General features: G+C 40.3%; 26 protein-coding genes and 2 pseudogenes. 11 read left to right on the top strand and 17 right to left on the bottom strand.

The window, feature by feature from the left end:
- Positions 1 to 322: 322 nt before the first annotated feature.
- A complete protein-coding gene (locus A923_RS0120450) occupies positions 323 to 2,032 on the bottom strand; it encodes a KAP family P-loop NTPase fold protein (RefSeq protein WP_017223558.1) in 1,710 nt (569 codons plus the stop codon).
- Positions 2,033 to 2,365: 333 nt separating this feature from the next.
- Between A923_RS0120450 and A923_RS0120445 the strand changes: the two genes are divergently transcribed.
- Positions 2,366 to 2,776 carry a hypothetical protein gene (locus A923_RS0120445; protein ID WP_017223557.1) on the top strand — a complete coding sequence of 137 codons (411 nt, stop codon included), beginning with the start codon at positions 2,366 to 2,368 and terminating at the stop codon, positions 2,774 to 2,776.
- A 162-nt stretch (positions 2,777 to 2,938) separates the two neighbouring features.
- Here A923_RS0120445 and A923_RS0120440 read toward each other — a convergent pair whose 3' ends face one another.
- From A923_RS0120440 to lpxM, 10 genes and pseudogenes are all read right to left on the bottom strand, one after another.
- On the bottom strand, positions 2,939 to 4,567 hold the full coding sequence (locus A923_RS0120440; RefSeq protein WP_017223556.1) for a PfaD family polyunsaturated fatty acid/polyketide biosynthesis protein: 1,629 nt from the start codon (positions 4,565 to 4,567) through the stop codon (positions 2,939 to 2,941).
- Positions 4,568 to 4,804: 237 nt separating this feature from the next.
- Positions 4,805 to 10,738, bottom strand: a complete 5,934-nt coding sequence (locus A923_RS0120435) for a hotdog fold thioesterase (protein WP_017223555.1) — start codon at positions 10,736 to 10,738, stop codon at positions 4,805 to 4,807.
- A gap of 69 nt (positions 10,739 to 10,807) precedes the next feature.
- A complete protein-coding gene (locus tag A923_RS0120430) occupies positions 10,808 to 13,441 on the bottom strand; it encodes a PfaB family protein (RefSeq protein ID WP_017223554.1) in 2,634 nt (877 codons plus the stop codon).
- A 187-nt stretch (positions 13,442 to 13,628) separates the two neighbouring features.
- Positions 13,629 to 17,462 (bottom strand): annotated as a pseudogene (locus tag A923_RS23350) (SDR family NAD(P)-dependent oxidoreductase); the annotation flags it as partial.
- Positions 17,463 to 17,522: 60 nt separating this feature from the next.
- Positions 17,523 to 21,944: pseudogene (locus A923_RS23345) on the bottom strand (beta-ketoacyl synthase N-terminal-like domain-containing protein); the annotation flags it as partial.
- 857 nt (positions 21,945 to 22,801) lie between these two features.
- Positions 22,802 to 23,203, bottom strand: a complete 402-nt coding sequence (locus A923_RS0120420; protein ID WP_026006393.1) for a thioesterase family protein — start codon at positions 23,201 to 23,203, stop codon at positions 22,802 to 22,804.
- A gap of 198 nt (positions 23,204 to 23,401) precedes the next feature.
- Positions 23,402 to 23,620: a VF530 family protein gene (locus A923_RS0120415; protein ID WP_017223551.1), complete on the bottom strand. Its 219-nt coding sequence runs from the start codon at positions 23,618 to 23,620 to the stop codon at positions 23,402 to 23,404.
- A 133-nt stretch (positions 23,621 to 23,753) separates the two neighbouring features.
- Positions 23,754 to 24,614, bottom strand: coding sequence for a patatin-like phospholipase family protein (locus A923_RS0120410; RefSeq protein ID WP_017223550.1), 861 nt, complete (start codon positions 24,612 to 24,614; stop codon positions 23,754 to 23,756).
- Between the two features lie 137 nt (positions 24,615 to 24,751).
- Positions 24,752 to 26,164 carry a pyruvate kinase PykF gene (gene pykF, locus A923_RS0120405; protein WP_017223549.1) on the bottom strand — a complete coding sequence of 471 codons (1,413 nt, stop codon included), beginning with the start codon at positions 26,162 to 26,164 and terminating at the stop codon, positions 24,752 to 24,754.
- A gap of 406 nt (positions 26,165 to 26,570) precedes the next feature.
- Complete coding sequence (gene lpxM, locus A923_RS0120400; RefSeq protein ID WP_017223548.1) at positions 26,571 to 27,512, bottom strand: lauroyl-Kdo(2)-lipid IV(A) myristoyltransferase; 942 nt, start codon at positions 27,510 to 27,512, stop codon at positions 26,571 to 26,573.
- Between the two features lie 552 nt (positions 27,513 to 28,064).
- On the opposite strand from lpxM, the gene asnB reads away from it, so the two are divergent.
- On the top strand, positions 28,065 to 29,732 hold the full coding sequence (gene asnB / locus A923_RS0120395) for an asparagine synthase B (RefSeq protein WP_017223547.1): 1,668 nt from the start codon (positions 28,065 to 28,067) through the stop codon (positions 29,730 to 29,732).
- A 213-nt stretch (positions 29,733 to 29,945) separates the two neighbouring features.
- On the opposite strand, the gene A923_RS0120390 is transcribed toward asnB, so the two are convergent.
- Positions 29,946 to 31,226, bottom strand: a complete 1,281-nt coding sequence (locus A923_RS0120390; RefSeq protein WP_017223546.1) for an acetyl-CoA C-acetyltransferase — start codon at positions 31,224 to 31,226, stop codon at positions 29,946 to 29,948.
- Positions 31,227 to 31,705: 479 nt separating this feature from the next.
- On the opposite strand from A923_RS0120390, the gene A923_RS0120385 reads away from it, so the two are divergent.
- Entirely contained in the window at positions 31,706 to 33,121 is a 1,416-nt protein-coding gene (locus tag A923_RS0120385; RefSeq protein ID WP_017223545.1) for a 3-oxoacyl-ACP reductase, read from the top strand.
- Positions 33,122 to 33,147: 26 nt separating this feature from the next.
- On the opposite strand, the gene A923_RS0120380 is transcribed toward A923_RS0120385, so the two are convergent.
- Complete coding sequence (locus A923_RS0120380) at positions 33,148 to 34,164, bottom strand: AraC family transcriptional regulator (RefSeq protein ID WP_017223544.1); 1,017 nt, start codon at positions 34,162 to 34,164, stop codon at positions 33,148 to 33,150.
- 253 nt (positions 34,165 to 34,417) lie between these two features.
- On the opposite strand from A923_RS0120380, the gene A923_RS0120375 reads away from it, so the two are divergent.
- The 4 genes from A923_RS0120375 (at position 34,418) to A923_RS0120365 (ending at position 37,882) form a co-directional block, all read left to right on the top strand.
- Positions 34,418 to 35,314: a MaoC/PaaZ C-terminal domain-containing protein gene (locus tag A923_RS0120375; protein ID WP_237716260.1), complete on the top strand. Its 897-nt coding sequence runs from the start codon at positions 34,418 to 34,420 to the stop codon at positions 35,312 to 35,314.
- A gap of 89 nt (positions 35,315 to 35,403) precedes the next feature.
- Positions 35,404 to 36,531 (top strand): AMP-binding protein, encoded by a 1,128-nt coding sequence (locus A923_RS22575; RefSeq protein ID WP_237716258.1) that lies wholly within the window; start codon positions 35,404 to 35,406, stop codon positions 36,529 to 36,531.
- Positions 36,504 to 36,863: a hypothetical protein gene (locus A923_RS23290; protein ID WP_237716256.1), complete on the top strand. Its 360-nt coding sequence runs from the start codon at positions 36,504 to 36,506 to the stop codon at positions 36,861 to 36,863. The genes A923_RS22575 and A923_RS23290 overlap by 28 nt, the downstream gene beginning before the upstream one ends.
- A gap of 281 nt (positions 36,864 to 37,144) precedes the next feature.
- On the top strand, positions 37,145 to 37,882 hold the full coding sequence (locus A923_RS0120365; protein ID WP_017223542.1) for a copper homeostasis protein CutC: 738 nt from the start codon (positions 37,145 to 37,147) through the stop codon (positions 37,880 to 37,882).
- 102 nt (positions 37,883 to 37,984) lie between these two features.
- Here A923_RS0120365 and A923_RS0120360 read toward each other — a convergent pair whose 3' ends face one another.
- Positions 37,985 to 38,308: a YqfO family protein gene (locus A923_RS0120360; protein ID WP_017223541.1), complete on the bottom strand. Its 324-nt coding sequence runs from the start codon at positions 38,306 to 38,308 to the stop codon at positions 37,985 to 37,987.
- A 167-nt stretch (positions 38,309 to 38,475) separates the two neighbouring features.
- On the opposite strand from A923_RS0120360, the gene A923_RS0120355 reads away from it, so the two are divergent.
- Positions 38,476 to 39,267, top strand: a complete 792-nt coding sequence (locus tag A923_RS0120355) for an ion transporter (RefSeq protein ID WP_017223540.1) — start codon at positions 38,476 to 38,478, stop codon at positions 39,265 to 39,267.
- 16 nt (positions 39,268 to 39,283) lie between these two features.
- Here A923_RS0120355 and A923_RS0120350 read toward each other — a convergent pair whose 3' ends face one another.
- The gene (locus A923_RS0120350; RefSeq protein WP_017223539.1) at positions 39,284 to 41,992 is read right to left on the bottom strand and encodes a hybrid sensor histidine kinase/response regulator; all 2,709 of its coding nucleotides are present in this window, start codon (positions 41,990 to 41,992) and stop codon (positions 39,284 to 39,286) included.
- A 95-nt stretch (positions 41,993 to 42,087) separates the two neighbouring features.
- On the opposite strand from A923_RS0120350, the gene A923_RS0120345 reads away from it, so the two are divergent.
- Both A923_RS0120345 and A923_RS0120340 read left to right on the top strand, forming a co-directional pair.
- Entirely contained in the window at positions 42,088 to 42,567 is a 480-nt protein-coding gene (locus A923_RS0120345; protein ID WP_017223538.1) for a hypothetical protein, read from the top strand.
- Between the two features lie 3 nt (positions 42,568 to 42,570).
- On the top strand, positions 42,571 to 43,617 hold the full coding sequence (locus A923_RS0120340) for a hypothetical protein (protein ID WP_017223537.1): 1,047 nt from the start codon (positions 42,571 to 42,573) through the stop codon (positions 43,615 to 43,617).
- Positions 43,618 to 43,767: 150 nt separating this feature from the next.
- Here the strand turns inward: A923_RS0120340 and A923_RS0120335 are convergent, their stop codons facing one another.
- Together A923_RS0120335 and rluF are read right to left on the bottom strand one after the other, a co-directional pair.
- Positions 43,768 to 44,424 carry a hypothetical protein gene (locus tag A923_RS0120335; protein ID WP_017223536.1) on the bottom strand — a complete coding sequence of 219 codons (657 nt, stop codon included), beginning with the start codon at positions 44,422 to 44,424 and terminating at the stop codon, positions 43,768 to 43,770.
- Positions 44,425 to 44,433: 9 nt separating this feature from the next.
- Positions 44,434 to 45,645, bottom strand: coding sequence for a 23S rRNA pseudouridine(2604) synthase RluF (gene rluF / locus A923_RS0120330; RefSeq protein WP_017223535.1), 1,212 nt, complete (start codon positions 45,643 to 45,645; stop codon positions 44,434 to 44,436).
- A gap of 262 nt (positions 45,646 to 45,907) precedes the next feature.
- On the opposite strand from rluF, the gene A923_RS0120325 reads away from it, so the two are divergent.
- Complete coding sequence (locus A923_RS0120325; protein WP_017223534.1) at positions 45,908 to 46,756, top strand: CvfB family protein; 849 nt, start codon at positions 45,908 to 45,910, stop codon at positions 46,754 to 46,756.
- Positions 46,757 to 46,844 lie beyond the last annotated feature (88 nt).

Genomic DNA, 46,844 nt, shown 5'->3' with positions numbered 1-46,844 from the left:
ATGTTCTTCCGTGTCATATCTTTCTATCTCAGTCAGTTAAAGTCTCTTGATAGTAACAAGGCGATAATTCATTATCAAATCATCGCCTTCTTGTGTGCTTTAAATAGTTCTGTTTTGTGCGCTAAAACTAATAAGATATCGATAGTGATGTCATCGCTACCGCTGATATTGTTCTTGGTATGACTGCTAGCAGAGTCCTCATATACAAAGTTGTAAATGGATATATTCGATTTAATTTACAAAGCCAAACTCAAGAACTTCATCATTACTTAAGTTAGTAACTCTTGGAGCAATCCTAAACATCCCTTCTTCTTTAAAGTAATCACTCTGGATCAGATAACTCCTCTTTACCCATCCAGTCAAACGCAGATGCTAATTCTATAAAATCTCTATACTCTTCATTGTCTATTGAACCATAAGGTTTACATTTATAAATGTATTTAATCCAAAGAATAGAAGATTCACTTCCTGTTAAAAGGGGCTCGTCACGACTATTATTGCGGAAGTGTTGGACGAGTTCCTCTCCGCATTGTTGTAGATCAGTTTTGTCTGATTCGTTTGTAGCCCAAAAATAATCGTCTGTACTTTCAGGTGACTTAAAGTGTGGTGCAAATATGTTTTTTAAATAATCCATAAAACCGAAATTATACTGGTTATAAGTATATGGATTAGATACGACGTAGCGAGATGCTAGTTCAAATTCTTTAGCCACGTCATCAGGGTTAAAGCTCATTGAAATAAAACCACTCTGAACTTTCACATAAGATTCAAGAAATTCATCAAGGTAAAAGTGTATAGTTTTATCTTTACCCTCTTTTTGTCGTTTGAACTTACCTGAGACAATCTCTTCAAAGAGTTCGTTATTTATTTCTTTGAGGCTATGCAACGTTGTCAGCATTAAAATATCTATACAAGAATTTTTAGGCATATTTGTAATGGTGGCAATAACTCTATCTGCAATTTGAATAGATGTTCTAGCGGATACTTGAAACGCATTTAGTACAACAGATATATTACGTAAAGTGTCTTTACCTTCATGATTAAATGGCAATATATCGACTTGTAAATCTCTTAGATAACTCCCAGAGAGTTTGTAAGCATCACTATGAAAATCTAAAAAACTCTCTAATTTCGGAGCTTTCAAGCTAAAACGGCTATTAAAAAAACGTCCTAGATAAACTCGAGCATCAAAGCCTTCACCATAGATGGCTTTAACAGCATGCTGTAATTGGCCCGTGTCTGTCGCAACGATAAAAACAACGCCTGGAATATCAAAAATATGCTTAATGGTCTCCAACATCTCAACAGCATAACTTGGTCTGCAACGATCTAATTCATCTATGAAGACAAAGGCTGGTAACGAGAGCTTCTTTAATTTTTTAACTTCATCGACCCACTTTTCTACATGAACCTTAAGGTTTTTTATTGCTTCGCTTTTAGCTTCGTGCTCTTTAATCAAATGGGTGACAAGCTCTGACGCAGCAAAACTCATGTCCAAGTCTTCTCCAGATTCATCTTTCCCTACGACCTTTTCAATTTCTCCACCTTCAGATTCAGCAGCACCCATAATTTCAACAGGATCAATACCAAAAAATCGCTTTGACATCCCTCTAGCAATGCCTGGTGCAGCAGCTTTAAGTAGGCCAATCATCTTCGTTGGAGCTTTGAATTTATCTTCGTTGCAGCCCGCCTGCTCTTTCAAATCTTTAATAATCGCAGACACAACTGTCATTAAAGGATCTTCTGAATAGTCCTTTTCCCAAGCGTCTATATAGACTACTGGATAATATTCTTTAAGATCATTAGCCCAACGTTTGAGAAAATATGTTTTACCTGACCCCCATTCGGAATTGAGGTTCAAAACATAATTTCTTTTTTGTTCACCAACGTCTCTAGCTTCATCAAAGCCTTGTGATGATAAAATCTTTGTTAAGAACTCTGCATATTTCGCACGCTCTAACTTATCCGATGGAAAATACTGTTCTGATATTTTAGTACCTTCATCCCAGTTAATCCTGATTCTTTCTGACATTAAGTACCTGCTATTTATAGATTCATTTAGTTAGATTATTAGATATTATGTTGATTAGTTCAGCTCTAATATAAGTTATATCGAAAATGGAATTAACAACTTACATTAGGGTAACATAATACATAAGGACATAATTATTATAATATAATTCTATATATTGCCCTTGATATATCACAATATCGCAGCTAGGCTATGCGGAATTAGCGCTGGTTGGGCGTTTAGTTTAGACTGGGCTTCAGATATCATTTATTATTACACCCGTTAACTAAAAAAGCTGATAACTAAAAGCTTCGCTCTACTGTAAGTGAAATAATTAATAATATGGAATGCACTATGTACGACCAAGATACATTAAATAAAATAAAGGCAGTATTTAATAAAGAAATAGGACTTACTCTATTTCAAAAGGAAGATTTTAATTTAATTGCAATGAACTCAGGAAGTGACTCACCGTATAAACTCGCGAGAGGCCTAACTGGGTTTAGTATTGGCGTTAGCTTTGAGCATGTGGGGCCTGCTGTAGAGATATACTTAACCGACCATTTACTTGGTAAACCTAAATCTAAAGCTATTATAAATACTTTCCAGACATATGCTGATGAACGAAATATTAAAATAATAAAGGATAAAGTTAATAAGTTTAATTTATTTTTAATGCCTATCGATAAGTTCGATAGCATTTCAGCTGTTTGTTTAATAATTCAAGATCTTTGCTTACTATTTGATGGAGATACAAGAGCATAGTATTAAACATAAATCACATCCATCAAGCCATTATGGGTCTTAATCTATGACCCAATTAGTATTATTTACTTCTACTCATTAAACAAGAAAACCCCCGTAAACTGGTTTTAAGCCAGCTATAACGGGGGTATGAACTCTATTTATTGTTGTGACGAACAAACATTAATCACTCGTACGATAACTTGCCAATTCTGTACTTAAGCTAACGCCTTGCAGTTTCAACTGGTTTACACGTTGTAAATACGCAGCACCTTTTAGCATATGCAAAGCAACATCAACTGCGCCACGGCGGGTATAGTCTTCAAGGTAAGAACCTTTCACCCAGCTGTTAAATGCGCCTAAACTTGGGCCAGCCCAAATCTGATAATCCATTTCACGTCCCTTCTCGCCTGTGTTTGACCAGCGTGAAGACAAACCAAGATACCAACGGAAGATAAGAGCCATTTTACGTTTAGGGCTGCTCATTGCACGCGCTAGCATTTCTGGATCGCGCTCAGTGAAGAAAGCGATAGTGCCATCCCAGATCTCATCTAGATTCGAGCGGAAGATTTGTTTTTCAATCTTCTCACGTTCTGCAGCTGGGATATCTTCAATCGAGTCATAAGTCACATACAAGTCATACAGTTTCTTCGCACGCATAGCGAACATAGAACCACGTTTTAATACTTGTAGCTTCACGCCCATTTCAAACATATCAGCAGCTGGTGCCATTGTCACATCGGCCATTTCAACTGTTGATAGTAACTTACGGGTATATTCAGATGCGCCAGCTTCAACACAAGCCTGATTCACAGAACCCAGAACAATATAAGCAGCGCCCATATTAAATGCAGCGAGTGCTGCTTCAGGCGTTCCGATACCACCACCAGCACCAACACGTAATGCAGGAGAGAAGTTATACTTCGCTTGCACTTCATCACGCAGTCCGATGATAGTCGGTAGCAAGGTTAAAAACGGTCTGTTGTCAGTATGACCACCAGAATCAGCTTCCGCAGTAATGTCATCAGCCATTGGTACAAGCAGCGCTAATGCAGCTTGTTCAGGGGTGATCTTGTTTTGTGCTAATAACTTATCCAGTAACTTTTGCGGTGCAGGCTCCATAAAGCGGCGACCAACTTCAGTACGCGATACTTTAGCGATAACCTTGTTACCAATATTAACCGACCCATCACTGTTTTTAGATAAACCAGCAACACGATACCAAACAATGTGCTCAGTTAAACCTAAGTAAGCCGAAGCCTCTACCGTCTTAACACCCAGTTTAAGGAAACGTTCAACAGCACCACGCTCTAATGCTTCTTCTGCTGGCGCATGGATCAAGTTAACCGCATAAGGACCATTTGGTAATTCAGCTTGAATACGACGAATTGCATCTTCAACCGCGTCAGGGACTAAACCTGCTGCGCCGAACGAACATAACAGTCCTGCTTTACCTAATGCGACAACAAGTTCAACCGACGCAATACCGTTTGCCATCGCGCCGCCATGATAGGCATATTTAACCCCATGTTGTTTCTTATACGCATCATCACCCAGATCTTCAGGTGTTAGCTTCTGTGCAAACGCTAATACATCAACATCGATATTATTGCTGATAGTACCTGCGATTGACGTATGGTTAGCGATCCCCATTACAGCAGCATTGTTTGCAACTCGATTCGCCACGTAAAGCGGCTTAGACAGATCCATTAAAGCTGCTTTAATTTCTGCATCTTGTGTATGAACTGACGCTGGATCAACTTTCCACGCCCAATTAATCGCATTACTGTTGTTAAATTCTAAACTCGACATTCTTATTTCCTATTTTTGCAGTTGCTGAATTCGAAATTCAACAACTGAGTTATTCTGTTTCTTATCCGATGAAGTGACTGCTGAAGCAAAGTCTCGATATAGTACTTTCAGACTAATGTTCCACATTGTTTAAAGACGCCCAGCTCTCCGTAAACCCATCCATGGGGGCTTGAGGCTAGCATCCATGCTAGCAACAGCTGGCTTACTTTAATCAATGCTCCACGAGCCCACTAATTGTTAGGCTTCAACAATACTTAAAACAATATTCTTCACTTCATAAATACGCAGGCCATCTTTAGACAGATTCGCATCACCAACGAGTCTTACTTCACCTGATTCAGTAATGATCTCGGTGATATGCACGTCCAGTGACATCTGCTTATTCAACGGCGTAATTTGACCACGATATTTCCAATCAACTTTCGTCATTGGCGCAACAAAGCGAGGACTAGTAAACTGTGCACCTAAGTCATTTTTAAGTGCATAGGTTTGCATTAATTCAATAATAGCTTCAACACCTAACGAACCAGGCATAACCGGATCTTGGTGGAAGTGATAACGGAAGAACCAATCATCAGCATCAATCGTGCGTTCGCCATAAACATAAGCCACATCCGCTTTACCACCGCCTTCAACGACAGACACTGTATCGATGAAGTTCATCTGGCCGCCCGCTAATTTATAATGCGGTTTACCTGCAGGCGCTTTGTATAAAGCTAAAGACTGATCCGTTAAATCGAACACATCAATATTGGCTGCAGGCGTATTGTTATCAACAAACCAAGCATTAGTCGTTTTGCCGTTATCAATGCCCAGTTGGTTAGTCAGCGATTCACCACTAAAGTAACCAAATACCGCTTTACCAGTATAAAATAATTCGCCATCTACTGACATATCAAACGTGAAACTTTGAATAATCGCGCCACCAGCAATAGCCGTACTCACTAATACTGATTTATTCACAATCGTTTTGCCGCGTAAATCAATCTGCTTTAATAACGTACCGCTACCATCAAGGTTACGGAAGAACAGATCTTTTTCAGGGTATTTAAGCGTCGTGCCCATGTAACCTGAAATGAAGCCATTTGGTTGCAATGCAATTTCCATGATTAATGAATAAGGCATCCAGTTTTCATGGCTGTTTTTAGTAAAGTACCAAGCATCTTCAGGTACATAGTATTCAGCAACACAGCTTGATGGATTCTTCAAATCAAGACGTTCGCCCTGCACTTCCACAACCTGAGTAACAACCTGTAAATCACCACAAGGTGTACGAGGTGGAATACGACCTTCATAAACATCAAAGTCAGGACCGAAACAGTTAGAAATATTACCCGTCGCAAACTCAAACATATGCCAAGGTGTAAACGGTGCTTGGTTAGGCACTCTATGGTGACCAGCAACAGCAGGCGCTTCGAAATGCTTAATCGGTGTCACACCTTTGCTTTTCGGTGCAGACAAGTCTGACTCTACGCGCATTAACGGACGTTCAGGATACTTAAACGGTTCAACACCACGTTCATCCAAATCTGCATTGTTCGTCGCAGTTACAGCAACAGGCGCAGCAGTTAAAGCAGCAGACGAAATTGTTTTAAGCTGCACATTACTCGGCAATGTTACTGGATAATCTGAATGCTCATCTTGTTCGCTGATCATCACGCTCAAGTTTTTGAAATCAACAACCACTTTACCATCAAGCAAAATATCAATATTGGCTTTCATGAATGGCTGTGGATGCATACCCATCGCAGTAACTTCCATACGGTAAGTTAAGGTATTGCGCTGTGGCAGTACTTGCCCACGACAACGTACCGTTTGTGATTCACCTGGTAGCGGTTGGAAACGGGCGTTGTTAACATTGGTATGCATACCAAGAGACAGCATGAAGAACATCGCCATTTGGCCACAACCTTCCGACATCAACGAACCAGCCATTACTTGATCACCTTTAAAGTGACAAGGGAAATACCAATGCTCAGGGTCTAAATCTTTTTGACCTTCTAACAGGCCTAGTCCCCAATGACCACCGGTTGGATCTATCTTGGTAATACGTTCAATCATCAAGAACTTCTCAGACGAGAATTTTAGCGATGGGTTACGACCACCTTGATCATATTGTGGACCAAAACAACTTGCGACGTCGCCATTAACCAGCTTCATCATATCACTGTAGTCATATTGACCACGGTTATGTTGTAATAACGGCGTAAATGATGATTTCACAGCGTTGTTAAATTCAGCTTTGTCTTTATCGTTATGAATAACGCCTTTACCGTCAGAAAGTTCTTCGTCAGTAAAGAAACCAGCACAACCATTACGCATGATAAGTACCTTCTTATCCCCTACGTAACAATCATAATGGAAGAAGAATAATAATTGCTCGCCGTTACGCGCATACGAATCAATGTGGATCTCGTAACGTAAGGTATCGCCACCGAAAGCCATCTCTTCAAGGAAAGTTAGTTCACAATCAAGTAAACGGTAAACACGTTCGCCTTTAGCTTGGAAATCAATACCGATATATGAAATCAACATCAAATCACACTGGCCTGATTCTACCGCAACAGACCAAGGGATCTGACCATCGATTAAGAACGGTGCATCAACAGGTACATCATATTCAGTGCACATGTATGATTTTTTGTATTCATGCACCTTGGCATCAAGTTCGGTAACACGTGTTACTAATAAATAATCTGAGGTTGGTAGACGTACACGACGCGAATAGCCATCAATAATATTGTATTCAGCACCGAATACCTTACCAATATCACCTTCAGCGAATTCAACCAAATCAGCTTGATCGTAAATCACTTTTTCAGGTTTGTTATAACGTTCAATTAACTGCAGTGGAGGATAGTTGTAACCAACAGGTCCTTTTATCTGAAAACCAGCTTGTGTTGCTGCTGCTTGCGCTTTTGCTTCAGTACTGGTGAGACTTGTCGCTATAACAGGCTTGTTTGAAGCAACCGTTGATACAAGTGTTAATGGCGTCGCTGGAGCATGCGTTGTTGAAACAGTATTTTTAGGCGTATGATCACCTGTAGTTTGTGCCGATAGCTTAGCTTGCAGTTCAACAAGTTGTGATAAGTTTTTCTGTGCAGCTAAGCGGCTTTCTAAGAATGCTTTATGGGTAGACGCTTGCTGATGAATTTGATTACTGGCTTTATGTTTCACTGTCACTCCAACAACGCTCGAGCCCGCTACGGGCTGCGCTGTATGTTGATGTTGAGAAATGGTTGACGTTACTGACGCTTCATTAGCGAGTGAACTAGTTACTGGTATAACAGCGCTCTCAGGTTCACTGATTGACTGAACACGAATGCCTTGTGGTATCACATTATCCATCACCACTGGCTGTTTCACTTTAGCTAAGGTTTTACCAGCAAACTGCTGCTTGATAACATCCAATGAAGCACTGGCACTATTAACAATCGCGTCACTGATTAACTGGCCACCCAGCTTGATGGTTTTAACTAATTGTGGACGTTTCTTACCAGTTGGCGCTGGTGCAGATTGATGTGCTTGCGCTGAACTCGACAAGATAAGATGTGCACAACTGTTATCACGACCTAGACCGTTAATGGCAATGTGTTGACTCGCGTTCTGATCTTGACTCGTTTGCTTATCTAAAAGCAGCGCCGTTTTGATAATGCTCGCCATGCCTGATGCATTGAACGTATGACCAATATTGGCTTTTACCGAACTAATATTGGCACTTGGATACAATTGCGGTAAAGCAGCTTTCTCTGCACTGTTTTCAGCACCAAAACCACTGGCATGCGCTTCGACACTCACGACATCTGTCGCGCTGATACCTGCTAACGTTAAGGCTTTGTCCGCAGCAATTGCAATGGCTTTAGCATCGCTACCCGGTGCAAAAGAAACGGCATCAATACGGGCATAAATTTGCTGAGGTGTTACTTGTGATAATGGTTTAACGACAATCGCCGCTGCGCCTTCACCCACCAGCCATTGTTGCTGATCAAGTACGTTATTATTTACCGAAGCATTATCACTTACAGGGCCACTTTCATTCACAGGGCCAAAGTGTTGACGTAAGGTAATGTTTTCAATTGAACCAGACAAATCAACCGCAGCAATAATCACCGCTTCGACATCACTGGTTTGAAATAGATTTTCAGCTAATTCAACACAACGATAAACAGAATTTTCTTCAGCTGATACCGTAATAGCCGGACCAGAGAAATCCCATAACGCCGAAATACGTGACGCCATAATATTACCAATGAAACTCGTATACTGATTTAGCTGTGCAGCCGAAGCGACACCGTCTTTAGCAATATTGGTCAGTTCTTCACGTTGCTCAGCGGTCAGGTTAATACCTTGTTGTACTAAACTGTCTTCGATCTGTGTTGTCAAATTAACACGGCCACGATACTGGTGTAATTCCAGTTCCATGCCCATCGCGACTAACACTGCAACATTACGACCTTCCACCAATCCTGCATCTTTAGCGGCGTTGTCTGCCACTTGCATCATCATTAACTGTTGTGGGATCAAACAATCTTTTTCATTAGGCGGCACTTTGAAACGTAAGAAATCAATATCAAGCTGTTCAACATAACTGCCTTTAGGCGCTTTGCGTAATTGTAGCGACTGCATGACGTTAGCGTTACTTTCCATGCCCTTCCAGCGTTGTACTGGTAATTCACGGAAGGTGTTTTGATTATTATTTAATAAGGTTTTGAACTGCGCTAAATTACTCGCACTACCAAAATGACTGTCCATACCAATAATAGCCAATGGCTCTCGCGGTTTAGCTACACTTACGTGAGATTCGAGTACTTGTGTTGGCTGTTGCAATACCAAATGCGCATTACTGCCGCCAAAACCAAATACGCTCACACCTGCAGTGCGCGGTTCATCTGTCTTGGCACCCGGAGTTGTTGGCCAAGGCACAGTCGTCGTCGGCATTTGTTCGCCAGTAAAGTAACCGTTTTTAGATTGCAGCGGTTGCTTTAAGTTAATCGTTGCAGGAATAAGACCCTTACCTAGCGCTAACATAGCTTTCGTCATGCCCGGCATACCAGCGGCTGTTAACAAATGACCTAGGTTAGATTTAACCGAGCCCAGTAATGGCTTGTTATTTACGCGACTGAAAAAGGTTTCCATCGAACGCAATTCAACATTGTCACCTTTAGGTGTGCCCGTTGCATGACACTCGATATAATCAACTGTGCTTGGATCAACATCCGCATCGGCATAAGCACGTTCGTATACTAATACTTGCCCCTTGGTATTAGGACTTAATACAAACTCGCCTTTACCGTCATTTGATAATGCACCGCCTTTAATAATGGCGTAAATATTATCACCATCGCGTACTGCATCACTGTGGCGTTTTAATACCATCATACCCGCGCCTTCACCGGCAAATAAGCCTTGTGAATTTTTATCAAACGGAGCGTGAACATTATTCTCAGGATAAGCTTGGAAAATGGAGAAACCCATATTAACGAACATAGGATCAGATGCTGATACCGCACCCGCAAGCATCATGTCTGCTTTACCCGTATGCAGGTAATCACAGGCTAATTTAACGCTATAGCAAGATGACGCACACGCCGCATCCAGTGCAAAGTGTGAACCACCAAGACCCGCAGCTTGCGCGATCAATGCGGCTGGATAACCCGCTACTAATGCATTATCGGCATGTGTTTTTTTCGGTGCCGTGTAATGTGATAGTTGAAAATCAGGATGTAATACTGACTTTAAGGCATTATCAACAACCTGATGATACAAAGGCATGAACAGCTGATTAGATGACTTGGTTGGGAATGACAGATTACCTAAAATCACACCACAGTTTGCCAGTGCATCGCTGCCCCAGTAACCGGCATCGGTAAGCGCTTGTTTCGTTACATAAAGCCCCCACTGATTTAGGTCGTCCAAACCCGTTAAATAATTACTATCGACTTGATAACCCGACGCATCAAAATTGAAATCACTGATATAACCGCCATGCACACAATAAAATTTATCTGTGTCGCCTTTGTTCGCGGTATATTTAGCAGGATCAACGCCCATTTGAACTTCTGTCGCCTTACTACGGCAATCTTGTTGTTCAAGCAATTGCTGCCAAAATTGATCCGGTGCTTTTGAGCCAGGGAACAAGTTAGCAATACCTACTACTGCAATATTTTCCATAATTACTCTCTTTAAATCCATATTTGAACGGATGAGGAAACCCCCACCTGATCTATTTATCTGTATCTGTTATTCGTGAGCATTGTCAAAATAACCGGCTTTAACCAGGATTGACCCGTTAAACAAGCTATCTAAATTCAAATTCACGCCATGGCTAATTAACTTAGCAATCGCGCGAATATAAGTAAGTTCATCACTGGTGCCTTTGGCATTCACAGGGACGGCAACATGGCGACTGTCCTGCTCGCCATTATTTTTATTCTTTTCATTCAACAAGATCTTATCTACCCAGCTGCATAAAGAACGGCCGGGGCCCATCTCAATAAATACCCGCGCACCTTTATCGTGTAAGGTATTAACCAAACGCGGGAAATCCACCACATCACACAAGCATTTAGCAATACTGTGCGAAATGGCTTTGCTGCGCTGTGGAATAGGTAAATAACACGAACTTGAATACATTTTGGTATTAATACGCGGTGTAACGTCCATATGATATAACTCAACCATATGTTCATATTCGGCATACGCTGGCGCGCTATGAATTGCGTTCGCCATGTTTAATGCCATTGCGCGGACACCTAAATTTTTAATGACTCGCTGACAGGCTTCTGGATAACCCGCTAACAGCAGACTATCGGGCGTATTGATAATGGTGCAATACACACGATCTTCATCTGCAGAGGCAATTTCAACCTGTTCAATCGTTGCTTTAATAGTATAAGTTTCCCAGATCTGCTCGAACGTACCGTTAGCAACATCATCCATACCCCAATGCTGACGTAATGTTCTTAACTCGCCGCAAAGTTGATGATTAAAGGTATTCGATTGCGCTAAACGAGCACTCATCAATCCCGGTTGTTGCCAGCAGCCTAACGCCGCATACATGCTTACTTCGCCCATGCTATAACCTGTAGCAAAGTCAGCTTTAACGGCAAAGACTTCTTCAAATACCTTGGTAAATACGCAAGCAAAACCTACACCGGCTTCAGCGATATTGGCTAAGTTGCCGCGTAGATCTAAATCCAGCTGCTTGAGTTCTTTAAAGCTATAACGGCTAATGCTGCGTGGATTAAGTAAGGTATCTTTTAGCGTGGCAGCAATGTCATCGGCTAAAGCCGCTACAGGCTGATAAATCTGTGGGAATAGATGAAATAGATCACGCCCTAAACCAACATACGTAGCGCCAATACCTGGGTACATGAAGGTGACGCCATTCTGTGTGCTGTTATTTGAATCTGGGTTTGCAGCGTTTTTGTTAGCTGGCGACGCAGTAAAGTAACTGCCCTTCGGGGTTTTCCATTCTTTAGCATCACCATTAAACACGCTAGCAATACCAGCAAACGCTAAAGTGATCTCTTTGCTTAACTCTTCAACAGTCTCGGCAATAAGTACTGCACTATAGGCTTTGTCCGTATCATTTCGGGCATAACAATCAGCCGCGATCTGTTTAATATCGGCAGTATTTATACCAGTAGTACTTAACTGCCCAGCAATAGTCTCTAATTCACTACGTAATTGTGCTTCGCTATTACCTTGTAAAATAACTAGTGCTAACTCGCTCGATGCAAAGTAACCATTAGTCCGCAGATCAGCTACTGGATGGTTTTGTTCAAGTGTTTGAAGCTTGCTTTCAGTTAAGTCATTTTCTTGTAAAAGAATGTGGCAATAGCTGTTAGCAGATACACAACTATAAGCCGCAACGTGTGCAGAACCATCAGTATGTGGAAACCAAGGTCGAGCATCAACAGGCATATAAAATGGTGATTGCTGCCATTGTGACATTTGAGTATCACTCGGCTGTTGCCAATCTTTAATCGCCGGAATATAACGCTGATGCAAACTGATCACACATTTCAATAAACCTGCGACCTGCGAGAAACAACCGCCTTCGCCAGTCACACTACGGGCACTGCTTAATGCAGTATGCAAAGTTTGCGTATGATGATAAGCAGACATTAAGCCCTGACTTTCAGACAGTGCAATTGCCGAATCAGCGACTGCTGAAACTTCTAACAAACCAACCTGCTCTGCATTCATGCCAGCTTGCTGTAATGCGATGTTTGCAGTATCGGTAATGTTTGCAGCGTTAAATTGAGCACTTACACCCGACTGAGCGAAACCTTTAATATTGGCATATATATAACATTGCTTAGCATTGGCAAACGTAGTTGAAGCGATAAGTAAACTAGCGAATCCAGCTACACTGCTATAACCAATGAAGGTTTCATCAAAGCTGATTGTTGCAGTTTTAGTTGCAGTCGTCGCAGCTTCAATATCATTACGAGGTGCATTAACCGAGTTATTCATACCAATCACAGCCACAGGACAGTCTTGATTATCGACTAAATCTGTTGCTTGCTTTAATGCTTGGCCTAGATCAGTAATAACAACACAGCTAGCACACTGTTGTGTCACTTGCGCTACAAGTTGGTTATCAACATCACTGCTCATATCTGCAATAAGCAATACCGCGATATCCGACATGTGTAACTGATTCGTTTGCGCGAGTAGACCGACAGAGTTAAGTACTGTCGCAGCAGTAATAACTTGTTCTTCGCCATCGCTAATAACGTTAGAGTCGGTACTAACGCGGCTAACATTATCTACATAAGCACCTTGATAAAAAGCACGTTCAACACGATCAATATTGTCCTGTCCGCTAAATTTAGCACCCATACCAATAACAGCTAATTCCGTCATATTCTCTTTAATATCCTATTTCGAATAGTAATAACTAAAAGCGCTGATTCGTCTGGTTTAAAGCAATCACTTTTAGTTATTAATATTATTAAATTTTTTAATCACAACTAATTAAGAAAAGTGATTAAGAAAAATAGACGCCATGCTAACCATGACGTCTATCGTATAAATTTTGTTACTGACTAGCTCAAGACATATCGTTCAAAATGTCGCTGACACTAACTTGCGCTGATTTAACTTCTGCAAGTAACTGCATGTCTGCAGCAATCAATTGAATATCACAGCGGGCTTTACTGCCGCGAGAACCCAATAGATCATGTTCAACAACATTGAGTTGCAGATAAAATACTTCATCTACAGCCACTTCACGATACACAGTCCAAGCAGCTGTCACCGACGGTAAGCTACCTAAACCAAATTGCTTGCGTACCCAGACCAACATCGCCTGATAAACCAAATCATTAGCAAAGATATTGTTGGCAGCGATGGGGAATGACCCCTGCTTAGCTGCTGCAACATCTGTTATCTGACAAGCCAATAGCAGGCCCTTGTCGTCACAACGTAATATCTGCTTAATACCCTGCAGACTTTCACCGTGGAACAAGGTGCCATTGCTGTATAACGCTTGTGCTTCATCGCTAACCAAATTGTTAATATCTACAGCTAATGCCGGTAATTGAACCGTCACCGCATCAAGCGGCTGAGAAGCTAACAATATTGTTGCGGCATAATGAAATACCGGTTTACCATCGTTTTTCAGGCTAAACACTTTTGCGGCAATACGGACTACTGTTTCATGTTCTGAAACAGCGGTCACAGGCGACAATTGGATTTGATAATCCGCCGCCTCATTACCATCAAAAACCACGCCTTTAAACAGTTTATAGTCTTCGAAACCGACATATTTCAATGCACAGTCTCGGTTACTATAAGTTGCTTGTGCTGCATCACTCATCCAAGCAATCGCGCATACCGTTGGTAATACCTGATTGCCTTTGATCATGTGGTCAGCTAAAAAGCGGTTGTCGTTCACTTGAAAATGATCGTTCAAAGAGTCACTGTTAGTCGCTTTGATGCTTTTAGTTACTAAAGCATCTGATAAACGACTAACTTGTGGCTTTTTTACAGCAGTACTCTTTTCATCAGCAGCATCTTTAGATAAGTCATTACCCACGAGGATTTGTGGACAACGGTTATCATTAGCGGCTAGTTCATTCAGTAACAACTGCGCACCGGCATCAAGTGGAATAATGTAAACACCACGTTGATCAAACATACGCTTCAGCTCTGGCGTTACCATGCCGCCGTCCCAAGGACCCCAGTTAAAGCTCAGAACCTGTGCTTGTGGGTGCAATGATTTAAAGCGGTATGCCGTTTTGTTTAAGATCTCATTGGCAATCGAGTAATCAGATTGGCCAGGGTTACCGTAGAAACCAGCCGCTGACGAGAACAAGACCAATTGCTTGATGTTGCTTGCTTCAGTTACTGATAACAACGATAACAAACCATCGATTTTAGTGCTGTATACAGACTCAAAATCGCTTAGTGTTTTTTGCTCAATGAATTGGTCAGCTAAAACACCCGCGCCATGAATGATGCCAGTAATATCACCAAATTTAGCAATAACCGGTTTTACTGCCGTTTGTACGTTTGCTGCATTGGTTACGTCAGCAGAAACATATTCAGCTTGGCCACCAGCCGCCGTAATGGCAGTTAATGTTTGCGCAATTTCACGGTTAGCTTGAATAGGTTTAATCAGTTGCACGATCTTCGCTGGTGTTGGTTTATCACCCGCGGCGATCAACGCTTGCATCGCCGCTTTCTTCAAGGCCGCTTCATCGTTAATACCGTGTGCCCAGCTTGGTTCATCATTCGAGAAGGTTGAACGTCCCAATAAAATAAACTTCGCTTGGTACTCTTTAGCAATACGCACTACGCAATGCGCTGTTACGCCTTTTGCGCCACCACTCACTAAGAATACCGAATTAGCGTCAATGTTATTACCAGCAGTCAGTGCATAACTGTCAGTCGCAACACCCGTTAAGGTAATGCGTTCAACAGCCTTTTTCGCTGTTTGTTGATAACCAACTTCAGTTAACACGCTATCTGCGTCAAGCAGCTCATCACAAACAAGAGTTGCGACTTGCGCTGCAGCTAATGATGTTGGCATATCTACCGCACGACAGAATACGTTATCCCATTCGTGTGACAGTGTTTTAACTAAACCGTTTAAGCCGCTTTGTACTAGGTCAGTCTGTATTAGGTCAGCTTGTGCGTCGTTGCTAAAACCAAGTGAACCGCCCTGCTGAGTAACTACCATGAAAGAACCACGCACTTTAGCGGCTTGAGTTACTTTACTCAATTTCGCTAATAAGAAGGCTAACATCAGGCCTTGCTTAGATGCTTGTGGGTATTCGATAGCATTAATTTCGCTACTTGCGTGCAGATAGATAACTGCATCCAGTTGTGCGTTAGCAGCAATGATGTTGTTGATTTCAGTTTCATCAACGCTATTTAAGCTCACCAGGTTTACTGATTTATTAAATGCTTTCGTCGTTGTTACTGCTACCCAAGTTGGTTGCAATGCAGTTACATTCCAGCCAGTTTGCAGTAGGTGGTCTGCGAGTAACACTGCATTATCAGTGCCATCAGCCACGATTAAGGCATTAGCGCCTTGGCAATTTTGGCTTATTTTACTGATAGAGCTTAGACGCGAGATTGCAACCGTTGCGCTCGGCGCTGGTTTAAACTCTGCTTTGTGTTCTGCGGCAGCTGTAATAGTTGCAACATTGCTTTGCATAAATGCATCTGACACTGCGCTTTTTTCAGGTTCATGATTAGCTACTACATTTGCAGTAACACCACGAGCTTTACTCTGCATGTAAGTTACAATTTCTTCTAACGTACGTAGTTCCGCTAAGTCTTCTGGGTTTAGTTCAGGTAAATCAGTAATGATCTCCTGTACCGCACCTAGAATTTCAACACGTTTGATTGAATCAATACCAAGGTCAGCTTCCATGTCCATTGCTAATTCAAGCATATTGGCAGGATAACCAGTCTTATCAGCAACAACATCCATCATTACATTTTGGATATGGTCTAAATCAATAGACGGTGCTGAACTTGCTACAGCAGTAGGTGCACTTTCTACAGCTGCAGGAGCTTTGCTCTGCATGTAGCTAACGATTTCACCTAACGTACGTAGTTCAGCAAGATCTTCAGGGTTAAGCTCAGGTAAGTCAGTGATGATTTCCTGTACCGCACCTAAAATTTCTACACGTTTGATTGAATCGATACCAAGGTCAGCTTCCATGTCCATGGCAAGTTCTAACATGTCTACTGGATAACCGGTTTTGTCTGCAACCACTTCCATCATCACAGTTTGGATGTGGTTTAAATCGATAGACGGTGATGAGCTTGTAGCTACAACATCTGTTGCTGTAACAGTCGCTACAGGTGCATGTTCAGCTACGGGCGCTTTGCTTTGCATGTAACTAACGATTTCACCTAGCGTGCGTAATTCAGCAAGATCTTCAGGGTTTAGCTCAGGTAAATCAGTAATGATCTCCTGCACTGCGCCTAAGATTTCAACACGTTTGATTGAATCGATACCTAAATCAGCTTCCATGTCCATGCCAAGTTCTAGCATGTCCGTTGGATAACCAGTTTTATCTGCAACAACATCCATCATCACTGTTTGGATGTGGTTCAAATCGATAGACGGTGCTGAGCTTGCTACTGTATTTTCTACCACAGCAGCTACCGCAGGTGCTTTACTCTGCATGTAACTAACGATTTCACCTAGCGTACGCAGTTCAGCAAGGTCTTCTGGGTTTAGTTCAGGTAAATCAGTAATGATCTCCTGTACTGCCCCTAATATCTCAACACGTTTAATTGAATCGATACCTAAGTCAGCTTCCATGTCCATGCTCAGTTCTAGCATATCTGTTGGATAACCGGTTTTGTCTGCCACTACATCCATCATTACTGTTTGGATATGGTTTAAATCAATCGAAGGGACTGAGCTGTCAGCTGAAACAGTCATAGCTACAGGCGCTTTGCTCTGCATGTAAGTAACGATTTCACCTAGCGTACGTAATTCAGCGAGGTCTTCTGGGTTAAGCTCAGGTAAATCAGCGATGATTTCCTGTACTGCTCCTAAGATTTCAACACGCTTGATTGAATCGATACCTAAGTCAGCTTCCATATCCATGCTCAGTTCTAGCATATCTGTTGGATAACCGGTTTTGTCTGCGACTACATCCATCATTACTGTTTGGATATGGTTTAAATCAATCGAAGGGACTGAGCTGCCAGCTGAAACAGTCGTAGCTACAGGCGCTTTGCTCTGCATGTAAGTAACGATTTCACCTAGCGTACGTAATTCAGCGAGGTCTTCTGGGTTAAGCTCAGGTAAATCAGCGATGATTTCCTGTACTGCCCCTAAGATTTCCACACGCTTGATTGAATCAATACCTAAGTCAGCTTCCATGTCCATGCTCAGTTCTAGCATATCTGTTGGATAACCGGTTTTGTCAGCAACCACTTCCAACATAACGTTTTGGATGTGCGTTAAATCAATACCCGTTGTGACTGCTGCAGGCATAGCTGTTGGTATAGCTATAGCTGTCGGCATTACCGCTTGCGCTTTGGATTGCATGTAATCGACAATTTCACCCAAGGTGCGTAGTTCAGCAAGATCTTCAGGGTTAAGCTCAGGAAGATCTGGGATCAACTCCTGCACAGAACCTAAAATTTCAACACGCTTGATAGAATCGATGCCTAAATCAGCTTCCATATCCATGCTCAGCTCAAGCATATCAGTTGGATAACCGGTTTTATCTGCAACCACATCTAACATCACTTTGCTAATTGTCGTGATATCGATAGCCGCTTGAGTAACAACCTCAGGAACAACAATTGTTGCAACTTGTTCAGCAACAACCGCAGCTAACACAGGGGCTGGTGAAGCGACAACAACAGGTGCACTCACAGGCGTAGGCGCTAATGCCACCGTCTGTAATGCAACAGCGGCATTACTTGCTGTATGAGTTACATTATTTACAGGCGTATTAACCGCTGTAGTTGTAACTGGCGCGATAACTTGTGTCGATTGCGTAAGCGTAGCTAACGGTGTAGAGCTCGCAGATGCTGCGATGTCATTACGTCCAGAGTCAATAAGAAGCGTATTCATATGACTTGTCTGATTGTTCAGATAAGTTTCATGTACGCGCAACGTTTCAGATTGGAACTCGTTATACATAGACAAAGTACGATCTAAACTTTCTGGTAATGCATTGTTCGTTTGCGCAGCAAGTACACTCTGCACTGTTTTAGCGTAGTCTTGAGGACCTTGCATAAACTGTTCATGTACGTTTAATAATTGCTGTTGGTGTGCAACAAACTGACCAACACTACGTTCGATTGAAGCAACAAGGTCGGCATCGCTATTGTTACTGACATTGTTAACAACAGTAGTATTAGCGCCATTATTAACAACATTGCTATTGTTAGCTGTTGAGTGTGAACCGTCAGCATTAACGTAGACAATTTTTTCTACTTCAACGATACGTTCAACTTCAACAATTCTTTCGACTTCAACGATTTTTTCAATCACTTGTGGCTGTGGTACAGCAACCGGAGCCGCTTTAGCCTGTTTCACAGTCCAACCATCGGTAAGTGCATCTGCAAACGCTTTCTTCGTTTTCGGACTCACATACGCTGCACCAGTCAGTTTCATCAACATAGGCGATTTTTTCGGCGCTGTTAATGGACGCTTAACGGCATCGTACGGGTCAATATTGTCTAATGCGACACCAAGAACTGCCATCTGTAGAGCAGCTTGACGCATCTGTACATCGGCAGGTTGTTTTGGATTGGCATTCACAGCGATTGCAACAGCATCCGATTTATCATTAAGAATGTTTTCAACGAGTTTAGTTAATACATTCTTCGGTCCAAACTCGATAAATACGCGGCCACCATCTGCATAGATATTGTCAATTTCTTGATTGAAATGGACAGATTCCAGCATGTGTTTTTTCAGGCTTTTCTTAATCTCATTTGGTTTAGTTGAATGCACTAAACCAGTGCCATTAGCAAAGACAGGGATTGATGGCGCATTAAACTTCGCGTTATCAACCGCTTTAGCAAATGGTTTTTGAGCGTGACCAACTAACGGCGTATGAAACGCAGCGGATACTGGTAACGGTACAACTTTGAAACCTGCTTTACCCAAGGTAGTGATCGCAACAGCAACTTGTTCGCTAGTGCCGGCAATAACGACTTGATTATTGGAGTTGTAATTAGCAATAGAAACATCATCAATTGTATCGATGATAACGGCTACTTGCTGTGGGTCGCCGACAACAGCTGCCATCTTACCCGCATCAAAATCTTGTTGCTCTGGCGCTGCCATGGCTTGACCACGACTACGCGCTAGCATCATGTAATCACTGTCGCTTAATACGCCAGCAGCCCATAATGCCGTTAACTCACCAAAACTATGACCCGCTGTAAAATCAGCGTTAAAGCCTGCTTGTTGGAACGTTTTAAACAAACCAACACTGAAACAACCAATCGCTGGTTGTGCATGTTGCGTTAAACGTAGTTGCTCTTCTTGTAACTTACGATCTGCATCTGTATAAACAGGAATTGGATAAGTAACAGCAGACAGTTGGCCTAAACCAGCAGCGCCGAATTGTTTATCCATTGCCGCTGCACTGTGCATCATGCTTGGGAAATTACACGTTAAATCTCGGCCCATGTTCACATATTGCGAACCTTGACCTGAGAATAGCGCGACGACTTTACCCGTTGCATCAATACCTGCTTGGCGATAATAAACGCCCGTTGGCACTGACCATGTCGCTTTATCTGCGTTAACGCTGAATTGCTTCAATGCAGCATTAATCATAACAAGCGCTTCGTTGGCATTACGCGCCACAAAACCTAAACGTGCTTGGTCAATTGCGGGTGTATTTAGCGGCCATGTTGTCACTAGTTCATTAAACACAAATGGTTGAAGATCAGCATCTACTGCTAATTTGCTACGCCAATTATTTAACTCGGCAATGATACCTTGCTGATCGTTTGCAGAAATAAGAACAGTCTGTGTTACGGAGTTTAAGCGATAAGCACTATCGTGAGCCGGACGGTACTCTTCTAGAATGATATGGAAGTTAGTACCACCAAAACCAAATGAGCTAATACCTGCGCGACGTGGGATACCATCTTCACGAGGCATCCAAGGACGCGTTTCACTGTTTAGAAATAACGGGCTATTTTTGATATCCAAGGCTTCACTTGGCTTATCGATATGAATCGTTGCTGGTAAAATTTTATGGTGCAGTGCTAATGCTGCTTTGATCATACCCGCAGAACCAGCCGCAGCTTTAGTATGACCAATTTGTGATTTAACCGAGCCTAACGCAATATGTTGTTTTTCATCACTGGCCGCGCCAAAGTGTTGAGTCAAACCAGCAAACTCTGCTGCATCACCCGCTTTCGTCCCCGTACCATGACCTTCAATTAAGCCACATGTCTCTGGCGCAAAACCAGCATCTTCATAAGCACGTTTAAGCGCTTTAGCTTGACCATCTGGACGTGGTGCATAAATAGATTTGAAACGACCATCTGAAGACGTACCAATCCCTTTTAATACAGAATAGATTCGGTCGCCATCACGTTCAGCATCTTCTAGACGCTTAAACGCCATCATGCCGATACCTTCACCAACCAACATACCTTTTGAGTCGTCATCAAACGGACGAATATCATCGTTCGTGGTAAACGCCGGTGTTTTTGAGAATGACATGTACATGAATGGTGAGTTATCACAACATACACCACCCGAGATCATCACTTCTGAGCGATACTCAAGTAAGTCTGAAATCGCCATTTTTACTGCTGCAAGGGAGCCGGCGCATGCCGCATCAACCACACAGTTGGTACCACCAAAGTCGAAGCGATTAGCGATTCGACCAGCAATGACATTACCTAACATGCCTGGGAATGAATTCTCTTCCCAGCCGATGTAGGCTTTCTTAAATTTCTCGATGATCATGCCGCGATCATCTTCATCGATACCAGCGGCTTTTAACACTTTCTCTAACACTGGGCCTTGTAAGCGTGACGTTAGTGGTGAAATTTGTTTCTGACCACCACCCACACCTAGCGTGATACCAATCTTGTCATGGTCATAATCACTACCAATACCAGCATCACTTAATACATCACGTGCAACAATTAATGACAACAGTTGAGCAATGTCAGTTAACTCGAGGATATTTGGCGGTAAGCCAAACTCCATTGGGTCAAAATCAAGTTCTGGAATGAAACCACCGCGTTTGCAGTATGTCTTGTCTGCTGCTTTTTTATCTGCCGAGTAATGGTCGTCAATGTTCCAGCGATCGCTAGGCACATCAATAATGGCGTCCACAGAGTCAACGATGTTATCCCAGAATTGATCCAGATTTTTAGCGTCAGCAAAAACCGATGCCATACCAATGATGGCAATCGGGCATTCTTGCAAACGAGAATTTAACTGCTGATCATCACTACTTAACACATCCTTGGCGTGCTTAACCGATGTGGTGTTCTTTTTAGCCATTGTGTTATTGCTCCTAAAGGATCTTTATTGCACTAAAAACATTACTCATTAAAATATTCATTTATACACTCAGTTGAAATTGAGCGTACAAGTGTACTCTTAAAGTGCGAAAAAAATCTACCGTCATTTCATGTCACATAAAATAAATTCGGTAGAGTTAATTGTTTTAAATTCTATTACGGTACTTTTTCTAGCTATATGGGTAATAATATACACAGCTTTAAAAATCACTACAAACAAACTATCCAGGTCAATACCTTAGACTAGTCTGACCAGGCAACGACTAAATATAACAAATTACACCCTATAGATATCTGGCATTTTAAGAATTTTAGTCATCTTTTCACTACATTTTCACTATATTACGCCATCTTTAAACTAATTTTAATTAATATTAATGATAAAACCATCACAAATAATTAAACTTAAATTAGCGTAATATCTCACTTTCAGTCTAGATTTATCTATTTTTCTTTACTGATAAATACACAAAAATTTACATTCAATTACATAACGGTTTTAATTTCATCTTAATTAAAGATTTATAGAATAAATACTCAGGGTTTAATTTATCTAAAAACGCTATTTAATGCTGATATATGTACCATGGACGTGCGTTTACAGTGATGGTATTGCGGCAAAAATCATATAGAGACAACAAATACCGCTTTATTCCAATATCATTTTCTTGCTTTAAGATTGTTATATACAAAGCGTTACGACTGTTATTTACACGGATTAACCAAGTATTATTCACCGTTCATTGCAGCTAATACGTCGTCAGGTATAGGTTGTAGGCGTTTTTCTTTATCCAAGCACACCATTTCAATATCACCAATAACAGCTGGTTTTGTTGCGTTAGCACGCCATACTTCCTGACGCCAAACCGTTTTATATTTACCATCGAGTACGAAAGAAGTGCGGATATCGCAAATTTCAGCAAATTCAACGCCATCCTGGAACGTCATATTGGCTTTATAAACCGCAAACCCTAAACCGCGTTCATTCCATAATGTAGCTAATAAATCACTGTTAATCACATGTTCACGCGCACGTTCGAAATATTTTAAAAAGTTAGGATGGTAGACGACCCCTGAATGATCGGTATCTTCATAATAAATTTGTACTGGATGGTGGTATATCTTGGTCATGACAGGCATTAACTCATTTGATCACATGTTTAAAATACATAGCATATAGATAAATGTGAAAAATAACAGTGCAATGTCATCGGATGTTATGTAAGAGCGGTGGAAGATATTCGAGGTTAATCACATGGTTAAATTAACAGGCTCTGTTTATAGTGCTTATATTGACTATAAACAGAGGCCAGTTGGTACAGAGGACATTTAGTCTTCAGACACCATTTTTACATATAGCGCTTCTACTTTGTCACGTGCCCAAGGGGTTTTACGTAAAAATTTAAGACTAGACTTAACACTTGGGTCTTCAGTAAAACAACGAATATTGATGTAGTACCCAAGACCATCCCAACCATATTTAGCAACAAGGCTGTTAATTACGTTTTCGAGAGTAATGCCGTGAAGCGGGTTATTTATTTGAGTCATGTTTACCGTAATATGTTATTTATAGTTATATAGAAAAGAGTATAACACAAGTGTTAGCTTGATTTAGACATCACACGACGACACTGAGGCTATTATCACCTATTTACCGAGTGTATAAATCCGTGTGGACCCGCTATTTAACGCCATTGCTAGCAAGTTTATCACCAAACCATTTGCTAAAGACGTTCTTTTTGACCTCGCTAGCTGTAATACTCTCTTTCAACTCCATAAGACTGTCATGTTGATCTTTTGCAGCATCATAACCAATTTGATAGATCTCACGTAATGATTTTTCATCCGTTGCAAACGTGTTGTAATTCAACAGCGCCTCTGGATAAATTTGCACGTCACATTGCGACAATTTATCTAATTCAGCACCACTACCCTGCAGCGTGAAAGCACGTAATACCACGTCTTTGATACTCGAGAGTTCATCAGCTTCAACTTGTCGAATCGGTGACACGTACACACCAATGATTTTATCGCAATCGTCTTCAATCACACTCACAGGGAAATGATTAACAATCCCACCATCTGAATACACTTGATCATCAATAATCATTGGAGAGAAAACTAAAGGATAACTTGCCGAAGCCAGTAATGCATTAATGACGGAGCCATCTTTAAAAATGTGCTCTTTGCCAAGTAACATATTAGTAGCAACAATGCGTAATTCGGGGTTCAGGTACTCAAAGCTATCCTCAGGGATATACTTTAATACTTCAGGATATAATTTTGCCGGGTCTATAAAACCAGCACGAGCGCGGGTAAACTTCCAAGAGAAAGGTTTAACATCAATGAAGAATTGTAAGATTTCATCAATTTCTAATCCAGAACAATAAAGTGCGCCTACCATAGAGCCTGCACTTGTTCCGGCTATTACATTAGGTCTTACATCTTGCTCTAACAGGTACTTCAATACACCAAGATGAGCAATGCCTTTGGCGCCGCCGCCAGAAAGGACTAAGCCAATTTTATGTTTAGTACTATCCATCGATTTATTTAACCCTTTCATCAACTTATTACTGAATTTATATTAACTCTACCTGACATTTTTATAAACTGTTCATAAAATCGAGATATAAAAAAAGAGAGCATACGCTCTCTTTTTTATAATATCAATCTAGCAACTTAAAGTTGGTGAACTGATGCCGTATTCGTTGTGCCAGATGGTACAAGCGCACCTGAAACCATTACCACGATATCGCCTTCTTTCGCTAAACCAGTTGCTAGCGCAAGTTCTTTACCTTTACGGTAGAACTCATCAGTGCTATCAATCTGTTCAACGATACAGCTGCTTACGCCTTTAGTAAGGCATAATTGTTGTGCTGTTTTTTCGTTAGTTGTAATCGCTAAGATATTTGCTTTCGGGAAGTACTTACGTACTGACTTAGCAGATTTACCACCACGAGTAGCAACAACAATCAGGGGTGCACACAACTTCTCAGTTGTTTCTACTGCACCTTTACACACAGCTTCTGTAATACGCATGCTTTTAGCAACAATGTTAGCACCTAAGTCAGATGTCATTGAGTTATCAGTACGTTCACAGATATTAGCCATAATAGATACAGCTTCAACTGGGTATTTACCTTTAGCTGTTTCGCCAGATAACATAACCGCATCTGTACCATCAAGTACAGCGTTCGCAACGTCGCCAGCTTCAGCGCGTGTTGGACGTGGGTTACTGATCATTGAATCAAGCATTTGTGTTGCAGTAATAACAACTTTACCTGCTTTATTACATTTTTTGATCATCATTTTCTGAGCCATGATCACTTCTTCAACTGGGATCTCAACGCCTAGATCGCCACGAGCAACCATAATACCGTCAGATTCAGCCAAGATTTCGTCGAAGTTATCAACACCTTCTTGGTTTTCAATTTTAGAGATAATCTGAATGTTTTCGCCGCCGTGATTAAATAATACTTCACGGATTTCTCTTACATCGTCAGCTTTACGAATAAATGATGCAGCAACGAAATCAACTTCTTGTTCACAACCAAACGCAAGGTCAGCTTTATCTTTTTCAGATAATGCAGGTAGGCCTACACTGATGTTTGGTAAGTTAACGCCTTTGTTTTCACCTAGTTCACCGGTGTTTAACACAGTACACTTAACTTCAGTGTCTGTCGTTTCCACAACTTTCATTTCAATCAGGCCATCATCAACAAGAATGATTGCGCCAGGATTAAGGTCTTTAGCAAAACCAGCATACGTAACAGCAACACAATCTTTATTACCGACAACGTTAATGTCAGTTGTAAATGTGAATGACTGACCGACAGTTAATGTTACATCGTTACCATTTTCTAATTTAATCGTACGGATTTCTGGACCTTTAGTATCCAGTAATACTGCGATTTTTTTATTTAGGTTTTCAGTTACTTTACGGATGTTTTGAATACGAACCGAGTGTTCAGCAAAGTTACCATGAGAGAAGTTTAAACGCATAACGTTCATGCCTGCATTAACAAGCTCTGTAAGTTTCTCTACTGATTCAGTTTTTGGACCAATTGTACAAACAATTTTAGTCTTTTTCATTCTTATAGCTCCGTTGGGATATTTTATATTCTTGTAAAATTTGTGTTGTTACTTAATTCTTGTTGTTAGTTATAGTCTAGATGAGATAGTTATACTTATAACTGAGAATGCGACTATAAATAATTTATTAATTGAAACGCCATAGCTTTTACTGAAGCGATATAGCTTTCATATGAAACTAATTGTAACAAGTATCGGTTGAAATAAATAGAGAGCGTGACACAAAGAAAGACAGAATCTGTACCTAGATCAAGTTTGTTTGTCTATTTAGACTAAAAACAGAACAAGGAAAGCCTAAATCATCGATAGATGTTACAAGAATGCATGCTTTTGTTATTACTTTAGGGGGTATTAGAAGGTAATAAACACCATATCTAGCGATGATTATGGTGTTTATTAAAATAATTTAGTAGATTTTTTTACCATCGGGACGTGTTCTTAACAATCTTAGCGTCCACATGTATTGATCAACGCCACATTCGATCAGTGCTTCAATCTCTTTATTCATCATCACCGCATCTTGTTCTGGGCTTTCAGATGGGAAATTTTGCATTGCAGGTCGAATAAAGGTTTCAAATTTACCCAGTGTTTCATTATAAGCTGCGTATACAGGTACAACAGCCGCATCTGTTTTTTGCGCTAATTTACCCATGACTGGTAACGTCGCTTTTTGGGTGGCAAATAATGGCGCAAACACACTGCGTTTTGGTCCATGGTCTTCATCTGGCAGGTAATAACAACTTTCACCACTTTTAAGTGATTTGACTAAAGCACCGAGCCCTGCCCTGCGGTGATAAACAGTACCACCAAACATAGCGCGCTGGCGTGTCATCAGCCAATCGAACAACTCATTATCGGAACTATTAAACATAGTACAAAATGGCGCGCCATAAGAAGCAATATGTAAGCCTGCAAAATCAATAGCGAAACTATGCGGCACTAATAAGATACAAGCTTTACCTTGTTCAAGTAATGGGAATAAATTCTCGCCACCATGTACTATCATACGATTACGATTATAGGTACGACTACGAGCGCTTGGCTCTGCATAACTTAAGATCGTTTGACAAAAAGTAACTAGGTTGACCATGATAATACGATCTTGCTCTGCATCATCCATCTCAGGAAAACACATAGATAAATTGATCTTTGCTACCTTCTTACGCTTTGCCATCATTTTTAGACTAAATAATTTTTTCGCTATAAATCGAGCAAACTTATCGCGTGGCTTCACTGGCATAAAAGCTAATAAGTATATTGCAAACACGCCGAACCACACAGGCCAAAACTTGGGGAGTAAAAACATTTTTTTGAAAGAAAGGTCGTACGGTTTATATTTATCAGACATAAAATTTTATCAAACCTGTTTAAATTACAAAGATATTACAGACAACATGCTGATTAGTTTATGCAGTTATGCTTGCGAATCCAACTATTTTTTATATTTACCCTGTTATTTGAACACTTTTCATAAATTATTGAGCAATGTCTATGATCTTAATTGCCCAGCTCATCCTGAACTATTGGGTAAATAGCCAATTAAACCATTAATTTTAAATATATTTTACACTTATCCTTAATTGCCATTGAGCTAAAGCTGTTTATCGTGATAAATTTAACTTATGTGGATTATTAAGGCATTAGCGTTATTTACTTAATACCACATTGCGTTGAATGGATTCAATCATGCTTACTTTACTCATTAAGTTTTACATTAGTCTATTCCCGCGCATCAAATTATCGAATTGTTATTTTAAACACACGTTAATTATCGATTCCACATTGAAAGCGAACTTTTATAAAAGTTTTATCAATTTTAATTGCATTAAAATTACAATGTGGCAAATTAGACACACTATTTAGAAAGTTAGCTGCAAACGCAGCATAGAAGGAATTAGTTATGTGCTCAATATTCGGAATTTTAGACATCAAGTCAGACATCAAACCTCTTCGTGAAAAAGCATTAGAGCTATCAAAATTGTTACGTCACCGTGGCCCAGATTGGTCAGGTATCTATACGAATGATAATGCTATTTTAGTTCATGAACGCCTTGCAATTGTTGATGTGAATAATGGTGCACAACCGTTATACAATGAAGAAAAGACGCACGTACTTGCGGTTAATGGTGAAATTTATAACCATAAAGATTTGAAGAAAACATTAAATGTAGATTTTGAATTTCAAACAGAATCGGATTGTGAAATTATCCTTGCGCTATATAAAGAGAAAGGCACACAGTTCTTAGACGATCTAAATGGTATCTTTGCTTTCGCATTATATGACGAAAAAGAGGATGCTTACCTGATTGGTCGCGATCATCTTGGTATTATTCCACTGTATACTGGCTATGACGTACACGGTAACTTCTACGTGGCATCAGAAATGAAAGCATTAGTACCTGTTTGTACGCAAATCGAAGAATTCCCTGCAGGCCATTACCTGTGGAGTAAAGATGGTAAAGTGACACCGTATTACCAACGTGATTGGAAAGAGTTTGATGCTGTTGCACAAAACGGCGGTAGTAAAGAAGTAGTGAAAAAAGGCTTAGAAGAAGCCATTAAACGTCAGCTAATGTGTGATGTGCCTTATGGCGTATTATTATCTGGTGGTTTAGATTCATCTGTCATTTCAGCGGTGACTCAACTTTATGCAAAACGTCGTATTGAAGACGGTGGTAAATCTGAAGCTTGGTGGCCACAACTACACTCTTTCTCGGTAGGTTTGAACGGTTCTCCAGATTTAGCTGCTGCACAAAAAGTGGCAGACCATTTGGGTACTATCCATCACTCGATTGAATTTACAGTACAAGACGGTATCGATGCATTACGTGATGTTATCTACCATATTGAAACATACGATGTAACGACTATTCGTGCGTCAACACCTATGTATTTGATGGCGCGTAAAATTAAAGCGATGGGCATCAAAATGGTACTTTCTGGTGAAGGTGCTGATGAGTTGTTTGGTGGTTACTTGTACTTCCACAAAGCGCCTAATGCGAAAGAGTTCCATGAAGAAACGGTTCGTAAAGTATCTAAACTGCATATGTTTGACTGCCTACGCGCAAACAAATCTATGGCTGCTTGGGGTATCGAAGCACGTGTTCCTTTCCTAGATAAAGAGTTTGTCGATACTGCAATGCGTATAAACCCTGAATTGAAGATGATCACGGGCGATCGCATCGAGAAAAACATCATTCGTGAAGCGTTTGAAGATTTATTACCAGAAGAAATTGTATGGCGTCAAAAAGAGCAGTTCTCTGACGGTGTTGGCTATTCTTGGATTGATCAATTGAAAGTCCACGTTGAAGACGCGGTATCAGATCAAATGCTAGCAAGTGCGGCATTCAAATTCCCGATCAATACACCAGATACCAAAGAAGGTTACTACTACCGTGCAATCTTTGAAGATCACTTCCCGGGTGACTCAGCGGCTAATTGTGTACCGTTTGGTAAATCTGTAGCCTGCTCAACTGTTGAAGCGTTAGCATGGGATGCAAGTTTCCAAAACAATGCAGATCCTTCAGGTCGTGCAGCGGGTGTTCATAACGAGGCTTACGAAGATTAATCTAACCTTCATATTTTGGTAAGTTTATCTACAATCAAGCAGCACTTCGGTGCTGCTTTTTATTATCCATACATTACTACCAACTGAAATCAACCACAATATAGATATCATCAAGTGCTTCCATACATTTATACACGAACATAAAAAAACGCTAATACTCTGCAGTATTAGCGTTTATTTTTATATTCGTTTACCTAGCTATAAGCTGATAGCTTATTTTTCTAGAATAGCCGTGATACCTTGACCACCAGCAGCACAAATCGAGATCAAACCACGACCTGAACCTTTCTGGTCAAGTAGCTGTGCTAATGTAGCGACAACACGACCACCAGTCGCAGCAAATGGATGACCCGTTGCTAAGCTGCTGCCTTTCACGTTTAACTTAGTCATATCAATTGAACCAAGCGCAGCATCTAGACCTAGTTTTTCTTTACAGAATTTTTCATCTTCCCAAGCTGCTAATGTCGATAAAACTTGCGCAGCAAATGCTTCATGAATTTCATAATAATCGAAATCTTGTAAAGTAAGACCTGCACGCTTAAGCATTTTTGGTACAGCATAAGCTGGCGCCATTAACAGACCTTCTTTCTTATCAACAAAGTCGATAGCTGCCGTTTCGCCAAATGTTAAGTAAGCTTGTACAGGTAAATTATGTGCCGCAGCCCACTCTTCACTTGCAAGTAATACCGCAGATGCGCCATCAGTAAGATTGGTACTGTTACCCGCCGTCATCGTGCCGTTAACTTTATCAAAACAAGGTTTTAATTTAGCCAGTTTCTCAACAGTCGTATCTGCACGTAATACGTTATCTTTCGTTAGACCAGCCATAGGTGATACTAACGTATCGAAGAAACCTTCTTCATATGCAGCAGCTAATTTTTGATGACTTGCACAGGCCAATGCATCTTGTGCTTCACGTGAGATATTCCACTCTTTCGCTGTTACTTGACAGTGATCGCCCATTGCCATTTTGGTTCGCGGTTCTTTATTTGCAGGCGTTAGCGGCGCAAAGTGTTTAAGACGTAGACGAGATAGCGCTTTCAAACGTTGCTTACCCGTTTTAGCTCGATTAAGCTCAAGTAATACACTACGCATGCCTTCACTGACTGCAATCGGTGCATCAGATGTTGTATCAGAACCACCAGCAATACCGGCTTCGATTTGACCAAGGGCAATTTTGTTTGCTACTTGGATCGCCGCAGCAAGGCCAGTACCACAAGCTTGCTGAATATCATAACAAGGTGTTTCAGGAGCAAGACCTGCGCTTAGTACAGCTTCACGAGTTAAATTGAAATCACGTGAGTGCTTAATTACCGCTCCTGCAACAACTTCACCAAGTTGCTCACCACGTAGGTTATATTTAACCACCAAACCACGGATAGTTTCCGTCAGCATGTCTTGGTTACTTAGTTTTGAATACGCTGTATTTGAACGTGCAAACGGGATACGGTTACCGCCGATAATTGCTACTCTTCTTATTGTTTGACCTGTCATGGTTTATTCCTTTAATTTAGATGACTAATACCCAAGTTACTTCAAGATGCCATATCAGAGACGACCAGGGATATCAGAGCAAGGCGCAATATGTAGAGAATGGTTATTCCATTTTCATATATTGTAACGCTGTGCTGTTATTCCTGTTCGCCTCCCGTAGGGCAAACCGAATGAAAGTATCTTGGGTATAAATATGCCCGTAGCACATTAGACGTAAGATACATTAATGTAACATTGTTGATACAAGTTTAAAATAAAAACTCTAACTTGGTTATTTGTTGATCAGAGTAGGATAAGATTAAGATTAAAGTCTTATCATTATAATTTACTTGGTATTTGGTTATACTATATCGATTAACGATGTAATGAACTGGTCTATTTATTATTACGTGATGGCAGATAAGTCATAGTCATCAGATAATTTTTAACACATGCTCAGCGTCGATATTAATGTTGTTCACTATAACAAGGATAAAAAAATGACGGATACGTATACAAAACTAGCCAATGGCAAGTGGACATCAGGTTTATTTAAAGCACTTAATCTTCCGCAACCGGTCACACTGACACGCTTCTCTCAAGGATCAGATCTTATTTCTGGCCATTTACTCATCGGCGCAGCGAGCAACAGTAAGTTAATTCAGCCTATTCTCGATACCTTTAGCGATGCTGAACTCACGATTTCTTATCCTAATTGCACATCGCACCTTGCTGACCTTAATGCTGAGTTTAATAAGACCTCACTCGTTGCAACGCCAATCAGTCTTAATACAATTACTAAATCAGACCGATTCAACGGTATTATATTTGACGCTTCTGGTATTAAGAACAGTAAACAATTGAGCGCTTTACACCGTTTTTTTCAACCCGTGATTAAACAGTTAGCAGCGTGCAGTAGAGTGATTGTTTTAGGCCACCCTAGTGAACATCTTGACGATGTGAGTTATGCGACAGTACAGCGTTCTTTAGAAGGATTTTGCCGCAGTGTCGCCAAGGAAATAGGAAAAAATGGCAGTACCTGCCAACTCATCTATGTACAACCCGGTTGTGAAGCCTTGCTACAAGCCCCGCTCCGCTTCATGGCATCGGCTAAATCAGCTTATATCTCAGCACAAATTATTCATGTAAAACCTGGCGATATTCGGGGCTCAATTAACCTTGCTAAACCGTTAGCAGGAAAAACGGCACTGGTTACCGGCGCATCCCGTGGCATTGGCGCGTCCATTGCTGAAACACTGAGTCGTGATGGTGCACATGTTATTTGTCTCGACATTCCCCCATTGCAACAAGATCTAGAGAAGATTGCACACCGTTTAAAAGGCCATGCAATTGTCGCAGATATTACCGCTGATGACGCTCCCGCTATCATTGCTGATTTTGTACGTGAACACTCGCTTGATATCATTGTCCATAATGCTGGGGTTACGAAAGATAAGACCCTTGCGCGTATGACGGATAATCACTGGGACGTACTCATGGACATTAACGTGTCTGCAATGGAAAGGATCAATGAAACGCTATTAAACGAAAACCTGCTGAATGACTATGGGCGAATTATTTGTGTGTCTTCGATGAGTGGTATTGCAGGTAACTTTGGTCAAACTAATTATGCGACGTCTAAAGCAGCTATCATTGGTTATGTTGATGCAATGCAAAAACCACTGGCCGAAAAACACATCACCATTAATGCGGTTGCACCCGGTTTTATTGAAACTAAAATGACGGCTGCAATTCCGTTTACCGTGCGTGAAGCTGGGCGTCGAATGAATTCATTAAAACAAGGTGGTAAACCGGTTGATGTCGCTGAAGCGATTGCCTTTTTTGCTCAACCACAAGCGGCAGGTATCACCGGTAATACCATTCGAATTTGTGGTCAATCACTCATTGGCGCTTAACATTAGATAAGGGATGAGGCTGATTATTAAGTTTTAGCCTCATTTCCCGCAGACTTACTACGGCGATATTCAATTGGCGTCATTTTGACCCAACGTTTAAACGCACGATAAAAAGTACTTGGCTCTGAGAAACCGGTTAGGTATACAATTTGATCGATAGATTCATTCGTATTCGCCAACAGCTTTTTAGATAGCTCACAACGAAAATCAGCTAATATCTGATTAAAGTTGTAATCAATGTCTGCCAATTTGGCACGTAACATACGTGGTTTCATATCCAGTTCTGTGGCAATACTTTCTAATGTCACTACTCCCGACTCAAGTTGTTGCGCTATAATTTTTCGCACTTTAAAGACTAAATCTTTGAGTTCTAGCTTGGCGATTTTACGACTTGCTAGTTGCTCATGTAAGGTAAACAATTCGGGTTCAGCATGTGATGAAGGTCGGTCCAGTAAATCGGCATCAAAATAAATATAATTGTCCGCGGCAGAGAACTCAAGTGGACACTGGAATACGTTGGTATATGCCGTTAAATTTGCAGGGCTAGGATGAGCAAAGGCTATTTTTATCGCTTTGAATTCACCATCAGTGACATGCTGACAAAATTTAAATGCGCCGATAACTAAGCAATCATTCAAATGACGATTAGCATCTTCCGTCATCCCATCTAAATTAACTGATAACCTCGCAACATCACCTTCAATATGAATAGAAACACTTGCCGCATCGCTAATCAATCTGAAGTATTTTGTTGCACGTTCCCAGCCAGTACCGAATGTAGGACTACTCAAAAAAAGATACTGTAAAACCTGACCTGTAAATACAGGCATGTGGTCACCTAGTGAAATGCCAATATCAGGATCTTTTGTCACACTTTCAAGGACCTGCCAGAAATGTGCTTGCGCATCATTAGGTGTACGCAAATCTTTATCATTCAATACATCTTCACTAATGTTACAACGAGAGAGGACTTCAGATACATCTATATCCAACTCTTTCATTGCCTCATAAGCAATGCGTAACAACACACCCGCATCTTGCATAATTATTCCACTTTTTAGCTTTAAATCTGTATTCAGAACATCACTTTAACATTATCAAACGTTTGAGTAACGAGTTTAGCCGAAGTTTTTGACCGAACTGCCATAAACCGATTACACATTCGCCAATCCAACTTCACTTACAAAAGTTTAACATAATTACTACATACGATTGCACGATATATTTTTCATGAGCGCTAAGCAGATAACATACTTAAGAAAACAACCTTTTATCACGCCTTTATACGTTAAAGCAGTGCTCAACACGTTAATCAAAACGATGACGAATACGTGGTCAACACAGGCTTTAACCCAGCAATATTGCGTCAGTGGCCAGACCATTGAACGCCGTAATTTAAAGCGTTATATTAAATTTTGTAGATTCAGTAATTCAGATTATGTACCTGTAACGTATCCGTTTGTTATTGCTTTTCCCCTGTTGATGCGACTAATGACATCTGCACTGTTTCCTATTTCTATACTGGGACTCATCCATTATAAAAATAGCATAACGCAACATGCTCCAATCCTTAAAAATGCAATATTGACCATCATATGTAGTGCTTGTAATGACAATACCACCGTTAAAGGTCGCTTCATCGAGACACAGATTGATATTTTTGTGAACGGTCAATTAGTGTGGGCCTGTACTTCGACGTTCTTACAGAAATCCAGACAGAATAAAGCAAATAAGCACTCACAATCCGCCGAATCCTCCTCTGGTAATAATGTACTCGGTCCTGATAATAATGTATTACGCCCTGATAATAATGTACTGCTTGATGCGCAAAGTATGCAGACTGTTTCTTCATTTGAATACCATCGACTCGACGCACTTAAATATGCCTATATCTCCGGAGACACAAACCCAATCCATTTACACTCTATTCCTGCAAAATTAATGGGATTCAGGTCAACCATTATGCATGGTATGTTCGCCAAAGCACATGTGCTTGCACAGTTAGAAGCGGTTATTGACATTCAACACATTAGTATGGAAGTTCAATTTAAAAGTGCTATTTTTTTACCTACTCAAGTTTGTTTGAACGTCGCATTATCACCAAAAAACAACACATTTAGCTTAACAAATTCAAATAAACGCGTGACCCATTTATCTGGTGTCATATACCCATTACTTAACAAAACGAATTAGCTTATGACTGTTATAACCGGCAAACAATTTTCAAAAGTACACTCAATATACTAAAGACGCCAAAGCCAATAATTAAAGGGCTGTGGAACTTGCAACAGGCAAATCCAGAACGTTTCATGTCTATTGGTTTATTACTAGAGCAACAAGCGGTTAATAATTCTGATTTGATTGCGATACAGTTCAAAAATCAACGCTACAACTACGAAGGACTGAATCAACAAGTCAATCAATATGCGCATTTCCTAGATGAATACGGCATTTGTAAAAATGACAAAATAGCGATCATGCTCGACAATCGCCCAGAAACAATTATTGTCGCCCTAGCGGTGGTAAAGCTGGGCGCGATTGCTTGTATGATAAATACGACACAACGCAACGCGATCCTCGAACATAGCCTTGCGGTTGTCGATACCAAATTGCTGATCGCAGATGAAATATATATATCTGCCATTGATAACATCAAAACGAAGATGTCTGCTACATTACAACAGAATATTTTTTATATACCGGCATTAAAAAAAGTAATACCAGCGCTTGAATTTAGAGATATATCAACGTTGGTATCGAATTACTCAGTACTAAACCCTGACTCCACGGCTAAGATTCAACTTAAGCATTCTGCGTTTTATATTTTCACATCGGGTACAACAGGGTTACCAAAAGCAGCAAGAATGAGCCACCATCGCTGGTTTAAATCAATGGCAGGCATGGGCATGGCTTCGTTACGTTTAACCGCTGATGATATATTATACCTGTCACTGCCCTTGTACCATAACAATGCGCTGACGGTGTCATTAAGTGCCGTATTTGGTAATGCTGCAACACTCGCACTCTCTGAAAAGTTCAGCTCAAGTCGATTCTGGGATGAAATACGTGAACATAAAGCCACTGCGTTCACTTATATCGGCGAGCTTTGTCGTTATTTATTAAATGTGCCCGAAAAAAATAACGATAAACAACATAACCTTAAAAAGATCATTGGTAATGGTTTACGCCCTGAGATTTGGGATGAATTCCAGCAGCGATTTGGCATTGAACACATCAATGAATTCTACGGTGCAAGTGAATGTAACCTTGTATTCACCAATGCCTTTATTTACCTCATACAGCCGGTTTTACCCCACTTGCTTTTACCGTTGTCGAATATGATATCGACAATGACGAACCTGTTTATAATGGCGAAGGGAAAATGCTCAAAGTCAAAACCGGTGAGGTAGGTTTGCTTTTAACGAAAGTAACCAAGCGTTCACCATTTGATGGTTATACCGATGACAAAGAAAGTGATAAAAAACTATTTAAATCGGTATTGAAAGACGGTGATTGCTTCTTTAATACTGGTGATTTGGTCTATTACCAAGGTTTCCGTCATATTGCCTTTGTCGATAGATTAGGGGATACATTCCGTTGGAAGGGTGAAAATGTTGCGACAACACAAGTAGAAGGCCAACTTAATGATTTTAAACATCTGAATTCTATCAACACATTACTTCTGTGCTGCCAAATTATGCGCAGCCTGTATTTATACGTCTTCGTACGCAGCAAGAAGTGACGGGCACCTTTAAATACAAAAAAACGGATTTAAAAAATGAGTCATACCTACCTAACGCTGCTGAAGAAATTATTCTAGTGAAACACCCTATTATGAACAGCTACACAACTTTAGATAACAACGCAATAGATGCAATTGAGCAAAAGCTATTGTCTTTCTAACCACAGCATCGCTGTATTTTTCCACAATTATTGATCTAGGTGACCTTCGTCGCCTTTTGCTCTTCCAAATTGAATAAAACGACCTATGCTAGCTTTATTACTTTTGATAAAGAGAAACATATGACGATTACGATAGAGGTATGTGTCGATAATATAGAGTCGCTTCTTACCGCTCAACAATCTGGTGCAGACAGAATTGAGTTGTGTTCCGCATTAGCGTTAGGTGGGTTAACGGCCAATGCCGGTTTTGTTCAAAAATCTCTTGATTTAGCGACTATCCCGCTTTATGCCATCATTCGTCCTCGCGCAGGTGACTTTGTATATAGTGAACAAGAAGTGGATATCATGGTTTCTGACATCAAATTCATGACGTTACTTGGGATCCAAGGTGTGGTTATTGGGGCATTAACCACCGAGGGTGATATTGATGAAGTGGCATTAAAACGGTTAATGTCAGCGTCGCGTGATATTGGCGTTACGTTCCACCGCGCATTTGATTTATGTAATGATCCTAAAAAAGCACTCGAAATTTTAATCGATGCGGGTTGTGAACGTATTTTAACATCAGGACAACAGGCCACAGCAGAGCAAGGTTGTGATTTAATTAAAGATTTAGTTGCCCAAGCTGGTAACCGAATGAGTATTATGCCCGGTGCAGGTGTAAGTCCTCAAAATGCAACAAAAATTATTAGTCTTACTCAAGTCAGCGAATTGCACCTTTCTGGTAAAACTACGCGAAAAAGTGCAATGAAACCGAGTGCGACAGTGCAAATGGGCACGGAAGCTGAAGCCGATAGTTTGATTTCAGTCACTTGTGCAAAAACAATCTCAGACTTGGTTAACGTGGTGAATGGATAGATAGACACACAGTGCGAACCTCACTAGGGCTGTTATTCAATGAGATGCGTCATCATTAGCGTTAGCCATTAATAATCTGCGCTATCAAAGCACAATTATATCCTAAGGAAAATCATCAAGATTAACGGTTTGCAGGATATGATAAGCAGGTTCCTCATAAGGGTGAGCAGATTTTAGCGCGTTAATTGCTGCCCTTAGGTTCTCTGTACTACAAACAATTTCAACTCTAAACTCATCGACTAGCGTCATCTCATCTAACGTGCCGATATGTGGCTGACTACCCTGCAATGGTTTAAACTGGCCAGTCCCTAAACATTGCCAGGCACAACTATCATAATCACCAATCGACCCAGCTCCCGCGTTAAAGAGCGCTTGCTTAACCGTTTCCGCGTTAACTTGCGGCACATAAAAAATAATCACAAACATATATTCTCTCTCCCCTTAGACTGTCACCAATCTTATTGACGTCGCAATTATTATTTACCTCATTATTATTTACTTAGCTATATTCACGTCATTAATATAAAAATATTTTGTTATGCTGTGTACTAAGGTTTATATTAATGAAATCAATGAACCAAGGCAGCTAACTTGTGCGAACCAAAATCAAAACTGACGTTAAAAGTAATAGTGATGTAAATCCCTTTCAGATCTTCATGCTGATCTTATCTCTGCATGTCGTGGTCTCGTCTCTACTTCAGCTCATCTTTACTTTTTCAAGTAATGTCACTGAAATATTAACAAGTGTAGACAATACCATTTGTTTATTCTTTTTCACTGACTTCGTTATTCGCTTTTATCAAGCCGAGAATAAACTGCAGTTTATGAAGTGGGGCTGGATTGACTTGCTGTCGAGTATCCCGATGGTCGAACAGCTGCAATTTATTCGCATAATCCGTATTGCGAGAGTATTAAGATCGATCCAGCATATCCGGTCATCAAAGATTATCTTTAAAATGATATTTGAACATCGCTTTAAAGCCACCTTCTCGCTCGTATCTGCAATCTCATTTATCCTTGTCACCTTTGGTGCTATCGGCATTTTATTATTAGAGCAGGAGCAAGTAGGTAGTAACATCAACACTGGTATCGATGCACTTTGGTGGTCATTCGTGACAATAACAACGGTTGGTTATGGCGACCATTACCCTGTGACAACCGGTGGACGTATCATTGCAGCGCTGCTAATGACTGCCGGTGTGGGTTTATTCGGTACGTTTACCGGATTCATCTCTTCATGGTTTGTTGATGGTGGCGACAAGTCTATACAAAAACAAGCGCTAAGTGATACCGCATTACAGACCGAAATGACGGAACTGAAGCAGGATATTGCTGAGCTAAAGCTATTAATTACTCAACAATCCCATACTTTGAAATCTAAATAACAACGCCAGTACCATATTAAGCGGCACTTGCTAGCCGCTCAATTTTATCAACCAGTACATCTTTTTTAAATGGCTTCGCGACATAGTCATTCATGCCGACATCGAAGCAGCGTTGAATGTCCGCGTCCAATACACTTGCGGTTAAGGCTATAATAGGTGTTGCTGGCAACGCAGAAGATTTCTCCCACAAGCGGATTTGTTCCGTTGCCGTAAACCCATCCATTATCGGCATCATACAATCCATCAAGATGGCTTTATATTGATGCTGACCAGAACATACCATTTCAACAGCCTCTTTGCCGTTATTGGCAATCTGACTATCATACCCACACTGTTTGAGCAGCAATGATGCCACTTTTTGATTAATTAAGTTGTCTTCGACAATCAAGATAAGCGAATCATCCGTGGCCCCCTTATCTTTTTCAATTTGCAGTGCTTGCTCTGAAGCCAAATCATCGGTCAAAGGACCCGCTATTCCCGATGGGGATTCAACTGTATTGTCCAGTGCAGAATTCATTGCTTTTAATAACCGATTGCCAAGCAGTGGCATAGTAACCAAACCATCAATCCTATTATCAAAATCATACTTATCATCAGCATGAGATTGCACCAACACAACGCTGTATTCGAAAGTCTGTTTATTTAAAAAATCTATGTCCTTTAAGGTTAACTTGATACTGTTTTGGCAGTACATAATCAAGTGATTAACATCGTGTTCAGCCGCGTTATTTATCGTTAGACTGTTGACGAAATCTTGCGTATAGGCCAACGTCGTTATATCGGTTATATGATTACGCGCTAACTCTGCACGTATAATGTCAGAAAAAGCCATTTCATTTCCAATAACAGTCACTTTGGTATTGGTAGGTATTATTTTCTGACCCCGTTCTTCGGCAATAAATTCAGCTTCAATAGTGAAGTAAAAGTCACTGCCCTGCCCTTTAATAGAATCAATGCCGATTTTTCCGCCCATTAATTCAACTAGCTGTGTGCTAATGGCTAAGCCTAAGCCTGTCCCACCGAATTGACGTGTAATAGAACCGTCTTCTTGGGTAAAGGGTTCAAATATTTTCTGTTGTTTATCTTCTTCTATCCCAGTACCTGTGTCTGCAACAGAGAAACGCAACTGAGTTTGTGAATTTTCAAGTACTTTACAACCCAGCGTTAAGCTAACTTGCCCGCTCTCGGTGAATTTAACGGCATTAGATAATAAGTTCATTAATACCTGACGTAACCGGTGTTCATCGAGTAATAATTCATTTGGTAATTCGGGGGCAATGTTAACCATAAAATCGAGATGTTTAGCGGCGGCACTCGGAGTAACAATGGCAACGGTATCGTAAATGACTTCACGTAGATTGCAACAATGAAGCGTAATAGCAAGGTGCCCGGATTCAATTTTAGAAAAATCCAAAATATCATTAATTAAAATAAGTAATGTTTGTGATGAATTTTCAATCGTCGCGAGGTGATCTTGCTGAGTTGGGGTCAATTTGGTATTTGCTAAGATGTTAGACATGCCTATCACACCATTTAGCGGTGTTCGGATCTCATGCGACATATTCGCTAAAAATGAACTTTTGGCGACATTTGCTTGTTCTGCAGACTCCTTGGCTTGGATTATCTGTTTTTCGTTTATGTAACGCTCTTCAATAAGGCTATTCAGCATTTTTGCAAACGCACTAAACTCATCATTACCATCAATTTTAAGTTTTAATGAATAATCATGCTTGTCTTCAATCTGCGTAAGTGTGGTTATAATTACCTTTAAGTTGCCAAGAATGCGTTCGATTAGCTTCCAGCCTAAATAACCGGCACAAAATAATAGCGCAGTAATAAAAATAGAAAAAGCGACAACATGCATTTTGGCTTCTGCAACTTTAGCTTTAATTTTAACGGATAAGTTGACCCCCACATTCGAAACAACCTGACTAATAAGCGCTAAGCGTTTATCTAACGCAGATATATCATAATGACTCGCATTCGCTTGAAAATGTCCATTCTGGATCAAGTTACGTAAAGCATAACTATCGATAAAGGCCTGATCAGAAAAAGTGTTCTGTAAAAGGGAAATCTGACTATTATCAGCACTTATCGCGATGAAGCGTTCAATGAAAAGTTGTTGTCTTTCGACAATAGACGGTAACAATACTTTTGCATCGTCGCCAATGCCTCTGACGATAAGATTAATATACCAGTTTTCTTCATTAGCCCAAAAATAGAGCCATTGCAGTTGATATAATACTTCAAGATTGCTTTCTATTTCTTTATCATTAAATTCAAGGTGATTTTTTTCTAGTATAAGCAGTAACTGGCTTGTAGAGTCTGATATCCAACTTGACCAATCATTAACATCTTCAGCACTTATATAAGTAAACTCTTCTTCAACACCTTCTAAATCTGATAATAACTCAATCGCACTACTGCCATCTTCCAAAGCAAGTGGCGCTAATTTTTTCAAGTTCGCGACAGATACTGAGAATGCATCAAGGTTGCTTTGCTTACTGGTACTATCCTCAGATAGCTTAGCCACTCTTAACGTATGCAGTAAGGAGTTCAACGCTAAAGATTCAGTTAATAACTCTATTCTAGACTGCAACTTATTAAGTACTGTTAATGTAGACACAGACTCACTGACTCTATCGCCAATCAACAACGTGAGTAATAATAATGGGCATAATAATAAAATGATCAGCCGCTTTTTGATCGATAGCGTATTTAGCATAAGTTTTTGACTTCCATGTTAAATTTAATTTGTTATTTACTCTTATTGTTACTAACTTAAATGATAGATAATAGAATCGAAATTAGCAGGTAAACATGTTTAAAGGATTAAACTTACACAGTTTTTGCGTTGGACTACTCATTATTTCGCTCTCACCACCACTTTCAGCCTCAGTGAAAGAAAACATTGGTGAGGATGAGGGGCGGAATTTCGCCGTATTCTCATTAAATGATTCTTTTCCAGCGCTTAGTAAAAGCAAAGTAAGGATGATTTATAAAGGAAAAGTAAAACGAATCAACAAGGAACATATTGATCTTGTCGATTTGACGGAAGAGAACCACGACAAAGCCAATTTTTACCAAAACCTTCTTGGAAAGTCGCTATCTCAGATGAACGGCTACAGAGCCAGTTTGGCATTTTCAGGCAAAGGTAACTTACCCGTAACAATATCAAACAACGACATTGCATCCATTATTGATTGGTTAGAAGATAATCCTAATGGTATTGCTTACGCCACCATCAAGTCATTACCAGAAAATGTTAATGTTTTATTCGTTTTAGATCCGGAGGAATAAAGCATGAACATATCCAAAATTTGCTTTATAGCAACAACACTATCAATCAGTACGTTCGGCGTAAATGCGAAATTGAATCTGACCGATGATATATCCATCAGTGGATTTGGCTCTACATCAATCACCCAATCTGATAATGAGACCCCCTTATATGTAAATCATGAAATCACCGACGACACTTGTTACGATTGTGATACGACATTTGGTTTACAAGGTGATATCCGTTTTAACGACAGCTTCAATGCGTCAGTTCAGGTTGTTAAACGCCCTCAAGATAATTGGTCGTCACCCGAGCTTGAATGGGCTTATATAGGTTATAGTGTGGCCGATTTTAATTTTAAAATTGGTCGATTGCGACTGCCATTATTCCTCAGCTCAGAGTATTACTATGTCGGACAAGCTTATACTTCTGCCCGTCCTCCACAAGAAGTCTATAACTCAATCTTAGGACTAACGTCTTATGATGGACTTTCTGCGACCTGGGATATTGAAATAAACGATGAGAGTTATTTAACACTCACACCTTACATCGGTATTGAAAGTGATGCGCAGGTGGCTGTAGAGTCAGTTAGATATGATTTTGATATTGAAAAAACGGTGGGTTTATACAGTGAACTAAGTGGTTTTGATTACCGTATTATGTTTAATTATTCACATTTCAAATATGCAGTTGAGTTAAATTATCAAGGATTTTTACAACCATATGCTGCGGATAGTATTAATATTTATACCTTAGGTATTGAGAAGTCATGGGACCAATTGATGTTAACAACCGAAATGCTCATCGATACGATGCATTTCAATTGGTATTCAAGCTTAGCGTATAATATGGACCAATTCACACCTTATATTACTTATGCTGAATCACATCATGACCAAAAAAATAACTCGCTGTTATTGGGTGTTCGCTATGATTTGACAACGACAGTGTCGTTCAATGCAGAATGGAAATATACAGATGCAAACGGTGGTGATAATGGTGAGCTAATCGGATTCCCTGATGATCTTGATGCACAATTGTATACATTAATGCTTAATTTCATCTTCTAATGATTACACTCTATCTAAGTCATTGACTGAGTAATTGACTGAGTAATTTACTGGTTAATTGCCTGATTGAAGCGAAAACTGAAAACGCCACGTGATGATAATTTAACATCACGTGGCGTTTTCATATCAGCTTTAGTTCATGTAACAAATCTAGGCCTGGTTCTCGACGATATCAGCGATAATTTGAATACGTTCAGCAGCCGTGATATTGAGGTATAAACGGCTAATACGCACCGAATAACCAAACTTATCTTTACCTAATAACTTAACAAGCTCTGGCAACAATATCGCGTCGAGATGAAATGTTTTGATGTAATGTTCAATAGCATGTTCAATACTGACAAACTCGGTACCATCAAAGGCAAATCCACCAGCCTCATCATCAGCTTCAAGCGGGATACCATCAAGACACAGCGGCCAGCCCGAGTAGTTAACCCTTTCCTTTGCCATTGTATACATCATCCATGCACTGCGTTTGAAACCTTCAAATGCAGCACCTTCAAATTCGGAGTCTTTAAGCTCTTGCTCAGTCCAATTTGAACCTATGCTTAACGCTTTTTGATATTTCCGTGTTAACGCTGCTTTTACAGCATTGCGATATTGATAAATAGACTGACAACGGGCTTTTTTAACCACTACCAGACACTCGCTACATGCAGGCACAGATAAAGGCTCATGCGGCGCGTAGGGTATATCATCGACAGAATATGGAATATTAACAGCATCGTTAGATGGTTCACCACAAAATAAACAGGTGTAGCGAGCATTAAACGGAATGTCTATCTGAGCGTAATTATCAACTGACATTATATCTGACTACTTCTTTTTCAACGAGAGAGTGCCTTTCACACGCGGCGCAGCAGGCTTTGTATTACTCGAATCCTGTTTTGCTTTTTCATTTTCTGCGATATCAGCAAAACGAGTTTTTGATTTTTCTTTTTCTTTCTTGTTAAAACGCGCTCTTGATGCAATCTGCTCATCAGAGTAAGTCGTCGCTTTAGCTTGTTTCCAAACATCATCAGTAGACTCATCTGTCGATTCATCTTGGTGACTATCAACAGCAGTCTTTACTGCATTTTGAGCCCAGAAATCGCCAATCGGTTCATCTTGCTCATCGAAATCAGCGTTTGCTTCACCTTGATTCCAAAAGTCAGACGTTGATTCTTCATTCAAAACTTGACCCGCTGTCGGAGCATAGTCACCATAACCAAATCGTTTTTGACGTGCGGCACTATTCACACCACGTTTAGAATGCAGACCTTTTGTTTTAGGCTTTTCCTGGCCGTAGTCAGAAGCTTCTTCAGTACTACTTGAACTTTCAACCATGCTGTTTATCTCAGCCATTTCTTTATCAGTAAGCAGACGCCACTGACCTGTACTTAGCCCTTTCATATCGATGTTCATAATACGTGTACGTGTAAGTGCTTTAACTTGAAAACCAAAGTGTTCACACATACGACGGATCTGTTGATTCAGACCTTGCGTTAAAATTATTTTAAATTCAAAACGACTTTCACGTGTCACTTTACACGGTTTAGTGATCGTATCTAAGATGGGTACACCGCGCGCCATATCCGTTAAGAATTTATCTGTCACGGTACTATCAACCTTGACTGTATATTCTTTTTCGTGCGCATTACCGGCACGCAAAATTTTGTTAACTATATCACCGTCATTGGTCAGGAAGATAAGACCTTCAGATGGTTTATCAAGACGACCAATTGGAAAAATACGGGTACTGTAATCAATAAAGTCGATCACGTTACCTTGAATGTGACGCTCAGTTGTACAGGTAATACCTTCTGGCTTGTTTAAGGCAATGTAGATACGCTTTTGTTTTTCTTTTACTGGCTTACCATTTACAGAGACCACATCATCATCTGACACTTTCGTTCCCATTTCAGGAATAACACCATTGATAGTTACGCGACCTTGCTCAATTAAGCGGTCCGCCTCGCGGCGAGAGCAGTAACCTGTGTCACTGATATATTTATTAAGTCGTGTTAGTTTAATGTCTTGTTGTGTCATGATAATTTATACTAATATTAAGGGAATTGGGAATTGCGCAAAGGTTTTGAGAATTTAGACTTCAGAAAAAACGCAATTAAGTGCGCGAAGTATAACAGAAGGCATTATTATCAAGCAATATTAGTGCATATATTTAACCTTTCTAGTAATTAATATTAATTCATCCGCAAATATTGGGTTTTTTTCGCGCTTCGTGGTACATTGCCCACATTATTGGGTGATCTATAATAACCCTCATTATTTCAAGACAGAGCAAAGAACTATGGCAGAATTAGGTAAGTTAAATACCTTAGAAATTATCAAAGAAACTGGATCGGGCTTCTACCTGGACGGCGGTGTATTAGGTGAAATACTATTACCTTTTACAAACTCACCAATGGATATTGATATCGGTGATGATCTTGAGGTATTTATCTACCTTGATTCAGAAGACCGTATCATTGCAACAACGCAAAAAGTACTGGGTGCTGTTGGCGAATTCGTCATGCTGAAAGTAAAACAAGTAAACAATGTTGGTGCATTCCTCGACTGGGGTTTAGACAAAGATTTGTTAGTTCCTTACAGCGAACAACGCACTCCATTACAAGTAGGACGTGAATACCTTGTTGCTATTTATTTAGATCGTATCCACGGTCGAATCACTGCAACAACTAAACTAGACCGTCACGTAGATAATGTGCCGGCTCGTTACAAAATACACGAAGAAGTTGAAATTACGCCAGTTGACCCAACTGAACTTGGTTACAAAGTGATTGTAAACAATACTCATTGGGGCGTTGTTTATAAGAACGAAATGTTTAAGAAATTAAACCGTGGCGAAAAGCAAAAAGCATATATTCAAAAAGTGCGTGAAGATGGCAAAATTGATATCCTGCTTAACGAACCTGGTCACGGTAAAGTGTCTGACTTCAGCCAAGTTTTATTGTCAGAACTAAATAAACACGGTGGTTTCATGCCAGTGACAGATAAAACTGACCCTGAAACAATCTCTCGTTTATTTGGCGTAAGTAAGAAAACCTTTAAAAGCGCTGTAGGTCAATTATTCAAGAAAGGTATCATTGATATCGTTAAGACTGGTAACGTCGGTTTACAAGTTAAAGACAGCGAATAATATACGTTAGCCTAGTTAAGGGACAAGCTATAAAAAATAGAGCGTTCTGAAATTAAAGTTAATAGTAATAAAAATGGAAGCCAATTGG

The sequence above is a fragment of the Moritella dasanensis ArB 0140 genome (assembly GCF_000276805.1).
Taxonomy (GTDB): Bacteria; Pseudomonadota; Gammaproteobacteria; order Enterobacterales; family Moritellaceae; genus Moritella; species Moritella dasanensis.
This window is presented reverse-complemented; position numbering and strand designations above follow the sequence as displayed.

What these genes read in the sequence shown, in the direction of transcription:
- asnB (WP_017223547.1), top strand. Translation starts at nt 28,065, where the DNA reads ATGTGCTCAATATTCGGAATTTTAGACATCAAGTCAGACATCAAACCT.
- A923_RS0120420 (WP_026006393.1), bottom strand. Translation starts at nt 23,203, where the DNA reads ATGACCAAGATATACCACCATCCAGTACAAATTTATTATGAAGATACC.
- rluF (WP_017223535.1), bottom strand. Translation starts at nt 45,645, where the DNA reads ATGACACAACAAGACATTAAACTAACACGACTTAATAAATATATCAGT.
- pykF (WP_017223549.1), bottom strand. Translation starts at nt 26,164, where the DNA reads ATGAAAAAGACTAAAATTGTTTGTACAATTGGTCCAAAAACTGAATCA.
- A923_RS0120390 (WP_017223546.1), bottom strand. Translation starts at nt 31,226, where the DNA reads ATGACAGGTCAAACAATAAGAAGAGTAGCAATTATCGGCGGTAACCGT.
- A923_RS0120350 (WP_017223539.1), bottom strand. Translation starts at nt 41,992, where the DNA reads ATGCTAAATACGCTATCGATCAAAAAGCGGCTGATCATTTTATTATTA.
- A923_RS0120365 (WP_017223542.1), top strand. Translation starts at nt 37,145, where the DNA reads ATGACGATTACGATAGAGGTATGTGTCGATAATATAGAGTCGCTTCTT.
- A923_RS0120345 (WP_017223538.1), top strand. Translation starts at nt 42,088, where the DNA reads ATGTTTAAAGGATTAAACTTACACAGTTTTTGCGTTGGACTACTCATT.
- A923_RS0120325 (WP_017223534.1), top strand. Translation starts at nt 45,908, where the DNA reads ATGGCAGAATTAGGTAAGTTAAATACCTTAGAAATTATCAAAGAAACT.
- A923_RS0120385 (WP_017223545.1), top strand. Translation starts at nt 31,706, where the DNA reads ATGACGGATACGTATACAAAACTAGCCAATGGCAAGTGGACATCAGGT.
- A923_RS0120340 (WP_017223537.1), top strand. Translation starts at nt 42,571, where the DNA reads ATGAACATATCCAAAATTTGCTTTATAGCAACAACACTATCAATCAGT.
- A923_RS23290 (WP_237716256.1), top strand. Translation starts at nt 36,504, where the DNA reads ATGCTCAAAGTCAAAACCGGTGAGGTAGGTTTGCTTTTAACGAAAGTA.
- A923_RS0120445 (WP_017223557.1), top strand. Translation starts at nt 2,366, where the DNA reads ATGTACGACCAAGATACATTAAATAAAATAAAGGCAGTATTTAATAAA.
- A923_RS0120410 (WP_017223550.1), bottom strand. Translation starts at nt 24,614, where the DNA reads ATGGATAGTACTAAACATAAAATTGGCTTAGTCCTTTCTGGCGGCGGC.
- A923_RS0120415 (WP_017223551.1), bottom strand. Translation starts at nt 23,620, where the DNA reads ATGACTCAAATAAATAACCCGCTTCACGGCATTACTCTCGAAAACGTA.
- A923_RS0120360 (WP_017223541.1), bottom strand. Translation starts at nt 38,308, where the DNA reads ATGTTTGTGATTATTTTTTATGTGCCGCAAGTTAACGCGGAAACGGTT.
- A923_RS0120430 (WP_017223554.1), bottom strand. Translation starts at nt 13,441, where the DNA reads ATGACGGAATTAGCTGTTATTGGTATGGGTGCTAAATTTAGCGGACAG.
- A923_RS0120435 (WP_017223555.1), bottom strand. Translation starts at nt 10,738, where the DNA reads ATGGAAAATATTGCAGTAGTAGGTATTGCTAACTTGTTCCCTGGCTCA.
- A923_RS0120440 (WP_017223556.1), bottom strand. Translation starts at nt 4,567, where the DNA reads ATGTCGAGTTTAGAATTTAACAACAGTAATGCGATTAATTGGGCGTGG.
- A923_RS0120450 (WP_017223558.1), bottom strand. Translation starts at nt 2,032, where the DNA reads ATGTCAGAAAGAATCAGGATTAACTGGGATGAAGGTACTAAAATATCA.
- lpxM (WP_017223548.1), bottom strand. Translation starts at nt 27,512, where the DNA reads ATGTCTGATAAATATAAACCGTACGACCTTTCTTTCAAAAAAATGTTT.
- A923_RS0120380 (WP_017223544.1), bottom strand. Translation starts at nt 34,164, where the DNA reads ATGCAAGATGCGGGTGTGTTGTTACGCATTGCTTATGAGGCAATGAAA.
- A923_RS0120335 (WP_017223536.1), bottom strand. Translation starts at nt 44,424, where the DNA reads ATGTCAGTTGATAATTACGCTCAGATAGACATTCCGTTTAATGCTCGC.